This window comes from Rothia nasisuis, assembly GCF_928381405.1.
GTDB classification, from domain to species: domain Bacteria; phylum Actinomycetota; class Actinomycetes; order Actinomycetales; family Micrococcaceae; genus Rothia; species Rothia nasisuis.
Window position 1 is genome coordinate 115,343 of record NZ_CAKMSB010000004.1, and the last position, 57,671, is coordinate 173,013.

The window sequence follows — 57,671 nt, forward strand, 5'->3', positions numbered from 1 at the left end:
AACTACGGCGCTATCGGCGGCGTCATTGGCCACGAGATCGGCCACGGCTTTGACGACCAGGGCTCCAAGTACGACGGCACCGGTGCGCTCAACAACTGGTGGACCGACGCCGACCGCGAAGAGTTCACCGCCCGCACTAAGGCCCTGGTGGAGCAGTACAACGGCTACACCCCCACCGGCCTGGACCCCGAGAAGTTCACCGTCAACGGGGAGCTGACCCTGGGTGAAAACATCGGTGACCTGGGCGGCCTCTCCATTGCGCTCAAGGCCTACCAGATTTACCTGGAACGCCAGGGCCTCACCCTTGAGACCGTCCCTGTCATCGATGGTCTGACCGCCACCCAGCGTGTCTTTGTCTCTTGGGCTCAGGGCTGGCGCATGAAGACCCGCCCGCAGACCGCCGAAATGTTCCTGGCTATTGACCCCCACTCCCCCGAGGAGTTCCGCGTCAACGGCGTGGTACGCAACATCGACGAGTTCTACACCGCCTTCGATGTACAGCCGGAGAACACCCTCTACCTGGCACCGGAGGAGCGCGTGCGCATCTGGTAGGAAAACTACACAAGACGCAGGGACAGCCGTCCCTGCGTCCATGATAGTGACCTGTCTAGATGCTAATTCCTGGGAAAGCCCCCTGCGCCATCTCCCCTTATGGATAAGGCTCAATATATGATTGGGGCTTCCAAAAACTCTAAAGAAAAACAAGACCAACCCACTATGCGTAGGTGGGTTGAGGCATACAAAAAACCCTCATGCGATCGGCTGGCTCCAGGTCCAAATCTTAGCTAGCTAAACTAGCTACGCGATCTTATGCATGAGGGACTACATGACCGATACTATATACATATGCCTCAAGAAGCAAGACCTCATCTCAGAACCTTGTCAGAGCAACATGTATCTGCTCAGCGGCTCAAGCCCTACCTGGAGCATAGTTACAATAACAGGGAACTTGCGATGCGTTTATACGAGCTGGACAGGCGATTATCTGCCGAGCTCTTCTACGAAATCGGAATTTTAGAGGTTGCCTTACGTAATTCCGTCGATCGCTACCTGACAGCGAAGTACGGAGACAGCTGGATAGCTAACCCAACGCTCCCAATGGATCAGCGTACAGCAGAAAACTTTCATGAAGCATGGGATTCTCTGCCTGCCAACCGGCGACAAGAAAGTATGGAAAACAATCCGAAGCTCAAGGGTCGCCTACTAGCTGCCTCGATGTTCCGAACATGGTCTAACTTCTTCGACAAGGGCGGAGCCAGCGGACACCCTGCCCCACGAGATAGAGCCGATCACGACATTATTTGGACAGAAGAGGCACTGAAAACAGTTTTTCCTGGGGCTGCCAAACTAGCTGGACGTTCAGGTGAAAAACTAAATCGCGACTGGGCATACCGACAGGTTAAAGAAGTTCATGTACTACGCAATAGGATTGCCCACCACGAATCACTCATCAACGGTTATCCCTTGCCCGGACAGGAAGAAACTGCTATCACGCCAGCTAAGAGATCAGCTGCCGACGGTCTAAAAGCCTGTAGAACTCTTGCAAAGATGATTGATAGGCACCTTGCCAAATTTATAGCCGAGAATTCAAGTGCCGACCAGTTCTTAAAGAATATCAATCAGGCGAAACCCTAGAGAGCGCGTGCGCATCTGGTAGGAAAACTACACAAGACGCAGGGACAGCCGTCCTTCCGCCTGATGGCCTTCTGAACGCCCCTGCCCTAGGCTCAAGGTCTAAGACCCTTCTTGAACCGTCAGACGGGCAGGGGCCAATCACAGTCCAGCTGAGTGCAACAGTATAAAAGTTAGCTACAAGGGCCTACTTCCACCCCTGCTGCGACCTACGGACCATCTGCTCACGATGCTGGCGGGTTGATTCAGCAAGAAGCTCACCGGTACCCCAATCCAGAATCACACCGTACCGGCGAATCACATCAAGCATGGTCAGGTCGCCTGAGCGGTAGCGCTCAGCTACAGACTCAGCGTCTTCACTCAACCACCCGGCACGGTGGGCCCGAATGAATTCACGCTTCTGAGCCGTGGCAGCCCCATCAACACTGAACTCATCAAGTTCGGCATCAATGACACTGATGACCACACCATAGTCAGCAGCTGCCCGATCAACCGAAACGTACCCGTCAATCACGTCCTCAAGCACATCTTCAGCCGGGCGATCCAGCGGGTCGCCAAACCCGCCGCCACCAGCCGAGGGCCGGTAGAAAGTATCACCAGAATGCACAGGTTCTGAGGAGAAAACCGAGCCCAAGAAACGCTCATCTTCAGACCCCTTATTCAGCCAGACCCCGTGAGGGATCGACGGTAACCCGCCCTCAATCCCCCAGGTGATAGACCGGGCACGGTCACAACAGTAGCTCATCACGGTTGATTCAGCATCGGTGAGCGTACCGCCCTTTTCAATACCGCAACCACCGCGGTAACGGCCGGGGCCACCAGAATCTACACCTATTTGATGCATGGTGGTCAGCACCGGAGACAGGCGCTCCTGCCCTTCACAGGGCTGCACGGCAAGGCCCGGCCCAAAGACGGGGGCGGTTGCACTCGCGCCGTCCTTGCTAGAACGCCCGCCCCAGCCACCGGCCATCCAGTCGTACCACATGAAGTAGGGCTTGGAGTCAAAGCGGGCATCCCGCCCGCCCACAAGGAGGTACTCCAGGTTAAAGGCGCAGGCCATGGCGCGTTCTGGCATCACCTGCGACCAGAGTTCAAAGATGCCGTTCATGAGTTTTTCGTAGGGCCCCGAGCAGAAGCCGGTCACCGCGTAGGGCCAGCCAGCGTTGACCACAGTGCCTTCTTCACCGATTTCGGCGGTGACGGCCGCGTAGAAACCAGAGTTGAGCGGAACGTCGGGGAAGAAGGTTTTAGTGCCAGCGTAGATAGCTGAGAAGGTGGTGCCGTAACCGGAGTTGAGAAAGGTCTCCACCGCGTCGGCGCTACCTTCAAGGTCATAGTGGATTCCCTGGCCGTCAAGGGTGAGCTTGATGTTGATGGGGACGAGCCCTTCCGGCTTACCGGGGTCTAGGTCAAGGTAGTCCACGGTCTGCCAGGTCCCCTTGGGCAGGTCAACCAGACGGCGGCGGACTGTGCGCTCAACGTAGTCCTGGGTTTCTTGCATGGCGGTAACAACGGTGTCAGTGCCGTATTTTGCGACCAGGCGGTGGAGCTCGCGTTCACAGACTGCGGTAGCTTCAGACTGGGCGTGTAGGTCACCGAGGGCCTGTTCAGGTGCTCGGGTGTTAGCGACCAGTAGCTGGGCAACGTCGTGTAGAAAGACGCCCTGAGAGAAGACGCGCACCGGTGTGATGCGTAGTCCTTCACCAAAGTGCTCTGAAGCGGAAACGTCAAAGGAGCCGGGTACTTTACCGCCGATATCTGCCCAGTGGCCCTTGTTTTGGGCAAAGGCTATGAGGCGGTCTTCTGAAAAAATTGGGCGGATGAAGGAGACATCGTTAAAGTGCGTGCCACCGCGGTAGGGGTCGTTGACGGCGAATACGTCACCTTCGTGGATGTCACTACCGAACTGTTCAATGACTGCCTTAGCCTGAAAATGTAGCGTTCCTACGTGCACGGCGATATCACCAGAGCCCTGCATGACGGTGTTACCGTCGGCATCGCAGAGGGCCGAGGAGAAGTCGCGGGAGTAGATAACGAACGAGTAGCAGGTGCGTAGAATCTGCTCGCTCATCAAATCAACGCTGGTGGCAAATGCGTTCTTGAGAACTTCAAAGGTGACCGGGTCAAGGTTGATGTCCCGCTTGGTTGCGGTGGTCATGGCTATGCCCCCTTCTTAATGTGGATTCGGATGTTGAACCATTCGTCTATTTCTGCGGTGGCGTAGGGAGGGACGACGGTGGTTGAATCGAGCTGGTTAATGATGGCAGGGCCTGCGAACTCGGTGCCAGCGGCGAGATCGTCGCGGTCGTATACAGGGGTCTGGTGCCACTGACCTGAGAAGTAGACAGGGCGCTGTTCAGGTGCCGGTGGAGGTGCCTGCTGGGTGAGCTCGGCGGGGCGGAAACTGGGCTTAGGCACCTTGCCAATGGCTTTGAGGTGAAGCTGGTAGACCTCCACTGGTACGTCCTCTTGACGGAAGGCAAATTCACGTTCGTATTGTTCATGAAAGGTGCCCACTGCATCTTGGAGGGCACCGGGGCCAGAGCCAATATTGACCTGCAAAGAGCGCCACTGCCCCTGGTAGCGCATAGAGATTTTGCGCTGTAGCACGGCGTCCTCATCTGCTACGCCCTCGTGGTGTAGCCGCTCGGTAGCCTCTGCCTCTAGCTGGGTGAAGGCCTCTTCAATAGCGCTTTCGTCTGCGCCCGAGACTAGCCCGGTAAACATGTGGGCGAAATCGTGCTGGATATCGACAAGGAGGCAGCCCATAGCACTGGTCACTCCGGGGTTGGGCGGAACGATGACGGTGGGGATACCGAGTTCCCTGGCTACGTCGGCCCCGTGGAGGGCTCCTGCACCGCCGAAAGCTAGGAGGGCAAAATCTCGTGGATCGTAACCGCGGCGGATGGAGACCAGGCGGACGGCATCTGCCATATTGGCGTTCGCTACTGAAACAATCGCCTCTGCTGCTTCTTCTGTTCCCATGGCAAGGGGTTCACCCACAACCCGGTTGATGGCTTCTTCGGCTAGGTCTGTGCGAAGTTGCTTAACGCCGCCGGCTAGCGAGGTTCCCAGGCGTCCGAGCACAAGGTTGGCATCGGTGTTCGTGGGATCCTGCCCGCCGGTGTTGTAGCAGGCCGGGCCGGGGTCTGCGCCAGCGGACTGGGGGCCGTTGCGCAGGGAGCCCGCGATGTCGATGTGGGCCAGTGAACCGCCCCCAGCGCCGATGGTGAGAACTTCGATGGAGGGGAAGGTGATGGGGTGCCCGTACTCTACTTCCCACTGTTCCGAGACGCGCAGTTCGCCGTCGGCAACAAGAGCGATGTCTGTAGATGTGCCGCCCATATCAAGACTCACGGCATGGCTATAACCGCACTGCTGGGCGATATGCTTGGCTGAGATAGCGCCCGCAGCGATACCTGATGCGGCCAGGCGAACAGGGAACTTTTCAACCATGCGAGGGGTCATGGAGCCGCCGCCGGAGTGTAGCAGAAGCAGGTCTCCCCGGTAGCCGCCGTCCTTGAGCTCGCTATCGAGACGGTTCACGTAGCCAGATACGAGGGGGGCCAGAACCGCGTTCGCCACGGTGGTGTTGAAACGCGGGTACTCGAAGATTTCGGGGAGGATTTCGGCTGAGGTTGAGATTGTTGCGTCTTCCAGTTCCTCTTCAAGGATTGCGCGCATGCGTAGTTCGTGGGCGGGATTGGCGTAGGAATTGAGGAAGCACACGGCCACAGTTTTGACCCCCCGCTTTTTAAGGAGCTGAGCTAGGGCACGAGCTTCGCTTTCATCGAGGGGCGTGACCGTGTTGCCGTCAAAGTCGATGCGTTCGGTCACTTCAAAGCGGTCACGGCGGCGAATGTAGGGGCCGGTGACGTCGTTGTAGGCGTCCCAGAGGTCGTCCTTTGTGCCGTCGCGGATTTCAAGGACGTCGCGGAAGCCACGGGTAGTCACCATGGCGCCGGTGGCGAAGTTGCGGGTGATGAGGGCGTTGGTCGCTACGGTGGTGCCGTGGGAGAACTGGACCACTTCGTTGAGGTTGATTTCGCCGCGTTCTACCCCGTTCATCACAGCGATCATGGGGTCGTGAGGGGTGGATGGCACCTTGGTGACGCGCATGGTCTGGGTATCGTCGTCGAAGATGCAGACATCGGTGAAGGTGCCGCCAACATCGACGGCTACTCGTGTTCGGGTCATGGGGTTTCCTCCAGAGATTGGGCCTGTTAGGTAGGTCTCAGTGTATGCACGCCCAACCGGCATCTCCTATGGGAAATTTACAAAGTTAGAGGGATTTGTTTGGAGTTTTTACTGCATTTAGTGACCTGGGCAACTTTATGCTGGGAGGTAGGGCACACTACCGCCGCACCTGTGAAAGGACGCCCATGACCACCCCTCACGACACCAACAACTCCTCGCATTCCCTCCAGCAACGTCTGCACATCACCAACCAGCTCCTTGAAGCGCTGGCTAGCCACAAGCCCCTCACCAGCCTGGCTCAGCGCATGAGCAGCCTGTGTGGCGGGGCTGCTTTCATGTACCGTTCCGATGCCCGGCTCATTGCCTCCGCTGGCACGGCTCCTTCACGGCTTATCTGGCAGGAAGTGCAAAGGGACGGAACCCGAGACCGTACGGTCAGGGCAGAAATCGGCAGGTGGCACATGATAGCCCGCAGGGTCTCTCTGCACGGCGGCATGCACCTCATCGCCCTAGCCTCACACAGCTCATCAAAACTGGAAGCTGTTGCTGTTCCCATGCTTGATACGGCCGAAAAACTCTTAAGTGCTGTCTACGGGATAAGCTTTGAGGCCCTCCAGGAAAACCGGCGGGATCGAGAGCGCATACTTCTTCAGCTTCTGACCGGTATTCAGCCTGGCCAGGAACACAGCTACTGGGCAGTGATGGAAAAGTTCTGGTTTACACCCTATGAACGAATTCGCGTCCTCGACATCGCTAACTTTTCCGGTGAAAATATCACCGATAGTCAGCTTTCCCTACTCAGTCAACGAGCCCAGGGCAGTAAGCTGCCCCTGCTGATACGCGCTCAAATGGCCGGGAGCGATACCCCTGAATCAGCGGCAGCAATCGTTCCCGACTCTGACCTGGCTGAGAGCTGGATCGCGGACATGAATGATCACTTTCTGGTGGGGTTGAGCGAGCCCTTCACCGGGCTGGCGGGGGTACACCGCAGGTACCGTGAAGCAGAGACAGCCCTTCATATTGCCAAGGGGTTGGCGCACCGGGCCGGGGCCTGTGCCGAAGTTCCCCCGGTTTTTCTTGATCGGGTTGACCTCACCAGCTGGGTGCTATCGCAGGTCAACGAATCTAAACTGGCTGAGAGGTCGCAGGTTACTCTTGAGGCTCTCCATCGTGCAGGGGTGTACGAGACGGTGCTCATGTTTCTAGCCTGCAACCAAAATGTGCCTGAAACAGCCAACCGGTTATTTATTCACCCCAATACAGTGCGCTACCGTCTCGCCCGGGCCGAGGAGGCCCTCGGGGGCCGCTTGACGAGCCCCTTCACTCTCTCAAACCTTACCCTCTGCATGCACCCCCAACTGGTTGCACTCATCACTGAGCTGACCGAATCCACCCGAGCGGGGCAGGGGGACTGAATGCGGCGTCCTTACCCCCCCATTAAGGAATTACCGAATCTTTCACCGGCCGCTTGATACAGCACGGACGGTGAAAGATTCGGTAAGACAGGCCACCGGCCAGGAACGGCTCTACTTGAGCACCTTCATCGCCAAGGGGTAGTTGAAGACCTCACCACTGTTGGCTTTGACGGCGGCGATGATGTGGATGACGATTAGGGCCACCCACACAGCCAGCAGAATAATCCAGGTAAATATCGCCGCGATGCCGAAGGTCGCGAAGGTTATTATCCAAGTCACCACGTTAACCAGCCACATGGTAAATGAGAAGTTGAAGGCACCGGCCGCTGCAACCCGCACGAAGCCATAACCGGGCTTGTCCTTGTAGATTAACCAGAAAATGAAGGGGCCGATAAAGTTTGCAAAAGATGCCGTCAGCACCAGCCCTAACAGGCCCGAAAGGTGGGCGAAGAGGGCCATGCTCCTCGCATCAGAAGGAATCGGGTTGCCGTAGGCATCATAGGCCTGTTGTGCGTACGGCCCAGCCCCGGTACCCGGCTGTTGCCAGCTCGCTTGGTGAGAGGGGTGCCCAGTGTTCTGCCACTGCTGGCTGTTCCCCTGGTGATTGGCGTTCCCCTCGGAGGAGGTGCCTGCACCCCAGGAGCCCGGGCGGGCACCTGCACCCTGCGAATCTCCGGCGTCCGGCTGGCCTTGGGTAGGCTGACCTTGGGCAGATTGCCCTTGGTCGGGCTGCTGGGTAGCGCCGGGCTGGTTCTGATCGGACCGACCATAGTGGCCGTAGGGGTTCTGGTTCTGTTCGCTCATGGTGGGTGCGCGTCCTCTCACAGCAGGTTAGGTTTCCATATACCACTCTAACCAGATGTACCTGCAAAGGTGAACGCACCGGCCCTTATAACCACACATTTATTTCTCACAACATACGCCGTGTTTGAGCGCCCCGCCGCAGACCTTCCCGGGCTAGAGCCTCTAACGCGCCGAAGGGTACCATAGGGGTATGCGCGAACTACAGGCTCACATCATTAAAGAACTCGGTGTTAAACCCACCATTGACCCGGCAGAAGAGGTGCGCAAGCGCGTGCAGTTCTTAGTCGACTACCTCAAAGCCACTGGCACTCGCGGTTTCGTGCTGGGCATCTCAGGCGGGGTTGATTCCACCCTGGCCGGGCGCCTGTGCCAGCTGGCTGTTGAAGAGCTTGAGTTAGAGGGTATCCAGGCTGAGTTTCTTGCCGTGCGTCTGCCCTACAAGGTTCAGGCTGACGAGGACGACGCCCAGGCAGCTTTGCGTTTCATCATGCCGCAGCAGACCGTCACCTATAACATCGCCGCCGCTGTGGGCGGCTTCGAGTCTGCTTTTGCCGAGGCCACCGGCCGCAATATCTCCGACTTCAATAAGGGCAACGTCAAGGCCCGCGCCCGCATGATTGCCCAGTACGCCCTGGCCGGTGAAAAGAACCTGCTGGTGGTGGGTACCGACCACGGGGCTGAGGCCGTGACCGGCTTTTTCACCAAGTTCGGCGACGGCGCGGCGGACGTCATGCCCCTCTTTGGTCTCAACAAGCGGCAGAACCGCGCCCTGCTCAAGGTACTGGGTGCTGAAAAGAGGCTCTGGGAGAAGGAACCCACCGCTGACCTGCTGGATGGCAAGCCGGGCCGCACTGACGAGGACGAGCTCGGTATTACCTACGACCAGATTGACGACTACCTGGAGGGCCGCCAGATAGATGAGACTGCGACCGGAAACATCGAGGGCAAGTTCCTGCGCACCCGCCACAAGCGCACCACCCCCGTCACGGTTTTCGATTCCTGGTACAAGTAGTAGGTAGAGACGAGGGGTGGTTCCCTTGCGGTAACTTACCCCCCTTGAAAGTACCTATATACCTGCCCTTATCCTTTTTTCATGAATAACAACATGAAAATCATAGCTATGACAGAGTCTTTTCCGATTGATGTGGATGAGGCACTTATTGAAACTACCGCGCCCCTTCCAACCGTGACTTCGAAAGACTTGCTGGTCAAAGTACATGCTGTCTCGGTCAACCCCGTTGACGCAAAAGTCAGGGCGGGGGCAGGCCATCAAGATACCCCAAAAATTCTTGGGTGGGATGCTGCCGGCCGGGTCGAAGCTGTTGGCGAAGACGTGCAGGGCTTCTCAGTGGGCGACGACGTGTTCTACGCTGGTGACTTGACCCGACAGGGTAGCAACGCTGAATATCAGACGGTTGATTATCGTATTGTTGCCAAGAAACCCTCGTCAATGAATTATGCAGATGCAGCAGCGCTCCCCCTTACATCTATCACCGCTTGGGAAACCCTGTTTGACCATATGAACCTCGGAGCTGACTCAACCGGTAATCTTCTGGTGGTTGGTGGCGCTGGAGGTGTTGGGTCAATGATTATCCAGCTGGCCAAGGCTAAGACTTCACTGACCGTGATTGCCTCAGCCTCACGCCCAGAATCAACAGAGTGGTGCAGGAGCCTGGGGGCAGACCATGTAGTTGACCATACTCAGGGCTTAAGTTCGCAGGTTCAAGAGCTGGGCGGGGCGGATTTTGTGTTCTCAGCATTTACAGCCGGTGCTGAGGAGGAACTGGCCAATGCGATGAACCCACAAAGTCATCTCGTCCTGATTGATGACCCCGAAGCCTTTAACATAGGAGCCTTTAAGGCTAAATCTATTACTGTAACCCCAGAATTTATGTTTACTCGGTCAATGTTTGAGACTCCTGATATGAGCTACCAGTCGGAGCTCCTGACAGAAGTGGCGCAGATGGTTGACGGTGAGGTATTGAAAGGAACAGCAACCGAATATCTGCGCGGGCTCAGCACAGAAACCTTTCGCGTAGCTCATCAAAAAATTGAATCTTCAAGGACAATTGGCAAGATCGTAGTTTCCTTCTAAGAACCTATAGATTCTTTTCTCAGTAACCCGGGTTAGCACTCATTGCGGGGCCGGGTTACTGACTATTTTTGAGCAAGCCCCAGTTGTTGCTGGACCGCTTACCAGCACTATCCTTTAGCTTCTAGAGAGTCATCATAAGCCTGTTGTGCTGCGATGACTTCGCTCTTATGGCTTTCAGACCAGCTACGAAGGACTTCTAGTGGCTCTATCAAGGTTTTGCCTAAGTCCGTTATCTCGTACTGAACAGTTACAGGGACGGTAGGGAAAACGGTTCGACGCACGATACCATCACGCTCCAGGGAACGAAGAGTTTGTGTGAGCATCTTTTGGGTAACGCCGTCAACGCTACGGCGAAGCTCAGAAAAGCGTTTTGGGCCACTCTGGAGGCACCCAATGACGAGTGCGGTCCACTTGTCAGCTATACGGCTGAGGATATAGCGACAGGGGCAGTTTCGGTCATAAACGTCGGCTTTGCTCTCACAGTTCCTCACACACCCGAAATATACCCTCCGCCCACCATAAAATGAACCTATTTTTACTATTCGAGATTATGATTAATTTCAAATTTTTAAGCATAGAGGCTTATTCAAAAATAATCAGGCGACCCAGGCTCGCAGCGAAGAGCTGCTGGCTCAGATGGAGTCGGCAGCTTCCGAGCGCACGAGGAAAGAAAGGCTGATGAGAAAGTAGGCGAAGCCGCTGGGCTCCATCGAGTGCGAGCCTGGGGGCACCTCAAGAAAGGCCTGATGAATAAGCCTCTATACTTTCATATCTCCTAGAGATGCTCGGTATTACCTACGACCAGATTGACGACTACCTGGAGGGCCGCCAGATAGATGAGACTGCGGCCGAAAACATCGAGGGCAAGTTCCTGCGCACCCGCCATAAGCGCACCACCCCCGTCACGGTTTTCGATTCCTGGTACACGTAGTTCACCCGCTACTGGCCCACGCCGTACACGCTCGGTAGAGGTAAGCTGGTGGCATGTCTGAAACCCACCAGGAGTTCTATCTCGATAAGTCTGACCCGGCAGCCTGGGCTGCCTTTGGTGCCCTGAGCAAGCAGGCCGGTGACTCTGCCCGCACTGCGGGACTCGATGACCAGCTCATTGAACTGGTCTGCCTGCGCGTCTCGCAGATTAACGGCTGCGCCTACTGCCTGAAAGTGCATACTAAGCGCGCTATCAAGGCCGGGGTATCCGATACTCGCCGTGCCCTGGTGAGCGCCTGGGAGGAAAGCAGCGAATACAGCCTGACCGAAAAGGCTGCCCTCTTTCTGGCCGAAACCGTCACCCAGCTCCCCTGCGCAGAAGACCGCAGCTTCGCCCAAACCTACGCCCGCGGCGTGCTCACCGACGATCAGTACTCAGCTGTGCAGTGGCTGGCTATCACCATGAACGCCGCCAACCGCATCTCCATCATGTCGCAACACCCGGCCTAGCCCGGCAGCGTCCGCGCCCTATTCTGCCCGCAGTAGGGTCGCAGTAGAGTCGCAGTGGGGCAGCAGGCTGGGAATAGAAACCCGACTCGTGCGTTAAACCCAACACAGATACTTTACGTTGAAAGGAAAATGCTGTGGTAGCACCGCTCGAAACCCCGGTGATTAAGGAACGTAACGACGGCGGCTACGGCGCCTACGAAATCTTCGTGGACGGCTCTAGCGCCCCCGCAGGTTTCACCCAGTTCTTCGACTACGCAGAGGGCGGTACGCAGCAGCGCATCTTCCCACACACGGTCATCAAGGATGAGTTCGGCGGGCAGGGGTTAGCCTCCATGCTGGTCAAGGACGCTCTGGAGCAGGCGCTTGCGGCGGGTTACCAGCCGGTCGTCGTCTGCCCTTACATCAAGAAGTGGCTCGAGAAACACCCGGACTACGCCGAGAAGACCACTAAGCCCACGCCGGCCCACCTGCGCTTTTTGGCGCAGGCCCTCAGGTAAGGCAGGGGCCCGATAAGCTCCCTAAATCCGGTAGAACCCCTCGATTGCGCGGGTCAGGTGGGCCATGTCAGCAACCGTGGTCAGCTCACGAGCTGAGTGCATGGAGAGCAGGCCAACACCCACATCAACGGTGCGCATGCCAAGCCGGGTGGCGGTGATAGGGCCGATAGTGGAGCCGCAGGGCACCTTGTTGTTGGAGACAAACTCCTGGTAGGGCACCTCTGCAAGGGCGCAGGCCTGGGCGAAGATTCCTGCCCCAAGAGCGTCTGTGGCGTAGCGCTGGTTGGCGTTAATTTTCAGCAGGGGGCCACCGCCGGGTTCGGGGCGCACAGCGGGGTCGTGGTGGCCGGCGTAGTTGGGGTGGGCCAGGTGCCCGGCATCTGACGAAAGGCAGATAGACTCAGCCACCGACCGGCGGTAGTCCGCCGGGGAGTCGCCACGTGCGTCCGCGAGACGAACCAGGACGTCCTCCAAGAAGGGGCCCGCCGCGCCAGAACGGGTCTCAGACCCGATTTCCTCGTGATCGAAGGCTGCCAGCATAGCGGTCTGAGCAGAGCCAGCACCCGATTCGGCGTAGCGAATCAGGGCGGTCAGACCCGCGTGCACGGAGCTCAGATTGTCAAGGCGGGCAGAGGCAAAGAGCTCCTCCTTCTCGCCAAAGACGCGGGGTGGCTGAGCGTCGGCAAAGAGCAGGTCGTAGCCCACGATGGTTTCGGGGTCAACGGCGCCACCCTCGGCGCCTTCGGCCAGGTAGGCCAACACATCACCGGCAGAATCGCCGAAGCCCCAGACGGGGTAGAGGTTACCCTGCTTATCAAGTTTAAGCCCCTCGTTAGCAGCGCGGTCCAGGTGGATAGCCAGCTGCGGGATGCGGGCGACTGGCCCGGTAGCTACCAGGCGGGTTTGAAGCTGCCCGTCAATGAGCACGGTCAGACGACCAGCCAGGCGCAGTTCACGATCCAGCCAGGAGTTCAGCAGGGGCCCACCGTAGACCTCCACGCCCACCTGGTTCCAGGTGAGGGTACGCACTGACGGCTTGGGCTTGACCTTGAATCCGGGTGAATCGGTGTGAGCGCCCAGCACCCGGTAGCTTTCATGGGCATCGGTGCCCACCCATGCAATGATGGCACCATCTCGCACCACATAATGCTTGCCGGTTGTAGGCGAGGCGCCCCAGGCGTCCTGCTCCTTGAGCTCGGTGAAACCGGTTGCACGCAGGCGGCGGGCGGCCTCAGCGGCCGCGTGGTAGGAGGTTGGGGACGCCGTCACAAAGGCGGCTAGGTCATCGATGTTGGTTCGGGGGTCGAGGTCAGCTACGGCCTGTGCTGGTGAAGGAGTCATAGGGCACATTTTACCGTTGCTTCACCCACACCTGGGCCATACGGGTGCGGGCCAGGCGGCGGCGGTTGGCTACAAGGACGACCACCAGCACGTAGAGCCCCTGCGTCACAATCGACGAGACCAGCATGGCTGGGGTAGAGCCCTGAGCTGCGAAGGGGTCAGCGGCACCAAAAATACCAAGGCCCATAGCCAGCAGGTTGTTAACCACGTGCAGAGCGATAGCGGCCTCCAGCCCACCGGTGCGCCAGGTGACAAAGCCAGCGGCGATACCCATAAAGAGAATGGAAAGCTGAGCCCATAGATCGTACATGTGACCCAGCATGAAAAGCGGTGCAGGCAGAACAATCGCCCAGACCGGGTTCCGTAGCCAGCGGCCGAGGGTCTGCATGAGGTAGCCACGAAAAACCAGTTCCTCGGCGTAGGCCTGAAAGGGCACAAGCAGCACCACCAAGACCAGCAGAGTCGCTAGGGTCCAGCCTGAAGCGGTAGCACCCGAGGTAAAGAACGGCTCCCCGGCCAGGGCTCCCATGATGAGCGGCACGGCAACGAACATCAGGGTAGCGATTAGAGTGCAGATTCCCAGCCAGCCCCAGCGCATACGTCCGGCTACCGAGTGCACCAAGCCCCAGGGCTTGGGCCCCACAATCAGGCGGGCCAACCACAGGCAGGGGAACATCAGCGCCACCGAGCCGAAGAAGAGCACAAAGATGAGAGGGTCCTCAAGGGCTGCGGCCTGGAGTTGCGCAGCTACCTCGTTTGCGGTGGCTGTGGCATCGATTGTGAGCTGCCCCGAGGCTGCCTGCTCATTGAGGGAACGCATCAGAGAGGGCACCAGCAGGGCCACACTCAGCACTACCGAAATGACCAGGTAGATAGGCACACCGATGAGCGCTTCAAGCAGGGGCGTGAACCAGCGGTTCTTGGGGTCGGCCAGGGCCAGGCGGTGATAGCCGAGCTCCTGGGTCTGCGCTACGTATCCGGGCCGCCAGCCCGGCGGGGGCACCTGCACGGGCACCTGTGGGGCCGGGTAGGGCGCTGGTACTTGACCGGTCTGTTCCGGCGGGTAGGTGTAGGGTGCGGGGTGGTGCTGGCTCTGCTGCATCTGCCAGGGGGTGGGCTGGTTAGGGGTACTCATACCTCTACCCTACACACGGCCCACCCTCCCCCACCAAGATAGCAGGGCTAAAGAGGCTCTCTCCGGGTTACTTGTCGGTGGTTTCGGGTGCAGATGCCTCGTCACCGTCTGCCTGCTGGGCGGGGGCAGAAGCGTCCTGTTCTGTGGTCTTGCGGACGGCTACCAGCTTGGTGCTGCGCTTGGCTTTGGCGCGGCCGGGTAGGCGTTTGGCGGGACGTTCCTGCGCGGCCTTCTTGGGCAGGGCGGCAATGCGCAGGGCCAGCTCTAGCACGAGTAGCCCGAGCGCAGCGTAAAAAACGTAGTAGGAGGGGTAGAAGTAATAGAGGCTGGCGTTCCACCCGGCCACGGTAGCGCCCAGAGCGACCACGGCCAGCGCCAGAATGACGATGTGAGCCAGTGAGAAAGCCCCGGGGTTCTGCTTGTTGCGCCAGGTGATATAGATGGCCATGAGCGCAAAGAGCACAGGAAAGAAGATTTGACCAGAGAGAGCCATGGCATCGTTGGCGTAGCGGTAGATACCGAGGGCCTGGACGATGGCAGTGGCGGCAAGAATCAGAGAAGCAGGCAGTGTTTTCACGGGAGACCAGTCTACCGTGCTACCTGGTCGTGTGCGCTAGGCCGTCACAAAGTAGGTGATAGCGCAGATTGTGAAGATGGTGCCGGTGGTCAGGGCGGCTGCCAGTTCGAGGAGCATACCGATGCCCATTGATTTGAGGGCGGCCAGGGTACTGCCGATGGACGCGGCGAAATCTCCCTGGTTACGCACGGTTTCACTGATGAGCAGGGCGACCGCGAAGCCCACAAAGAGCCCAACCACGGGAATCACGAACATGCCAATGACGGCACCAACGACACCCCAGAGGATCGATCTGTTGGGGATGGCCCGCCGTTTGAGGGTGCGCCCAGTCAGGACGGCCTGGGCAGCCATACCTGCGATCATGATGGGCAGGCCCAGGCCGAGTAGCCACCAGCCCTCGGGGCCGCGCAAGGTCAGGCCCCAGAGGAGTACTCCGCCCAGTAGGGCGAAGGAGCCTGGCAGGATTGGGTAAACAATGCCAATGCAACCAAGGGCAATGAGCAGGGCGGCAATGATGGTGATGGTAATGGCAAGGGTCATGGACTCTAGTGTAGTGGGCAGCGCCGCCTAGACCCTTGGACTGTTCGCCCGTGTTTATTACGGGGTAGATGTTTGATGCGTTGGGTGTTTTAGCTGAGGGCACAGCTGACTATAATTGGTATATCAAATACAATATTTGGAGTGATGATGTCAGATAAGGACGCCGCGCCCCGCTCCGTCTACCGAGAGCAGCTCACCCTGGGGGCCCGCCCCGCGGACGCGCCCGGGCAAGCCGTGAGCAGCAAGCAGGCCCGCGACATCGCTACCGGCCGGGCAAGCTGGCACCGTAAGGCCTCCAAGCCGGTCTCCTTCTGGATGTTTGCGCTCTTCATCGTGCTCATGACCCACCGCTGGATCCCCCAGTCCCTCTGGCTGATGGTGCACATGGTGACCCTGGGCCTGATTACTAACTCAATTCTGATTTGGTCGCAGCACTTTACCGAGGCCCTGCTCAAGCACAGGCTGCCCGACTCAGCGCGGCCCGTCCAGCTGGTACGCATCTACAGCCTCAACGTCTCCATGATTTTGCTGATGGTTGGCGTGGTCTTCAATCTCTTTCCGCTGACCCTGATTGGGTCAACGGGCGTGGGCGCTGTGGTGGCCTGGCACGGCCTGGCCCTGTTACAGCAGATGCGGGCCGCCCTGCCCGCCCGGTTTGGCGTCACCATCCGCTACTACGTTGCCGCTGCCTGGCTGCTACCGGTGGGGGCGACCTTCGGTGCCCTGCTGGCCTATGACGCTCTCCCTGCCCTCTGGTATGGCCGCCTGCTCCTAGCCCATGAGGCCGTAAACGTCCTGGGCTTTGTAGGCATCACGGTGGTCGGCACCCTGCTGACCCTCTGGCCCACCATGCTCCGCACGGTGATGGTTCCGGACGCCGTCACCCGCTCGGTGCAGGCCCTGGCGGGTATGGGCGCGGGGCTGGGCATCACCACCGCAGGGGCCCTGACCGGGCTGACCTGGCTGGCTACCACCGGCCTGCTTCTCTACGCCGTAGCCCTAGTACTGGTGGGGGTTCTCATGGTGCGAACCACCCAGGCCAAGAAGCCTGCGGACTACCCGACTCTCTCGGTGGCATCCGGCATGATTTGGTTACTGACGGGGGTGCTCTGGGCCGCCTATCTGGTAGCAACCAGTGATTTCAATAGCCTGACCTTACGCCCGGTCACCCCCGTACTTGTGGTCGGTTTTCTGGTGCAGGTTCTGCTGGGGGCCATGAGCTACCTATTGCCTGCCCGCATGGGCGGGGGCCCCAAGGCCGTACGCGAGGCCAACCGCGAGTTCAACCGCTTTGCGGCCGGGCGCATCGTCATGGTGAACCTGTCTCTGTTAATCTTTGTGCTACCGGTGGCCGTGACCGGGTCGCTGATTCGCACCCTGGCCTCCCTAGTCGGAGTTTTCACCCTCTTTGCCTTTATCCCACTCATGTTGCGCGGTGTAAAAAAGTCGGTGGCGGTGCGCAAGGCCATGATTCAGGCCCGGGCCCGCGGTGAGACCCCCTCACCCGACCCCGAGGCCGTAAACCCCACGCCTGTTCCCCACCTCAAAAACGCCCTGATAGGCGCCCTGGCCATTGCACTGATGCTGGGGCTGGGGCTGGCTGCCGACCCGGCGGCAAGGGCCCGGCTGACGGCACCCGGCACCACCACCTCCGCAAGCGGGCAGACCACTACCCTGACGGTGGAGGCTACCGCCGATATGCGCTTCACCCCCGATACCGTTGAGGTCCCGGTGGGTCATCGCCTCATCATCGAGGTCACCAACACCGACACCAAGAACGCCCACGACCTGACCTTCTCCAACGGCACCTCCACCGGGCGCATCAATCCGGGTGAGAGCGCCACCGTGGACGCCGGGGTCATCACCGAGAACCTGAGCGGCTGGTGCTCGGTAGTTGGCCACCAGGCCATGGGCATGACCTTCACCGTGACCGCAACCGGCGCGCAGACGTCCGGGAGCGGTGCCACCGGCTCAGCCCACGCGGGCCACACCGGTAATACCGGCGCGGTGAGCGCCAGCGGCCTGCTGGCTCCCTCCGATCTTGACCTGCAGGGAGAGGTCTCGGCAGACTACCAGACCCGCGATGCCGCCCTCACCCCCGTACCCGAGGGAGAGAACGTGGATGGCCTTACCGTCCACCGGCAGATTCTGGATGTGCAGGAGCTGCCCCGAGAGATTGCCCCCGGGGTGCGGCTCAACGCCTGGACCTTCAACGGTTCCTACATGGGCCCCACCCTGCATGGCAAGGTAGGCGATATCTTTGAAATTACACTCGTCAATAAGGGGAGCATGGGGCACTCGGTGGACTTTCACGCCGGAGCAGTCTCACCCGACGGGGTCATGCGCACTATCGCCCCGGGTGAGTCCCTCACCTATCGTTTTGAAGCCGTGCGGTCGGGCATCTGGCTCTATCACTGCTCCACCATGCCCATGAGCACCCACCTGGGGGCCGGCATGTTCGGTGCGGTCATCATTGACCCGCCCGGACTACCCGAGGTAGACCGGGAATACCTGCTGGTGCAGTCAGAAATTGCGCTCACCACTGCCCCGGGCGCTACTTCCGAAGGGCCTGGCTCGGTGGCTACCGGCCCTGTGGCAAGTGAGTCAGGCGGCAGCGTCCTCGCCGATGTAGTGGCGGCTAACCAGGCCACCGCGCCCACTCTCACCCTCTTTAACGGCCACGCCACCCAGTACCTGCGCGACCCGCTCACTGCCCGCGTGGGCGAGCGCGTGCGCATCTGGGTGCTCAACGCAGGGCCTGGCGGTCAGCTGAGCTTCCATGTGGTCGGTAGCCAGTTCGATACGGTCTACAAGGAGGGCGGCTATCTGTTGCGCGACGGTGCCGATGCCTTCGGGCAGGCGGGTGGCGGTGCCCAGGCCCTTGATCTTTCCACCGCTCAGGGAGGGTTTGTGGAGATGACCTTTGAGGAGGCTGGCACCTACACCTTCGTCAACCATGACTTTGGTGCCGCCGAGCGCGGTGCCCGCGGGCAGATTCGGGTGAGCCCGTAGCTACCCATCTGGGCGCCCGTGTGCGGGTTGAGTGCATCACGCTGACGTGCGTGTGAGGCGGTGACCTGCTGAAATCCTCGCTTTTCAAGTACCCTGGTAATAATGAACAGCGAACGCACCAAGCCGAACCTCGCTCTGCGCATTGGCGCGGGGCTGATTGCGCACTGGCAGATTGTGGCATCGGCGGGGTTGCTGACGGCCGGTGTGGTGGGGCTTTCTGCCACCTATGAGGATTACTGTGGGCAGACCGACCTGGCCTATGCGCCCCCGGAGTTGCACGACGATATCCAGGCTGCCGCTGATGCATCAGGTTTTCGCGCCGGGGTACTGGCTGCCCAGCTCGAAACCGAATCGGGGTGGGTTACCGGTGCCGAATCCCACGCGGGCGCGCACGGCCTGGCCCAGTTCACTCAGGAAACCTGGGATATTTGGGGCGAGGGTGATATCGACAGTCCCGAAGATTCTATCGCTGCCCAGGGCCGTTACTTGGCCTACCTGGCGGAGCGGCTAGCGCCCTACGCCACCGACGAAACGCCCCTGCAGGATATTGTGCTGGCGGGCTATAACGCCGGGCCTGGTGCCGTTGAGGAGTATGGCGGCGTTCCTCCCTACTTTGAGACCCAGAACTATGTGGTCAAGATTGATGAGCTCTCGGCCACCAAGTACGCGGTTACCTGTTCCCCCTCCCCCGACTTCAAGCAGGCGGTGCTGGTGCGCTAGGCCCGCTACGCGAGAGACCCCTCTCTTGAAGGGCGAAAGTATCCAGGTGCACCAGAGAAAAACTAACGCTTCTGGTAGAGCGTCTTCTTCTGGAACTTGGGGTCAGAGGTCACCAGCATGCCCAGGGATCGGAAGATACGCTCATCGACCGAGCCCAGAATGGTGGTGGTGTGCACGTCAGCCCCGCGCAGGTTCTTGATCTGGTCAAGGGCGGTTCGGGCGGCCTCATCATGAGCTGCAGAGGTGGAGAGCGCAATCAGCACCTCGTCGGTGTGTAGGCGGGGGTTCTGGCTACCCAGGTGCAGGGTCTTCAGCCGCTGAATGGGCTCAAGGGCCTCGTCAGAAAGCAGATGCTTATCATCGTCGAGCCCGGCCAGGTGTTTGAGGGCATTCAGCAGGGCAACGGCAGAGCAGCCCAGCAGGCCGGTGGTCTTGCCGGTGACGATGGTGCCGTCTGGCATCTCAATGGCCGCGCCGGGTGCTCCGGTGGTTTCCTCGCGCAGGCGGGCGGGGGTGACCACGGGGCGGTCGGTCTCTTTAATGCCGGCCTTGGTCATGACCACGGCGGCACGGTCTGACTGGGTGGAGTCCAGGCCGCCGCGGGCCTCGTCCACCAGTGCCTTGAAGTAGCGGCGGATAATCTCCTGCTCAGAGGCGTAACGGCAGGCGGCATCATCGGTGATGCAGTTACCGGCCATGTTCACGCCCATGTCGGTGGGTGACTGGTAGGGGGTGGTGCCGGTCATCTTCTGCAGTAGCACCTTGAGCAGGGGGAAGGCCTCAACGTCGCGGTTGTAGTTGACCGTGGACTCGCCGTAGGCGGTCAGGTGGAAGTGGTCGATGACGTTGGCGTCGTCCAGGTCAACGGTGGCGGCCTCGTAGGCCAGATTGACGGGGTGCTCTAGAGGCAGGTTCCAGATGGGGAAGGTCTCGAACTTGGCGTAGCCTGCCTTCACCCCCCGCTTGTTCTCGTGGTAGACCTGTGAGAGGGCGGTCGCTAGCTTGCCGGAGCCGGGGCCGGGGGCGGTCACAACCACCAGGTCACGAGTGGTTTCAGCGAACTCGTTGCGGCCTAGGCCCTCTTCGCTCACAATCAGGTCGGTGTTGGTGGGGTAGCCGGGAATGACGCGGTGACGGGAGACCTTCAGGCCCAGGCGTTCCAGGCGCTGCTTGAAGGCAACGGCCCTGGCGTTATCGTCCTCCATCTGGGTGAGCACCACGTGCTCCACCAGAAAACCGCGTTCGCGGAAGACATCGACCAGGCGGAGCACGTCGTCCTCGTAGGTAATACCGAGGTCAGCGCGAATTTTGTTGCGCTGTAGGTCTTTAGCGTTGATGCACACCAGGATTTCAACGTCATCGCGAATCTGCTCCAGCATGGCAATCTTGTTGTCAGGTGTGAAGCCGGGGAGCACGCGGGAGGCGTGCATATCGTCAAAGAGCTTGCCGCCCATTTCGAGGTAGAGCTTGCCGCCGATTTCTTCGCGGCGCTCCTGAATATGCCGAGACTGCATCTCGATGTATTTCTCACGGTCAAAACCAATTTTGTTCACCATGGAGTTTAAGCCTATCAAGTCAACGGGCGCGGGCGCCCCCGCGCAGGGCCGTGGCGGCAGTGGAATCGGGCACCTCTGCCGGTTGGGTACCAGATTAGGCTGTTTTGGGCGGGTGGCCTGCCCACAACCGAATCAAGCTGGCACCTCGTGGGCAGAGGAGAGATGTATCAAGCGCTCAGGGTAATCGGTGAAGATGCCGGTGGCACCCCAGTTTTTCAGCTCGTTAGCGCGGGCTGGGCTGTTGACCGTCCACACGTTGACCTCGTACCCAGCCTCGCGCAGGGCGCGCACGGTGGCGCGGGTCAGACCGCGCTCTTGCAGGTGAACCGCTTGAGCCCCGATAAGTTCTAGGACGGAGCGCCAGTCAGATTGAAAGGCCTCGGCTACAAAAAGCGCACCCACAGCATACTGCGGGGCCCGGCGTTTAAACTCGGCCAGCAGCAGGTGGTTGAAAGATGACACGATCACCTGCCGCCCCGAGCTCAGTCGGGCCAGCTCGTCCTGAACTTTTGTGATGAGTAGGCGCGAGCGCTCCGCACCCTGCTCATTGGATTTCAGTTCTATGTTGAGGTTGAGCCCACGCTCATTAGCTAGGTCGATGAGCGCCGCCAGGGTGGGCACGGGTTCACCTGCCGTGCCGGGCGAGAACCAGAAACCGGCGTCCGCTTGTTTCAGCTGGTCAGCAGTGTAATCGTAGAGGGGGCCGGTGAGGTTGGTGGTGCGGTCCAGGTCGGTGTCGTGCAGCAGGACGGGCGTGCCGCAGGCCGCTATGTCAACGTCGGCTTCAACCCAGGCCACACCGGCATCTGCGGCGGCGGTAAAGGCGGCGAGAGTATTTTCTGGGCAGGTGCCGGACGCCCCGCGGTGAGCAAAGATACGCATGACACCATTATGGGGCGGGTAGCTGAACAGCGGGTTAAGCAGGTAGGAGGAGCACGCGACTCAGTGGAGTTCATAGGTTTATTTGTAGCGGGGCAGGCCTCATCTCAGCGCCAGATAGGCACCTTGTAGACCCCCGTAATTTTCCTAGTGGTTTCTCACCGGCTCCTGATTATAGGGCAGTACAGTCGTACCAGCAGCGAGGTGTATTCAAAAGTGCCTTCACCCCGGCTTCCCAGGCTCGCGCTGGATGGAGCCAGCGGCTTCGCTGCGAGCCTGTGTCACCTGACTACTTTTGAATAAGCTACAAGATATCGCACCAGCTGCGTAAAACACCGACCACACACCACCAACAACATCCGCTCATACCAACCAAAAAGGGGCCGCCTGAACCCAGCTTGTTCCTGCGCCGAATGTCCTTTCTGAGTCGAACGTCCCTCTTTTTGCCGAAAGTGCCAACTAGAGTGGGGCATTCGGCAAGAAGTGGGGTATTCGAGCCGGAGCACAGGGCACCTGGAGATGTGGGCCTACTCTACCGCCCTTTTGAAAGCCACTATGAATAAGCCTCTAGACATCATCACCGGGCAGGAACCGGCAACCTTAAGAGCCTTGGTGCGCGAGGAGCCGCTCCCCTCACCACAACATAGGATTTTAATGATTGCTGGGTATTATGGCACCAAGGCACCTGCGTCACAGGGGCACACAACACCATCTGAGGGGAAACATGAGGTTCGGCAAGAAGGAAATTCTTTTCTGTGAGATTCACCCCGTCTGCTACTGGATTTCAACAGAAAAAGAGGCACTCAAACGCACCCTGAAAGACAGGCGTAGTGAGCACGTCTTTGCCTCGCAGCTGGTACCAGAGAACCTGCCCAACCTGGTCAGTGAAAACTCCTCCGACCTCATCAAAAAGGGCCCGGGCATTGACCCGGCCTTGCAATACAACAAGGCCAACAACATTGAAATTGCCGCCCGCACCATGGACGGTTTAATTCTGGAGCCCGGGGAGGTCTACTCCTTTTGGAGGCTGGTGGGAAGAATCTCTGAACGAAAAGGCTATCGTGATGGCAGGGTCATCATGAGTGAAAAGCTGGACGCCGGTCTGGGCGGCGGCCTGTGCAACCTAGCCAACAGCGTCAACCTTCTCATACTGCACAGCCCTCTGACCATTACCGAGCTCCACACTCATTCGGACGCCCTAGCGCCAGACAAGGGTGAACGGCGCCCTTTCGCCACCGGAACCTCCGTGGCCTACAAGAACCTGGACTACCGCTTCGCCAACACCACCGACCAGAAAATCCAGCTACGCGTTTGGATTGCCAACGAAACCCTCTTCGCTGAGCTGAGGAGCGAGGCCGGGTTTGAAAACTACTACCGGCTGGTTGAAGAAGACCACCACTTCGCGCAGGAAGAAGGCAAGTTCTACCGAATCTCCACCATCTACCGGGAGACGCGGGCTAAAGCAGACGACTCTCTAGTGGAACGCACTCTCATACTCAATAACCGCTCAGAGGTCATGTACGACTACGAGCTGATTCCCTCACACCAGATTCGGGCCTAGCCTCGTGACCCGTGTAGGTGGTTGCCCACGGCAGCAATCTGTTCACTGAAACTGCCCCCGAATTTTCCATCGAAGAAAGCGCTGCCGATGGTAAAAGCCCAGGGCTTGTTTGCCTTGATAAAATCAAGTTTCTGGTAGGAATCAACGCTCCCCGCCAGGCAGACCGGTAGGGGTGACTGGGCCAGAACTTCAGCCATCACCTTTTCAGCGTCACCTATATGACGGTAGCCCAGCAAATCAACCCCGTACACGCCCTTGCGCGCGTAGCTTTCAAGCTGTTCAAGCATGAGCTCTGCTGTTCCTTCGAGCACGGAAGGGCGCTGACTCACCACCCCAATAAAGGGCATGTATTTGATGTCGTTCTCAGCGCAAAGCTCTAGAACAGAATCGTGATAGGTGGTGCCCATCAGGATGTCGCACTCACAGGCAACCGCCATCCGGGCTCCTGCCAGGCAGGCGTCCTCTTCGTACTCCACCACCTCAAGAACGGTGGTCTTGCCTGCCCCTCTTATACGGGCATAGAGAGCCTGCATCTGTTCAAGAGGTAAGGGCTTTTCTTTAAACCCCCAGTAGCGGGCAGGAGCACCTACACACGCTTCAAAGATTTCAGCCGCGTTCTCAACGGTACAGTCATTGTAGGTCAGCATCACGATAAGCTCAGATGGCTTCACGCTTCGCTCCTGTCTGCAGAAGAATCAAGAGCTATTTTAGGTAGGCGGCCACGTTCTCTGCCGCCTTCCCCTCAATAGTCAGCTTTATCCTACGGTAGAAAGATTAAGAGAGAATGAAAGGCCGATCATTGACCCTCCTCTGTGAAAGTTAAGCCTCAGAAAGAGACACACCATGAAATTTTTACTCAGCCCGGGCTACACCAATTCAGGGCCGGACCACTGGCAGACACATCTTCACTCCTCATACGAGTCATTCGAACGAGTCCAACACAGCAAGTGGGACTACGTTGAGAGAGAGCCTTGGATCCAAGAACTAGAGCAAGCGATGAGCACACTCGACGAGGAGCTCATCCTCATTGGGCACAGCTGCGGAGCGAACGTCATTGCACAGTGGTCCCACACCGCTTCACCCCACCTGCCCAAAGTGAAAGCGGCTATTTTGGTAGCCCCGGCGAATGTTGACGATAGTAGCCTGCCCCCTGAAATCACAGCCCAAAGCCCCCTACCCTACAAGCGGCTCCCCTTCCCAGCCCTAGTTATTGGGAGCGATAACGACCCCTACATCTCTCAGGAAGATCTTGAGAATCTTGCTCAGGCGTGGGGGGCTGAACTGGTCGTCGTCCCTGGCGCAGGGCATCTAGCCTCAGCGGACGGCTACGGCGCATGGCCCGAGATCGTCACCCACATCGAAAAAATTGCGGGGCTTACTCTGCGCCCTCTCAAAGACGAGCACTCATATCGGCAGGGGTAGAAAAGCCGAATGTGCCACTTTTTGCCGAGTGTGCCACTCTAAGCAGCACTCTCGGCAAAAAGTGGCACATTCGCTCACGAGGCGAGAGGGTTGGCAGCGAGCGCGAGCCTGGGAAGCCGGGGTGGGGTATAAATACGACGGCGAGTTACAGGGTTGCCGATATACACGCCGCCCCCATGCCTCACCCGAGTATCAATATCACGGATGGTGCTACAGATTTCCCGGGCAATATTAGCGGTGATAATCCCCTGACGCTCCCGCATCGCTTCAAACCCAGCGAAGAGAGCTTTTTGGTAGCGCAGGGCCTCCCGGGTTAGCCCCGCTGGCGTCCGTTGATATCCTTGCTGCCCTAAAGAGTTCGTCGGTGGTAGTTACAATGTTCTCGATCTCAGAGCTTGCCTGGGCCTCAAGCAGCGCTAGAGAATGCAGGAAGATGCTCGGGTTGGGCAGGGGCACCAGGGCCTCGTTCAACCCGGCAATAGCTACCCGCGCTTCGATAACCGCCTTGAGTACACGGGTGGTTTCCACGTAGTCGACCGGCGGTAGCGGTGGGAGTTCATTGTAGGGTTCATCAGCAGACCAGGTCATGTACAAAAGCTACCGATTTTTTGACAAATCCAGGTCACATTTCCAATCTTTTGGCAGGTTCCTGGGCCACTCTCTCCCAACCCAAGAACCCTGCACACAGCGAATGCGACTAGCCCTTCAGCACGACTCAACGGTGTTCGCTACGCTCGCCGCTCCCGCTTCGGTCATCTCTTACGAGCTCGCGCGCTCGCTCCCGATGGCCTCAGCCAGCCTCCTCACACCCTCGGTCAGGGCGTCCGGATCGATGGCTGAGAAGGCGATACGCAGCTGGTTGGCACCGGGGTTGCGCGAAACGCCATCGGAGCCCACCACCGGCTCATAGAAAGCCGAGCCAGGAATAAAGACCACACCGGCCTCGATTGCGGGGGCGAGGGCGTCCGTCGCGTCCTCATACTTGCCGCCGGCGGGCAGGGTCAGCCAGGTGAAGAAGCCGCCCTCGGGTACCGTCCAGGTGGTGCCCTCAGGCATGTACTTCTGACAGGCGTCCAGCACGGCCTTGCAACGGGCCTCATAGAGGGCAGCGGTGGCGCGGGTGTGGGACTCCCACAGGCCCTCGCTCATGAAGCCCAGCACCAGGCGCTGCGAGAGCACCGACGGGCAGATGGTTACGGCCTCGCCCGCAATCTGCAGGAACTTACGCACGCGGAAGGGGGCAACCATCCAGCCCACGCGCACGCCGGGCGAGAAAACCTTGGAGAAAGAGCCAAGGTAGAGCACGTTCTCGGGGTCCAGAGAATAGAGGGAGCGGCGGCGTTCCCCGCTGAAGGAGAGCTGGCCGTAGGGGTTATCCTCAACGATCAGCACGTCAGCTTCACGGCAGACACGCACCAGCTCGGCGCGGCGCTCGTCCGACAGGGAAATGCCGGTGGGGTTCTGGAAGTTGGGGATGGTGTAGAGGAACTTAACCTGCTTACCCTCGGCCCGAATCGCCTCAATAGCCCGAGCGACGGCGGCGGGGTCCAGGCCGTCCGCGTCCAGGGGTACCTGGCGGACGTCCGCCTGGTAGCCCTCGAAGACACCCAGGGCGCCGGTGTAGGTGGGGCCCTCCGCCAGGATTACATCGCCGGGGTTGACGAAGAGCTTGGTGGCCAGGTCCAGGCCCATCTGGGAGCCCGCGGTCATCTGAATGTCATCGACGGCCGGGCGGGCACCTTCCGATTCCATGAAGTCACAAACCAGCTCGGCCAGGGCCTCAAGGCCAGCACCTGAGCCATACTGCAGGACTTCCAGGCCCTCTTCTTCGATAATGCGGGCGCTCATAGCCCCGAGAGTATCGAGGGGCAGCAGGTCAAGATCAGGGTTGCCGCCTGCCAGGGAGATAATGCCGGGGCGCATGGCCACCTCAAAGACGTCGCGCACAGCGGACGGGCGGAACCCGGCAGCGCGGTCAGCGAAGTGGCGCATGATGCGGGCTTCGGCAGGATTAGCTTCGGCCAGTAGGGCTGCAATCTTGCTCATGGTTACTCCTTGCCGCCGTAGGTAATATCAGCGACGCCGGACGCCGGGGAGGTCGGCTCAGCACCCACACCGGCGGCGTGTAGGGAGATGAGTTCGTAGACGGTGTGGGCGGCAGCGATGCCGGTCAGTTCGGCGTGGTCGTAGGCCGGGGACACTTCCACCACCTCGGAGCCCACCAGGTTGAGCCCGCGCAGGCCGCGCAGGATTTCCAGCAGTTCGCGGGAGGTAATGCCGCCCGCTTCGGGGGTGCCGGTGCCGGGTGCGTGGGCGGGGTCCAGCACGTCGATGTCGATGGAGATATAGAGGGGCTTATCACCAATGCGCTGCCGCAGGAGTTCAACGACCTTCTGCACGCCCAGGTAGTAGACGTCCGCGCTGGTGACGATGCCAAAGCCGAAGCGGGCGTCGTCCTCAAGGTCTTCGGTGCCGTAGAGGGGGCCGCGGGTGCCCACGTGGCAGAGGGCGTCGGTGTCGAGCAGGTCTTCTTCGAAGGCGCGGCGGAAGGGGGTACCGTGGGTGTATTCGGCGCCGAAGTAGGTGTCCCAGGTATCCAGGTGGGCGTCGAAGTGCAGCAGGGCGATTTTGCCGTGCTTCTTGGCCAGGTTGCGCAGGTTGGCAAGGGCGACGGTGTGGTCACCGCCGATGGTGACCAGGCGGGCGCCGTCCTTGGTCAGTTCATGGGCGCCAGCCTCGAACATGGCAAGGGCTTCTTCGATGTTGAAAGGGTTGCCGATGACGTCACCGGCGTCGGCCACCTGGGCTTCTTTGAAGGGGGAGATGTTGGCAGCCGGGTTGAAGGGGCGCAGCAGGCGGGAGGACTCGCGCACGTGGTTGGAGCCGAAGCGGGCGCCGGGGCGGTAGGAGACGCCGGAGTCCCAGGGCATACCTGCCACGACGATGTCGGCTTTCTCGACCTGGTCCAGGCGGGGCAGGCGGGCGAAGGTGGCAAGGCCGGCCCAGCGGGGTACTTGAGCGGCGTTGACGGGGCCGACGCGTTCGACGCCGTCAGCACCGGTGGCGATGACGCGGTTGGGGTCAGCTGAGAAGAAGGCTTCTGCCACAGGAATCTCCTTTGGTTTGCGGGTGCAGGTCTGTCTGTGCGGAACTATCCGGGTGGTGGGGGCAGGGCGAGCGCCGTGTGAGTGCCCACACTTATTCGCTACCACTATAGCGGCAGGACGCGGGGGCGCGGGGTGTTTTTTTGGGCCCCTACCGGTGGGGTTCCGATACTTATTCAGTGGAGGGCAAAGCCATACCGGGCGGCACTCCTCCCGATGGCGAACACCCGCACTCCCCCGGCACAACACAGTGCCCAGCGGGGAGAGGCGGGTGCATAAGTTTGCGGCAGGGTGGGCATAAAAAATATGAGGGCACTATGGCGCAAAGTCCCACACTTTTATGTGCAGCCGGTTTGCCCCTAGTCTTCTTGGATTCGCCACCAGCTGGTGTGGCTTTGGTGTGGTTCTAGTTCAATGAGGTCTGTGCCGCTGTTGAAGGCGTTTGCGGGGGCTGTCATGGGTTCAGCAGCAAGGGCTCGCCGCTGAGTTCCGTCTGTATAGAACTGCAACCATTCGATACCGTCTCCGATTGTTAGTCGGGTGGCTTCACCGTTGGGAGCGGTGAGGACGATGTGTGCTTCTCCAGCAGTTTTTTGGATTCCTCCGAAGGCGTGGTCGAGATTTATGCCCTTGAGGGGGAGTGTGTCTGCGAGATTGAGGTCTTCGGTGAGGGGGAGTTCCTGGGTGGGAATCATGGATTCGTTGACCTTGAGGTAGGTAGAGACAGGAGCAGTGAGGTTCCATGAGTCGACTGCGCCGGGGGTTTCCTGTTCTGTGCCTGTCATGAGGTAGGGGTGTGCGCCGAGGGCGTAGGGGGCTGTTGTTTCTCCAGTGTTGAGTGCGGTGAAGGTTGTGGTGAGCCCTTGGGCGGTGAGGGTGTAGGTTGCGGTGAGTTTGAGGGGGAAGGGGTAGCCGGGTTGGGGTACTAGGTGGAGATTGGCAGTGACTGATGATGAGTCGGGGGTGTTAATTGCTTGGTTGAGTTCCCAGCAGGTCCAGTCAGCGAGTCCGTGGATTGCATTTCTAAGGGTGGGTTCATTGATGGGCAGCTGGTACTCGGCGCCCTTCCAGGTGTATCGGCCTTCTGCTATGCGGTTGGGCCAGGGGGCGAGGAGGGCGCCTCGGGCGGCTTCTCGTATTTTGTGTGGTGGGGCGGGGAGTACGAGCTGTCGCCCTTTGGGGGAGGTGAGCGATGAGAGGTTGGCACCGACTTCGGTAATTGTTGCTTGGTAGCCGGAGTGTTTGAGGGTGACTGCGGCTCCCTGTGGCTGGTTCTGGGTGGAGGTGGACATGGAAATCTTACTCCTTCTCCGCGGATCGGGAGGGGGTGGCTACCAAGAACTCTGGGGGGGTGAAGCCTTCACGGTCGAATGCTTCTGCAACTGCTTCAGCGAGGTTCTCCAGGTTTTCAGTAGGAACCAGTGCAATAGCAGAGCCACCGAAGCCACCTCCTGTCATGCGGGCTCCTAGTGCTCCTGCTTCGCGGGCGGCGTTAACTGCGGTGTCTAGTTCGGGGCATGAGACTCGGTACTGGTCACGGAGGGAATCGTGGGAGGCGTTGAGGAGTTCACCGAGCTTTTCCCATACGTCATCGGCTGGTGAGTTTACATTGTCGAAGAGGGCGATACATTCTTCAACGCGAGCAATTTCGGTCCAGACGTGGCGTAGGGCATCACGGATTACTGCCCGGTCTGTTCCGTCGGGCAGGTTGTAGGAGTCTACGTTGTTATCCCACTGTTCGATGAGTTCTTGGGTTTCTTTGAGGGTGGGGGTTCCTTGGAAAGCGTCTCGGAGGTGGTTCACGCCCAGGGCTTCGCGGGCAACCTCGGTTGCTGCCCGTCGGGCGGCGTATTGCCCGTCGGAGAGGTTGTGGTAGGCTCGGGTGTCTATCACGAGTACGGAGAGGTTGGCTGAGGCGACGTCGACGGTAAGAGGGCGGGTGGAGAAGTCGCGGCAGTCGATGGCGAGGACGGAGCCTTCTTCTGCACGGAGGGAAATTGACTGGTCCATGCCACCTGTTGAGGCCCCTGCGATGTCGTTTTCTGCTTGGATACAGGCTGAGGCCAGTGCGGCACGTCCCTGGTCGGTGCTGGCGAGGAGTTCTCTAGTGGGCTGTTGGGCGGTTAGCAGGTCGTCAACGCCGAGAGCTACAGCGCACTCTAGGGCAGCTGATGATGAGAGTCCTGCACCCAGGGGGACGGAAGAGTCGATGGCGATGTTGGCGCCGAACCCTTCCGGCGAGAAACCAGCAAAATCGCCCTGCTTTTGCTGTTGCATAGCCCAGGGAACACCTGCAACGTAGGAGAGCCAGCCGGAGAGGGGCTGGGTGCCCACCTCAGCAAACTGAACGGTTTCAGTATTGTCATCAGGGGCAGTTGAACCGGCATCACCCTGAGCGGTGACTGCCGTAATTTTTCCATCTTGGCGGGGGGCCATTGCTACGAAGGTGCGTTGGGGGAGGGCAAAGGGAAGGACGGTGCCACCGCAGTAGTCGATGTGTTCGCCCAGAAGGTTGACGCGCCCAGGGGCTGAGTACACTCCGTAAGGGGCTTCCCCAAAGGACGTATAGAAGCGGTCTTCGACGTTCTTGCGGAGTGTCTGTGCAGGTACGGTGTTCTTCCAGATAGCAGGCATGGTGTGTTTCCTTTATGCGTCAGAAGCAAGTTCTTTGAATCGGGTGGCGATACGCTCGGGTGTGGTGTCAGATACCCACGCGGCCATAGCGGATTCTGAGCCAGCCAGGTATTTCATCTTTCCGGGGGCACGCAGGAGGGAGAAAACGTGGAGGTACATGCGTGAGACGTTTTTTCCGCCGATGATGGGGGCCTGGTGCCAGGCTGAGATGTAGGGGATTTTGTCTACCCCTTCGAAGAATTTGTCGAGTCGATGCAACAGGTCTAGGTACAGCTCGGTGAGTTCGTCTTTTTCTGCTTCGGTAAGTTCTGTGAAGTCACGAACCGGGCGTTTGGGCATGACCATAAGTTCTACAGGCCACTTGGCGGCATACGGTACATACGCCACAAAGGAGTCGGTTTTCCTAATGATTCGTTCTTCTGCTGCAAGTTCCGCAGCGAGAACATCTCCCAGGAGGTCTCCACCGGTTTCTGATGCCCATGCGTCTGCTCGCCGTGCAACAGAAGCTGTATAGGACGGCATGTAGGGGTAGGCGTAGATCTGACCGTGGGGGTGGGGCAGGGTTACACCAATTTCTTCTCCACGGTTTTCGAAGGGAAAGACCTGTACGACTCCGTCGAGGGCTGAGAGCTCCTTGGTGCGGTGGGTCCAAGCTTCTACAACGGTGCGTGCCCGTTCATAGCTGAGGGAGCCAAAAGAACCGTACTGGTCTGAGGTGAAGCTGATAACCTCGCAACGGCCGCCTGGTGTGGTCTCCTTGAAAAGGGGCTCGTCTCGGAGGGTCTCTAGCGGCCCTTGCAGTGAAGGGAAACGGTTTTCAAAGACAACAACGTCGTAGGATTCTTCCGGGATTTCACCGGGTACGGTTCCTACGCCAGCAGGTGCCAGGGGGTCCTCATCAGCAGGCGGCAGGAAGGTTCGGTTGTTGCGGTGAGCAGCGATAGCAATTGATTCGCCGGTCAGAGGGTCGGTACGCACGCAGGCAGCTTCGTGGGGAGGCAGAGTGCGAGGTTCCAGGGGGCGGGTATCGCGGATGGTTCGGGTTTTCCGGCCTGAGAGGTAGGGTTCAGAGTCATCGAAGAAGATGATTTCTCGCCCGTCTGCGAGGGTTCCTTTAGTAACTTTTACGTTGGTCATGCGGTAATCACCTTAGCTACGTTGTCGGATAGGAAGTTGTGTCGTTCCTGGGTGAGTTCGTCGGTGACGACGGTGTCGATGTCTGCCCAGGAGGCAAACCGGGATAGCCCAGCCACATTCCATTTACTGGAGTCGAAAACAGCCACGGTGTCGTGGGCGTTTGCGATAAAAGTTCTGTTAGTACTGGTCTCGTTCATGTTGGGGGTGTACATGCCTTTCAGAGTCACACCGTGAGCACCCAGAAACAGAACATCGATGTTGAGGTTTGCCAGGGTTGCGTCCGCAAGCGGTCCAACGAAGGCGTCAGAGGGTGTGCGCTCACCGCCGATAAGGAGCACTTTGGGCTTGTTCCTTGTGTCAGCTAACCCGTGGAAGAAGTCAGAGACGGGGAGGGAGTTAGTGACGATGGTGAGGTTCTCAAGCTCTGTGCGGGTAGCTATTTCTTGGGCAAGGCGTGCGCTGGTTGAGCCTCCGCCGATTGCAATTGACTGGCCGCTGCGGACTAGCTGGGCTGCGGCCTTTGCAATTTTTGCTTTCGACTCTGCGTTGAGCATGGTCTTCTCAGCAAAGATTGGCTCATGGGTAGATTCAGAGATGGTTGCACCTCCGTGAACCCTGCTCAGTAACCCCTGTTCTTCTAGTTCTGCCAGGTCACGGCGAATCGTCATCGCAGATACATTCAGCAGGCCAGCCAGATCTTGGACCTGAACAGTGCCTTTTTCCTGTACTTTTGCAACGATTGCGTTGTGGCGTTGTTGAGCCAGCACTTAAACCTCATTCCGGTTGTAACAACTTCTTCTAAAATGAACAATATCAAACAAAAACGAGCATTTCCAGAGCTGAAACGTGCTCAAAATGGGTTTTTTGAACAAAAAAGAACGATTTTTTGTTCAGATATCTACACAAAGCAACAATATTGAACTAATATGAACACCGTAGGGCTTGAGCCTCAGCCCTCTCGATAGCAACAGGACCCGAGGTTCAGCCAATTCCATCAGGAAGGACAAGAGAGCATGTACCCCACCAAGCACCACGAGAGCCTCAACGTTCTCCACGAGAACGTCCTCGCTCCCCGGGCCTACTACGTCCCCGCCTCCCATGACATGGGCCCGCTGGTGAACAACCGCGAGTCCTCCGACCGCTTCCTCAACCTCAATGGAACCTGGCAGTTCACCTACTTCAACGACGATTCCGAACTACCACAGGACTTCCACACTGCCACATACGCCCACACCGACGCGTCCCCCATCATCGTCCCGGGCGCCTGGCAAACCCAGGGCTTCGACACCCACCAGTACACCAACTTCAAATACCCCTTCCCTCTTGACCCACCCTTCGTACCCCACGAAAACCCCTGCGGTCTTTACACTCTAGACTTCCAGTACGCCCAGGATCAGCAGGCCCCGCTCGCCCACCTCACCTTTGAAGGCGTTGATTCATGCTTCTACCTCTGGGTCAACGGAAGCTACATCGGCTACAGCCAGGTATCCCACGCAAGCAGCGAATTCGACATCACCGAATACCTCACCAACGGCTCAAACCGCCTCACCGTACTCGTTTACAAGTGGTGCGATGGCTCCTACCTCGAAGACCAGGACAAATTCCGCATGAGCGGCATCTTCCGAGACGTCTACATTCTCAGCCGCCCCCGCCACGCCCTCTACGACTACTTCATCACCACCGACCTCAACGAAAAAACCAGCGACGCGACCCTCAACATCGCGGCACGCTTCCTCAGCCAAGAAACACACACCACACTCACCCTCACCAAGGCTGAAGGCGAAGAGGTAGCGAGCTCCACGCTCACACCCAATGCTGCCAACCCCAACTTCACTCACTCAGCAACCCTTCATATCCCTAACGCCCACACCTGGAACCCAGAAAACCCCTACCTCTACACCCTCCACCTAAAAACCCAGGACGAGGTCATCACCGAACGTGTGGGCGTCCGCACCATTCGCATTGAACACAATGTCATTCTGCTCAACGGCAAGCCCATCACCTTCCGCGGCATAAACCGCCACGACTCCGACCCCGTCACCGGCCCAACCGTGGACTACAACCACATCAAACGCGACCTCGGACTCATCAAACAGCACAACTTCAACGCTATCCGTAGCAGCCACTACCCCAACTCCCCCTACTTCTACCAAATGTGCGATGAGTACGGGTTCCTCGTCATGAGCGAAGCCGACAACGAAAGCCACGGTACCCAGGTCCAGTACCTCGAAGATGGCTCCTTCGACAACCAGGTAAATCACTGGAACGAACGCATCTCAGACAACCCAGAATGGACTGAAGCAACACTCGACCGTGTCCAGCTCTGCGTGCTCCGCGAAAAGAACCGCCCCAGCATTGTCTCCTGGTCAGCAGGTAACGAATGCGGCTACGGCGTTACCCTCGAAGAGTCCCTCGCCTGGGTCAAGTCCTACGACACCACCCGAATCACCCAGTACGAAAGCGCCTACTACGACGACAAAAAGCGCCGCTACGGCTACTCCAACATCGACCTCTACAGCCGCATGTACCCGCCCTTCGAGGACATCGAACAGTACCTCAACAGCAACCCCAATAAGCCCTTCCTCCTCGTCGAGTACGCCCACGCTATGGGCAACGGCCCCGGCAACCTCGAAGACTACTTCCAGGTCATCGACCAGAACCAGGCAATGTGCGGCGGCTTCGTTTGGGAATGGTGCGACCACGCCATCTACGCTGGTACCACCAAAAATGGCACACCCAAATACCTCTACGGCGGCGACCACGGCGAAGAAGTACACGACGGAAACTTCTGCATGGACGGCCTTGTCTACCCCGACCGCACTCCCCACGTTGGTCTCCTCGAATACCGCAACGTCTACCGCCCCCTCAGAGTCGTCTCCTTCGACACCGTATCCGGCTCCCTCACCCTCAAGAACTACCTTGACTTCACCGACGCACAAGAAGCCATAGAACTGAAATACACCTTCAGCCAGGACGGCGTAGAAGTAGCATCAGGCACCTACCACTTTGAGCAGGCATTCCTCCCCCACCAAGAAACCACCATTAACCTTGAGGCACCTTCGCTCACCAGCGGACGCTGCTACCTCCACATCGAATACATTCTCAAGAAGGACCTCCCCCTACTTCCCACAGGCCTCTTCCTCGGCCGCGACGAAGTACCCGTCCACACCATCAACCCCACCCATGCCAAGGCACTAGATATTCTGGTCACCACCAACAACGCACAGAACCTCGCTGTAACCGAAACAGGTAAGCACTACACCGTCCAAGGCGATGGATTCACCTACACCTTCAACCGACGAACCGGTGTATTCGACCAGCTCTCCACCAAAGACCACAACCTCCTCACCCAGCCCATGAACATCAATATCTGGCGGGCACCCACAGATAATGACATGTACATCAAACTCAAATGGGCAGAAGCGCACTACCACCAGGCCTACTCAAGGGTCTACACCAGCGGATACACGCACACCGAAAACGGTGTCACCATCTCCTGCACCCTGAACATGGTAGCCCCCACAGTGCAACCCATCTTCACCGGCACCGTCCTCTGGAACATCACAAACGACGGAAAAATCACCGCTCGATTCAACATCGAACGCGCCCCAGAATTCCCCGCCCTCCCCCGCTTCGGAGTTCGCCTCTTCCTCGACAAGTCTTTTGCCGATGTTGAGTACTTCGGCCTGGGTCCCCATGAAAGCTACAGCGACAAACACGAAGCAAGCTACCACGGCACCTTCCAATCTTCCGTCGAAGATCTCCACGAGGACTACATCATGCCGCAGGAAAACGGTAGCCGATTCGACTGCGACTACGTCCACCTATCAAGCCCCCACCATCACCTCTCTGTAGCCTCCGAACACCCCTTCTCGTTCAGTGCCTCCCACTACACGCAGGAAGAGCTGACGAACAAAAACCATAATTTCGAGCTGGTCGAAGCCGACTCAACAGTCCTCTGCCTCGACTACGCCCACAACGGAATCGGGTCCAACAGCTGCGGCCCCGAAGTCTTAGACGAGTACAAACTCAACGCACAAAACATCAACTTCGGTTTCACTCTCGCCCCCACCCTATAGCGCGAGAAACAGACAAAAGGTAACACAATGAAAGAAACAAAATACCTGAAATGGTACAACGTAGTAGGTTACGGTTCCGGCGATATTGCCGGCAACGTGGTCTACGCCTTCCTCGCATCATTCGTGATGATTTACCTTACCGACACGGTAGGACTCAACCCAGGAATTATCGGCACCCTCATTCTTGCCTCCAAGATTTTTGACGGCGTTTCCGACCTCTTCTTTGGGGCAATGATCGACAAAACCAACAGCCGCATGGGTAAAGCACGCCCCTGGATGCTCTGGGGCTACGTCGGCTGCGCCGCAATGATTATCGCCATCTTCGCGATTCCGCCATCACTCGGTGATTTCGCCCAGTACGCCTGGTTCTTCATCGCCTACACCCTCCTCAACGGCGTGTTCTACACCGCCAACAACATTGCCTACTCCGCACTCACCTCACTCATCACCAAGAACGGTAACGAGCGCGTACAGATGGGTTCAACCCGCTTCATGTTTGCGTTCGGCACCAGCCTCCTCATTCAAAGCATCACCGTTCAAGGCGTCGAAATGTTCGGCGGCGGCGCAGAAGGCTGGCGCACCATCGCCATCATCTACGCCCTCATCGGCCTCGCCGTCAATACCCTCTCCGTCTTCTCTGTCAAGGAGCTCCCCAAATCAGTCCTTGAAGAAGAAACCCAGGCTATCGCCATCATTCACGAGAAGAACAACCCTGTTCCCGAGAAGTACAGCTTCAAAGAATCCCTCGGCCTGCTCGGAAGCAACAAGTTCTACCTCCTGATTCTTGCAGTCTTCCTGCTCAACCAAATTTTCAACACTACACTGAGCATGGGCATCTACTTCATGACCTATATCCTGGGTGATGCCAAGCTCCTCGGCCCCTTCGCCTGGGCTATCAACGTCCCCCTCATCATTGGCCTGCTCCTCACCCCCATCGTGGTGAAAAAATTCCAAGGCATGTACAAAATCAACGTCATCGGCTACATCATCGCGTTCGTTGCCCGCGTTCTTGTAATCGTGGCAGCCTACATGGGCAATATCCCCCTGATGCTGGTCTTCTCCGGTATTGCCTCCATCGGAATGAGCCCCCTCCAGGGCACCATCAACGCACTCATCGCTGAAGCCTCGGAATACACCTTCCTCTCCAAAAAGAAGAGGGTAGATGGCACCATGTTCTCCGCAACCTCACTGGGCGTCAAGATCGGTGGCGGTGTAGGCACTGCGCTCGCTGGCTGGCTACTCGCTTTCAGCGGCTACGTCGCTAACGCACCGGAGCAATCAGAATCTGCACTACAGATGCTCTACATCATGTACCTATGGATCCCGGCAGCGATCAACCTCATCATTCTTCTCCTGCTCACCCAGCTTAAGGTGGAGAAAGCCAACAAGGAACTAAGGGAAAACGCACCTATCAACTACACGGTGCTCGACAAGTAAAAGTATTCTGCTGAACCCCAAAAGCGTTGCACGCCATTCCCCTGGCGTGCAACGCTTTTATGCGGTTATTAGGTATTCCTCGTATCGAGGTCAGCGGGGAATCTACAAACGCCTTCCTAGGCTCACCAACAATTTCTATATGTGACAACCATCGCGTATGCTACATCACGACCTTAAAGCCGTATCACCACGAAAGGCGACCCATGAACCTCGCCATTATCCTGCTTTACCTCGGTGCCCTCGTTTTCTTCGGGTACCTCGGCAAGCGCCGCGCCAACAGTACCGAAGACTTCCGTGTTGCCGGGCGACGCCTGGGCCCGCTCCTTTATACCGGCACCATGAGCGCGGTAGTGCTGGGCGGTGCTTCCACAGTGGGCGGCGTAGGTCTGGGGTACAAGTTCGGCCTTTCCGGTATGTGGCTGGTCGTTGCCATCGCGGCGGGCGTCCTACTGCTCTCCCTGGTTTTTGCGCCCATCATCTCGCGGCTCAAAATATATACCGTCTCACAAATGCTGTCGCTCCGCTACGGGGTGCGGGCAACCCAGGTTTCTTCTATTGTCATGCTGGCATACACCGTAATGATTGCGGTGACATCAACCGCCGCCTACGCTTCAATCTTCCGTGTCATGTTCGATATGGAGCGCACCTGGGCTATTCTGCTGGGCTCCCTGGTGGTCATTGGCTACTCGCTGCTGGGCGGGATGTGGTCCATTACCCTGACCGACATGATGCAGTTCGCGATTATGACCGTGGGTATGTTCTTGCTGATGCTGCCCTTCTCACTGAGCCAGGCAGGCGGCTGGCAGGGCCTCACTGAACGCTTGGACGCCGAGTTCTTCCAGCTAGGTTCTATGGGTATGAACTCCATCATCACCATGTTCGTGATTTACACCCTGGGCATTTTGGTTGGCCAGGACATCTGGCAGCGTGTCTTCTCAGCCCGCTCCCCCGAGGTCGCCCGCTGGGGTGGTGCGAGCGCCGGTATCTACATCGCCCTCTACGGCTTAGCCGGTGCGGTGATCGGTATGGCGGCTGCGGTGCTAGCTCCTCAGCTTGAGAGCCAGGACGACGCCTTCGCGGCTATTGGGCAGAACTACCTACCTGCGGGTGTGGGAGGGGTCGTCTTGGCCGCCGGCGTGGCCGCCATGATGTCAACGGCTTCGGGCGCCCTGATTGCTTCTGCCACCGTAGCCCGTGTAGACGTGATTCCCTTTATCACCGGGCTCCCACCCCTTAAGGAAGGCGAGGAAACCGATGCCACCCTCAAGGCGGACCGTCTTTACCTGCTGGTACTGGGCGTGCTGGTCACTGCTATCGCCATTTTCTTGACCGACACCGTGACCTCTTTGACCATTGCCTACGATATCCTGGTGGGCGGCCTGATGGTTGCGATTCTGGGCGGCCTGGTGTGGAAGCGGGGCACGGGTATGGGTGCGGCTCTTTCTATGGCGGCAGGCTCCCTGGTGACCCTAGGGTGCATGCCGATCTTTGGCGTGCTGGCGAACGAGCCGATTTACTACGGTCTGGCAGCGTCGCTGGTGGTGTACGTGGTGGCGTCCCTGGCCACTAAGCCCACCTCGCCTGAAGTGATGAAGGCCTGGCAGGAGCGAATCAACAGCTAGTATGCAACCGACGTTCTCCGGCGTTCCGGCTGACCATCGGCCGGTACTAGCCCGTCATGCCGCCGAAGCCTACAACGATTACTCGTCAATTGCAGTGGACGCCGCCAGGCAGGTACGCGCGGTCATAGCGGTTTTTCCCGGTGAGCAGCCTGAACTCTGCGGAGAGACAACCGCCCCAGCTCCTAATCAAGGGGAACTGCTCCGAGGCCTAGCCTTCCCAGATTGTGCCCAGCCCCCAGAGGGTCAGGGAATCAAGGACGGCGGTGCCCGACTCAGCGGTAAGCACGAGCTGGCGTTGCCCCTCACCGAAGAAGGCGAAAGAGGTCACCGACTCCACGCCGTCGTTGACGAAGATTTCGATAGACCCGCGGTCAACCAGGACCCGGAGTTTCAGCGTGTCACCGGCAGGGGCAGGGGCTGACCGGTAGCCTCCGTCCCCGGCAGTCAGGCGACGGTCGATGAAGACACGCTCAGCCAGATCGTCATAGCCAATGAAGGCGTGGCCCCCGTCAGGACTAAGCCCCACCCTGAAACCGATCCGCTCAGCCTTGCTCTGCGCAAGGTTGAGCACAACTTCAAACTCGTAGGTCTCAAGGCCAGAGAGTAAGGTCTTCTGCTCATTGGCAGCTACGGTGAGGGCGCCAAGGTCTTGGGCCGAGCCCCGCAACTTCTCCACCTCGGCAACAGGACGGTTCCTGAGAGACAAATCTGAGCCCAGCGTGAACTCACGCGGCACGGTCAGCTGGCCAGCCCAGCCGTCCTCAGCCTGGGAAGCCAGGGGAAGAGTAAAGGAGCCCATCCAGCCATAGCCGACCCGGCGTCCGTCCGGGGCCTCAAAGGTCTGGGTTGCGTAGAAGTTATGCCCCCAGTCGACCAGCCGGTAGTCGGTAGCGACCTCAAAGTCACCACCGGGCTCCCAGGATCCCACCACGTAACCGGCATTGTGCCCGTTGCGCGAAGCGTACCCCTTCTTTTTCACTCCCATGGGGCAGTAGAGCAAGACCCAGTGGTCGCCCAGTTTGAAGAAGTCAGGGCACTCGAGCATGAAAACATCGGGGTTGGGGTCTTCAAAGAGAATGCGTTCAAATTCCCAGGTCAGCATGTCGTGTGAGGAGTACATCCATACCTGGCCGCGGTTTTCGGTTGAGGTAGCCCCGAAGACCATGTACCAGGTATCTCCCTCACGAAAGACCTTGGGGTCGCGGAAGTTAGGCAGTTCGATTGGCCCTTCAACCACGACGCCCTTCTTCTCGAAGGTCACCCCGCCCTGGGACGTGGCTAGGCACTGTACCTGGTCGCTACCAGCGTCCTCGTTCACGCCGTTCGACCAGCGGTGGCCTGTGTAGTAGGCGTAGAGTTGGCCGTCGGCGCCGGTGACGGCAGACCCTGAGAAGACTCCGTCCCGGTCAGCTTCGAGGGTGGGGGCCAGAGCGATGGGTTCCCGGCGCCAGGTCACCATGTCTTCTGATGAGACGTGCCCCCAGTGCATGGGCCCCCAGTGGGTTGAGTAGGGGTGGTGCTGGAAGTAAACCTGGTAGCGGCCACCGAAGTGGGAGAGGCCGTTGGGGTCGTTGATCCAGCCGGCCTTCGCTACGATATGGAAGGAGGGGTACCAGCGCTGCTTGACCTTGGTTTCTAGCTCGGCATTGGCTTTTTCTGCGGCGGCTAGCTGGGCGGCAAGTTTTTCGGAGTCGTGTTCGAGAGTCATGATTCAGTTCTTTCAGAGATCAGGTAAGGACGCGGTTTAGGCAGCTACCCGTGATTTTTTGGGTTCGCGGATGAAGGGGTCGCCGTCGACCTGCTCATCATCATTTTTGAGGATGAAGAGGCCGTAGACGAAGGCGAGAGCAACCACGCCTGCAATCAGGTAGAAGGTGGGCTGGTAGCCAATTGCATCGCGTACAGATCCAAGAACCGGGGAAAGAATGACGTTGCCAATTTGCGAGGCAATCTGGAAGCCGACCATGTAGAGGGTAGCGGAGAGAGCAGGGTTGAAGTGCAGGGTGAAGTAGCGGAAGACAGGCAGAATGCAGAGGGCTACCTCAGGTGCGTGGAGCATTTTGACCAGGGAAATGATCACCGGGTCGGTGAAGATGGCGCAACCCAAGATTCGGATGAGCATGACGCCGATCCCCATCATGAGGGTGGTCTTCACCCCGTAGCGGCGCATAATCAGGGGAACTAGGCCCATCATAAGAGCTTCAAGGAATACCTGTACGGAGTTGAGTACACCGTAGACCTGCTGGCCGCGCTCCTGGGTGTCAAAGAGGTTGGTGTAGAACTCGGGGAACATCTGCTGGTCGAAGACGGTGTAGAAGGTCCAGGAGAGAAAGACGAAGCCAATGATGGCCCACAGAGATTTGATTCTGAGCAGGCCCACCATCTCTCGGACGCCGGGAGTTGACTGGGAGGTGTTAAGGGCGGTGGCATCGGCGGAGGTGGGGGCGTTCTTCCAGAAGAGCTGGACGAGCAGACAGAGCAGGCCGAAGAGTGAACCTAGCCAGAAGTTTATATTGGGGTTGATGGTGAAGAGGAAGCCTGCGATGAGAGCAACGAGGGCGTAGCCGATAGAACCCCACATGCGGGCTTGCCCGTATTCGAAGTTGTAGACGCGGCTATAGCGTTCACTGATTGCTTCAAGTAGACCTGCTGCGGCGAGGAATCCGAAGGACAGGACGATAGCACCGACAACGACGCCAAGCATAAAGTTAGTTTCAAGTAGGGGGCGGTAAACCCAAATCATGAAAGGGCCGATGAGTGCCATAATCGCGCTGGCAAATATTGCCAGATTTCTCTTCAGGCCCAGACGGTCTTGGGTTGTGCCGTAGAAGAGCATGATGATGAGGGTTCCGATTGAGTTGACGGAGTAGAGGGTGCCCACCTGTGCACCGGAGAACCCTAGGCCTTGTTCTTCATTGGTAAGCCAGATTTGAAAGAAGGACCACCAGATTCCCCAGGAGGCGAAGAAGAGGAGGAAGGTGGTGGAGCTTTGGAGGTATGAAGGATTTTTTAGCGCCTGCATAGTGTGACCTGTCTGTGCGGTTGAGTCTTCTGCCCGTCTCATCAGAGATGCTAAAACGTTTTATCAAAACCAGGCTAACACAGCGATAAAACGTTTCACCAGCACTAAGAAAAGATTTTCTCTACACTGAGGAGGGAGACGATAAACCCAGGATGAAGGTAGACATGGCACGACGAATCACCCTCGCCGACGTAGCAGCACGTTCCGGTGCGTCCAAGGCAACTGTCTCCCTCGTCCTCAACAACAAAGAAGCACGCATCTCACTCGAAACCATTCAGCGGGTTAAACAAGCCGCTCAAGAGCTGGGCTACTCCCCCAACCAGGCAGCTCAAACCCTTCGCACGGGAAGAACCAACACCCTGGCTTTCATCTCAGACGAAGTGCTCACCACCCGCTTCGCTTCAGCTATGACACACGGGATTCTTGAAGTCGCCGAACGCCATGATCAGATGATTCTTATGGCAGAAACAGAACACGAACAGGCCCGCTGGGCTAAGGCGTTGGAGTCTATGAAGAGTCGGCAGGTAGACGGCTATATTCTTGGCCTCATGAGGGCACGTGACCTTGCAGCTGTCGATTTACCGACGAGCCACCCGGCCGTTGTGGTCAACGGCCGGGCCCGAGGCATACCGTCCATCCTTCCCCATGAGTACCGAGCAGGCCAGGCAGCCGTCCGCCACCTTCTCTCCGCTGGCCACCAACACATTGCACTCATCGGCCGCCCCCAAGACCTCACCCTCGATCCCGGCACCATGAATATTCCGCGTCGAATGGCAGGAATTGATCAGGCCCTAGATTCTGCTGGGCTTGCCCTGGTTGATGAGTATCGGGAGACCATCTGGGAAAGCGATACCGGGTACCTGGGTGCCTCCACTATTCTTGGCCGAACCCCCCACGTCACGGCTTTCATTGCAGCCAACGACCGCATTGCCTTTGGTATCTACCGCGCCCTTCAAGAGCGCAACCTACACGTAGCCGAAGATATCTCCGTCATCTCCTTCGACGACGAAGAGCTAGCTAGCTATATGCACCCTGGCCTCACCACCGTCCGCCTACCCTACGCCGAAATGGGCCAGGTTGCAACCCAGGTCTTACTTCAAGAATCACCCCAAGAACTCATTGATGGGATTGAGGCAAAGGGAAACGAACTGCTCATTCCTATGCCCCTGATGGAGCGCCATTCGGTAGCAAGGCCACCGCACAACCCATAGGTTTCGGTTTGCCCCTGCCTCATTAGCCCACACACCATGCACTTACCTTTACCGGTACCCCAACCGACTATCAAGGGCAGTTGCTAGCTCGAGCCAAAATCGGGGCAAGCGGACGCTGGTGCCGGCTGGTAAGAAGACCGGCTAGTTAGGTGCCCCAGAGGCTTGCTACCGGTAACGAACATAGCCGGTCCCCCAGCAACCTTCCCTGAGTATCAGTGGTCAGCACAATTCCTGCAACGAACCGGTCACCTAGTTTTTCGCGTAGCCACCCAAGATGGCGTGAATCTTGGGGTTGAACTGTTGCGGCTGCCTTAACCTCAAGAGCAATCACGCGCTCATCAGTCAGCTCAATGACGATATCAATCTCACGTCCATCAGGGCTCCGGTAGTGCTTAAGATCCCACTCTTCTTCGCTCCAGCTCCGCTGCCGCAAAAGCTCGCTGGCTACAAAAGACTCAAGAAACCCACCCAAAGCCTGCCCCTGCATAGGGTCTTTGAGAGTCTCTGGGCGGGTACGCGTTAGCCACACCCCGATACCCGAATCATTCATCAACATCTTAGGTTTCCCCACCTCACGCTTCAGTAGATTCGGAGTCCACGGAGTTAACCGTTGCACAAGATACAAAGACTCCAGCAGATGTGCGTAACTCTGCGCTGTAACCGCAGTGAGGTTGGCCTGAGAAGCCATGCGTCCAACCACCGCCTCAGACCCCTGAAGAGCCGCAACCTGCCGCAAAAAGGAAACTACCGCGCTCCCCTGGGTAACCCTAGCTAAATCCAGAATATCGCGTGAAGTAATGCGCTCAATATAGGAGCCAAACCATGCCTCTCGCGTCCGGCGAGAGAGCCCCTGGGCCTCAGGCATACTCCCTGTTACTATCACATCTACATAGTTACCTCTAGTCAAAGAGCTTTTTTCCATAGATGGATTGATGGCACCGCTTACCACGCGGGCGACAAAGTCTTCCTTGACCCCAGCTAGCTCCCCCTGACTGAAACCCATCATTTCTACACCCACTACGCGCCCCGCCAAGCTATCGGCGGAACCAGCACCGGCAGTGATTTTTGCGCTACCTGTGAGGATGAACCGCCCTGGAGCACGGTGGGCATCAATCGCAGCTTTGAGAGGCAACAGCAAGGACGGCACGCGTTGTACCTCATCAATGACCATCACCCCTTCTGGGTTCTGGGCTAGGAAACTGCGCGGGTCGCTCTCAGCAACAAGACGAGCCTCTGGATTATCCAGGGTGTATATCTGCGCCTTCCTCCCCAGGCTTCTCGCAACATCTGCCGCCAGGGTAGATTTACCGACCTGACGTGCCCCCGTAATCTCAACTGCAGGGAAAGCTTCAAGGAGTTCATAAACCCAACCCTGAATATTGCGTTTTACCTTTTCAACCATACACTCAGGGTATCTACACTTTAATTCGGTGGCAAGTCTGACTTTAGTTCGGTGGCATCTTACACTTTAATTCGGTGGCACATCTGACTTTAGTTCGGTGGCGAACACCTTGAAGTGCCCCAAGCACGTCGGGGCGGAAGCCTCATCACCCCCAAGCTCATAAACATGCTGTGGCCTGTATAACATTTCAGGTGTAAAAATCCCGCATATCTATGCATTCACCCCTTAAGCTGAATCGGAAGCCCGCACCACGCGCCCACGAAAGGCCACCATGACCCACCCCTCACTTCCAGACCGTTCCGGTGAAACCACTGAGCCTCGCCGCAACGCCGGTTACGCCATTCTGGCAACCCTGCGCAACTACGGCATTGACACCGTCTTCGGCATTCCCGGCACCCACAACCTTGAGTTCTACCGCCACCTTGAAGAGCTGGGCATCCACCCCGTCACCACCCGCCACGAGCAGGGTGCCTCCTACGGGGCGGACGGCTGGTCCCTGACCCGCGGCCTACCCGGCGTCGTCATCACCACCTCAGGCCCCGGCCTGCTCAACTCCCTCTCGGGTGCCGCCACCGCCTACGCCGAGTCGCGCCCCATGATCATCCTCTCCCCCGGCCGCCCCGTGGGTCACGAATTCCGCGATATCGGCGCCCTGCACGAGACCAAGAACCCCACCGGTGCAGTCAACTCCATCGTCGAGTTCTCCCGCCGCGTCAACTCGGCCGAAGAAGCCGTGGACATCATCCACAACGCCTTCCGCTCCTTCGCCCACAACCGTCCGCGCCCCATCCACATTGAGGTGCCCCTCGACGTACTCGAACGCGAAGTCGAACTCGACCCCGCCATCTTGCAGGCCCGCCCCCTGGGCAAGCCCCAGCCCGCCCCGGCTGACGACGTGCGCGAGGCAGCCCGCATGCTAGCAGAGTCCAAGAAGCCCATCATCGTCGCAGGTGGCGGCTCCATTGGGGCAGCAGCTGACCTGCTCCGCCTGGCAGAAACCCTCGAAGCTCCCGTCATCACCTCGATTAACGGCAAGGGCGCCATCCCCGAAAAGCACCGACTCTCTCTGGGTGCCGACCTGCGCCTGAGCGCCGCCCACGCCTTCTGCCGTGAGGCTGACGTCATGCTGATTATCGGCTCCAAGATTGGTGAGGCTGAGCTCTGGGACGGCGATATCCGCCCCGCTGGCCCCGTCATTCGCATCGATATTACACGCGACCAGATGCTCACCAATATCACCCCCGATATTGAGTTGCCCGGCAACTCCAAGGCCGTTATTCCGCAGCTTCTGGACGCTCTGGCTGAGCTTGGCCTGATTCCCGGCTCTCGCGAGCCTCGCAACCTGCAGGAAATCTTTGATGCCCTCGACAATGAGGGGCGGGCTATTGCTCCTGAACTCGCTGACCTCAACGAGCGAATCATGGAGATTCTGCCCGACGACACCATCATCGCCGGCGACTCCTCGCAGGTCACCTACATGGGCACCACCACCTTCTACCGAGCAGCCCGGCCCAATTCCCTGCTCTACATGGCAACCTACGCCACCCTGGGCTACGGCCTACCCGCCGCTATCGGTGCCAAGGTAGCTGCGCCCCAGCGTCCGGTGGTCTGCCTGCTCGGCGATGGCGCCCTCATGTTTGCCGTCCAGGAGCTGATGACCGCCGTGGAGCAGCAGCTTGACCTACCCATCATCTGTGTGGAGAACGGCGGCTACGGTGAGATCCGCCAGAACGAACGCGACCGCGGCATCGCCCCCGTAGCCGTGGACCTGGTGCAGCCTGACTGGGTCAAGCTGGCCGAGGGCTTCGGCGCGACCGGGTTCTCAGCCACCCTGGATACCCTGGCCGAGACCGTGAGGCAGGCCCTGGGCACCCCCGGCCCCTCGGTGGTTCACCTGAAGATTGGTGAGACCCTGCGCTAGACTTCGGGGGCACAAAGGAATAAGGACGCTCAAGCCCACCTTTCATTCAAATGCCTGCAAAATTTAGACGAGCTTATGGATGAAAGGTGGGCTTACACGGTATTTTAGAGGCCGACGTTATCACCGGTTACAGCATCGAAGAAGTGGATATTACCCTTCGGCGCTATGTTCAACTGGTCAAACTGACGGATGGAAGAACGACCAGGCACACGTAAGATAACCTGAGCAGGGCGGTCAGCTGAGGGGCGAGCCAGGTGTACTGGAACAGAACGTGGAATAGAGGCATATACGTATGCATCTGCGCCCAGTTCTTCCACCAGGTCAACATGCACGGGGATGCCCTCACCAGCACCAACTAGCTGCAGGTCTTCAGGGCGCACGCCAACAGAGACAGTGTCGCCAGTCAACTTGGCCCGAGCTGAATCCGGCAAAGGGATAACGGTATCACCCATCTTGGCACCTGCAAGGTCCACAGTGCAACGGAAGAGGTTCATGGAGGGAGAACCGATGAAACCTGCAACAAATTCGTTGGCTGGCTTATCGTAGAGAGCTGAAGGAGTATCTACCTGCTGCAAAACTCCGTCCTTGAGCACGGCGACACGATCGCCCATGGTCATCGCCTCAGTCTGATCATGGGTGACATAAACCGTGGTGACGCCAAGCTGTCGAGTTAGTTCAGAAATCTGGGTTCGGGTTTGCACTCGCAGTTTGGCGTCTAGGTTGGAAAGCGGTTCGTCCATGAGGAAGGCCCGTGGCGAGCGAACGATAGCGCGACCCATGGCAACGCGCTGCCTCTGGCCACCAGAAAGGGCCTTAGGCTTGCGGTCCAAATACTCGGTGAGGTCAAGCAATTTGGCTGCTTCTTCAACGCGCTGGTTGCGCTTATCCTTGGGGTACTTGGCAACCTTAAGGGAGAAAGCAATATTCTCGCGTACGGTCATGTGAGGGTAAAGCGCGTAGTTCTGAAAGACCATAGCGATATCACGGTCCTTAGGTGCAACGTTAGTAACGTCTTTCCCACCAATAGTAATAGTTCCGCTAGTGACGTCCTCTAGACCCGCAATCATGCGGAGGGTAGTGGATTTACCACAACCGGAGGGGCCAACAAGAACAAGGAACTCACCTTCCTTGATATCAAGGTTGACTTTAGACACTGAGGGGCGTTCTGCCCCAGGGTACTGCAGAGTGACGTTTTCAAGGGTTACGCCTGACATGAGTGGCGTCCTTTCTTCAAAAGTTTTTAGGGCAGCTTACTTGCTGGAGTTTTCAAACATGTTATTGATAGAACTATTCAGTTCTTCTAGCTCAGGGGCAGCAGGCTTACGGTTAGCGTAAATATCTTCGAAAGCTACAACAGAGAGAGCTGAGATATCAGCGCCGAAACTGGTAATGGGGAAGAAGAAAACTTCTTGTTTCTCCACGGGTTCTGTAAAAGCCCAGGTATCAATACCCATTTCACTGTAGGTCCGGGCCGCTATTTCAGTGGCCTCGGTACGAGAGGGGAAGACTACGCCTTCTCCACCAATATGATTCTGACATTCAGCAGTTGCCATAAAAGCTACCCACTCGGCCGCGTCTTCAGGGTTGTCCGCATTTTTACTGATAGAGTCGGCCAGGCCGTTCATCATGGTCATATTGAGACCGGTATCAGTGTTAGTGGGGAATTTAGCGGTCCCTACCTCAAAATCTGCCTTGGCATAGGTTGAAATCATCCAGGCACCGTTGAAAGTAATAGCCGCAGCACCAGAAGTCAGCTGAGGAGCGGCTCCATCGGCTTGACTGAAGACACCGTAGGCAGGCATGTAGCCCTTGTCGACCAGACCGAAATACCATTCTAAGGTTTCTGCCAAGGCAGGGTCATCAAATTTGTATTGATTCCCCCAGGTAGGGCTATTGGTAGCTTCCCATCCATTTGCAGCTGCAAAACCAGACCACTGCCCCTGTCCGAAGGTTGAACCACCAGACTCAGAGATACCTAAGCCGTAGACAGCGACATTGTTCTTATCGAAGCCAGGTTCATCGCCACGCACACCATTTTTATCAATAGTCAGATGGGCGACAATTTGCTCGAAGGTTCCACCATCCATGGTGTTAAAGTCCCAGCTAGCTAGGTCTTCTTCGGTGTAGCCTGCATCGCGGACCATATCTTTGTTATAGAAAGCTGCGATAGTGTCCCAGTCCTTAGGCATGCCGTAGAGGTTTCCGTCAGGGCCGGTCCAGATATCAGTTAGACCTCCTTGAAAGACTGAAGTATCAACGTTCTTGGTAGCTTCAAGCTCGTTGAGGGGCATAATGACTTCAAGATCAACGTATTGAGGGTACTTCGCAACATGGTCAGTAAAAACGTCCGGTCCCTGGTCTGCTATGAAACCCGCGGTCAGCTTCTGCCAGTAGTCATCCCAGCCGTACTGGGTGATAGCAACTTTTTTCCCGGTTTTCTCTTCGAAGAGATTAGCGCACTGTTGGTAGCCGGGTAGCTGGCCTGTGTCCCAGAGCCAGTAGTCGATAGTTCCGGCGTTGTTACCTTCGGCCTCTGAGGATGACCCCGTGAGGGCGCAACTGCTGAAAGTAAGTACAGCTACTGCCGAGAGAGCAGCCGTACGACGGATTTTTTTACCGATTGATGTAGACACGGTGGGCTCCTTACTTGAGACCGTTGAAGCCGATGGAGTTGACAATTCGCTTGGCAAAGAACATGAACAGAATAATCATGGGAAGAGCAGCGATAAGAGTTGCTGCCATCAGACCAGCCCAGTCTGTACCCAGCTGGGGCGACTGAGCACGGAATACACCTAGAGCTACGGTAAGTACTCGCGATTCATCGGTGTAGGAAACCATCAGGGGCCACAGATAGTCATTCCAAGCAGCAATGTAGGTGAGGATACCTAGCGTGGCCATGGGAGCTGTAGCCATAGGCAGGATGACTTTGAAGAAGATACCGATTCGGGAGATACCATCAAGCAGGGCAGCTTCTTCAATTTCACGGGGAATATTCATAAAAAACTGACGCAGGAAGAAAACCGCAAAGGGGGTCATAAACATGGTGGGTAGGGATATACCCAGCAAGGAATCTATGAGCCCCAGCTCCTTGATGAGGACGAAGTTAGGGAGCAGGGTAAAGATTGAGGGAACCATCAGTCCGAGCAGAAAAGCAGCGTAGATGAAATCTCTGCCACGGAATTTGAGACGGGCAAAGGCATAAGCAGCCATAGCTGAAAAGAACAGCTGTCCTGCCGTGACCAGTGTAGCTACAACAACGGAGTTGAAGATGTAGCGCCAAAAGTTCATATCGGTAACGGCGCCCCCTTCTGCAACCGCTTCTTCGGGGGTCTGTAGGCCAAATACTCGCTCAAAACCACCGGTAGAGAACTCAGCAGGTAGCAAAGAACCAGGATTCTCATAGAGGGCGGTGTTGGTAGAAAGAGCAGTGCGAAGCACCCAGTAGAAGGGCAAGAGGGTAATAATCATGATTAGAATCATGAAGGCCCAAGCCAGAATCTTGCCGAGGGGGGACTTTTTCTTGAAGTCCTTCTCTACAGCACGAGGAGTGGTATCGATGGTTGAGGTAGTCATGAGTGTATTCTCCTAGTCCAGATCCGTGTCGTTGGCGCGGGTTACCTTGAACTGGATGAAGGTAATGATGGCAAGCACTATGAGGAGCGCTACAGACATCGCGGAGGCGTAGCCGAACTGGAATCGGCCAAAAGCCATGTCGTAGATGTACATCTGCAAGACGTTGGTTGCGTTCGCAGGGCCGCCGCCTGTGGTGACCGAGACGGTGTCGAAGACCTGGAAAGAGCCAATAACAGTCATGATAAGAACCAAGGCTAAAATCGGCCGAAGTAGGGGCATAGTAATAGAGAAAAAGATACGAGTTTCGCTAGCTCCATCCATACGGGCCGCCTCATATACCGAGTTGGGGAGGGTCTGCAAACCGGCAAAGATGAGGAGGGCCGTGTAGCCCATATGACGCCACACGTTAATCATGGCAATAGTTGGAATTGCCCAGTTGGGGTCGGTCAGAAACCCGATACGGCCAATGCCAATCCATTCAAGAATCTGGTTAGCAATACCGAACTGACCATCTAGAATCCAGAGCCAGATGACTGCCGCGACCACATTAGACACCAGGTAGGGTGAGAGCACAACCGAACGGACAAAGGTTGACTGAGTCAGCCGATGCATCAGAACAGCAATTAGCAGAGCCACAATGGTTTGGATACCGATGTTAAGCACTACATACCAGATGGTGACCCGCAGGGCGTTCCAGAAGATGGGATCACCAAACATACGAGCGTAGTTGTCAAAACCGATAAAAGTGGCGGGTGTGAGCAGGTTGTATTCGGTAAAGCTCAACCAGATTCCTCTTACGGTAGGCCATAGAAAGAAGACTACGTAGCCTAGACCGGCGGGAAAGAGGAAAAGCCATGGGAGCCAGGGCTGCTGGGTTCTGGAGGAAGATTTTGTTCTTCCAGTGACCTGTGTACTCATATTGACCTCTGGGGTGCTAGCGGATTCACGGGGCGTGAATTCTCATGGATAGAAGGGGTTTAGACGGCTTCGAAGTGCAAAAGTCGGACTGACTCAGGCCACTGGGCGGGAAGATAAAAACCTGCACGTTCGATCATGGCGCCGGTCATTTCTACAGGTTGTTCACCAGGCCACCAGGGAGCTGCAAAGTAGTTGCCACGAGGAGCATCTGGCGTGACATCCTGAACCCGATAGCGACGCTTGGGGTCTAGACCACGGATACGGAAAGTGCCAACGGGATCGACATCTGATAGAGCTAAGGCTGTAATGGAGAAGAGAGCCTCACCTTGGTCAGCTGAGACGACACCTTGAACATAGACAGATGGGTCGGTTTGATCCATGCGTATGAGGTTACCGGTGTGAATGAGAGGGCGATGCTTCTTGTGGAAATTCACCCAAGAAGCAAGATCTTCGAGCTCTTCATCGGTAGCAGTAGCTAAGTCCCACTCGATGCCAAGATGCCCCCAAATAGCGGTGGCAGCGCGGAAGTGCAGGGTGTGGTAACGACCGGTAGTGTGGGAGCTCCCTGAAGCTATATGGGATCCCATCATCTCAGCGGGCACCAGCTGCTGGGTCCAGGTGTGCATCTGCTGGCGCTCAAGAGGGTCAATGCAGTCAGATGTCCAGACACGGTCGGTTCGCTGCAGGACTTCTAGATCAATGCGGGCGCCGCCAGAAGAGCAAGATTCGATTTCCAGTCCGGGGAAGGTCATCTTCAGTTCGTCCATGAGACGGTAGGCCGCTAGGGTTTGCTCATGGACTGCGGGTGACCCGGTGACGGAGTTGGACGCTTCGAGCAAATCACGGTTATGGTCCCACTTGATGTACTTGATGCCAGGATATTCGGTGAGAGTGGCAACCATCTGGTCGCGTACGTGGGTGTAGGCTTCGGGGATGGTCAGGTTCATGACCTGCTGGGTACGGGAGGCATGGGGAAGTCTGCCGGGTACTTGCAAAGTCCACTCAGGGTGAGCGCGTGCAACGTCAGAGTCTGGGTTGACCATTTCGGGTTCAAACCAGAGACCAAATTCCATGCCCAGACTAGTGACGTAATCAATGAGCGGAGAAAGCCCATCAGGCCAGGCGTCCGCTGAGACAACCCAGTCCCCCAGACCTGATGTATCGTCGCGGCGAGAGCCAAACCAGCCGTCGTCCAACACATAGCGTTCGATGCCAAGGGCAGCGGCGCGGTCGGCAAGGTCTTTGAGACGAGGCAAATCGTGGTCAAAGTAGACTGCCTCCCAGACATTGATGGTAACAGGGCGAGGACGAACTGGGTGCTGTGGCCGGGAGCGCATCCAAGAGCGGACTCGACCAGCCTGCTCGTCCTGCCCTTGGCCGTAGGCTCCGTAAACCCAGACTCCGGCATAGGATTCGTTTGGGGCTAAGTTTATTTCTCCAGGGAGGAGTAGCTCTGAACCCCCGAGGAACTGTTGGCCTGAGAAGGAGCGTTCTGCCCAGGTGCGATGCCCACCGGAAAAAGCGGTGTGGATGCCCCAAACCTCTCCCTTTTCAAAGCCAAAGCCGGGCTCGCCAGCAGTAAGCATGAAAGCAGCATCTGCGCCGGTACGTCCCTTGCGTCCTTCGCGAAGGTGGGTTCCAACATTGAAAGCGGTACGCTGGGGGGCGCGCTCCTTGGACCAGTGACCGCGAAAGTCCTGTAGTTCCCGTGCAGTAGAAGGCACGGGTAAAACAATTCCGAGTTCACGGACATTGTAAATCTCAGCTCCTGTGTTTGTCAGGGTGGCGCGAGCACGCAACAGGCCGCTGGAAAGAAGCTCAACCTCGAGAACGACTGTTAGGTTGGCAAAAGTATCAGTGGCAGTAATAGACAGGGCAGCTGCACCGGTTTCAATCAGAGATCCACACCGCCGGAGGGGCTGATCAGTTAGAACGGTGAGCTGCTGAGTGATAAATTTCGGCGACCAATCAACACCGTCTGCGCGGGAACCCTCCAGGCCAGTTCGTCCGTACCAGCCAGGCTCATGGGTAGCTAGAAGGTTGACGCGGACGGGTTCGTCCTGGTTATTAACAGAGAAAGGCTCAGATTTACCCAAGATAAGGAGGGAGGCATCCGATTCGGTAAGTTCACCCAGGTCCTGCCCCCAGTGGGCTATAGCAGGAAGCAGACCACTGTTGAGGTCAAGGAGAACTGACACTCCCTGCACGCGCAGGTGTACAGCACTGTTTATTTCAGCACCTAGTTCAAAGATTTGAGCGTCCTGCATGAGGTGACACCCTCCTAGATTCATAAGAAGAAGCTATAGATGTTTATTATTGTTCGTTTGAACATTAAAGGTAGTGTAACACAGACCATACTAAGGTGGTCAATCCTTGTAAATAATGAAAATAAACTTCTCACCCACAACACCATGACACCCAAATGTTAAATTATGTTCGTTTTATGCCATACTGTTGTTGAGGGTGACAGTCCAGCAGGTACCCCGTCTGCACAGCCCGGGAAGGAATACTATGCTCCCCGATGTCCGCAAAAAGCGCATTCTGCAAGAGGTGCAAGCTCACGGCTCAGCCCAGGTTGCCGACCTTGCTAAGTTGCTCGGCGTCTCATCCATGACCGTACGTCGTGATTTAGCCGAGCTCGACGAGCAGGGCCTCATCAACCGCATCCACGGAGGAGCGGAAGCCTCCACCACCACACTGGAACCAGCCTTTGCGGAAAAAATGGGCCTCAATGCCAGCGAAAAAAATGCCATTGCGACCACTGCCGCCACCCTGGCCCGCACTGGGCAGGCTATCTCAATTGCAGGGGGTACTACCTGTCTGCACATAGCCCAACATATCGCTGACGATACTAACCTGGCGGGTCTCACTATTATCACCAATTCCCTCCCAGTCGCCGACGAGTTCTTTGCCCGCACCTCCTCCCACCCCCATCCAGCCCGCGTTCTGCTCACCGGCGGCGAACGAACCCCGTCAGATGCTCTTGTCGGCCCTATCGCGGAAGCCTCTCTAACTAACCTTTACGCCGATATCCTCTTTATCGGGTCCCATAGCGCAACTGACTCAGGGCTGCTAACACCCAACCTGCATGAGGCCCAGACCAACAGGGCTCTCATCCTGAACGCCCACAAGGTTGTAAGCGTCTTCGACGGCTCAAAATGGAATACCGCCGGGTTAGCTCGCTATGCCGACTGGTCCGATATTGACACGGTCATTACTACCAGGGAACTCCCCGCAGATGCCCTCTTCTTCCTAAAACAGAATGTAAACGAGGTTCTTGTCGCATGAGTACGGTAAAAATCACCCGCAGCACCCTAGCCGACGGACGCGAAATCATCTTTTTTGATGACTCTGAGCCCTACCTCTCCGGGAAAGCAACACGAAACATACAAGATACCCGACTCTTAGAAGCTCGAACCCTCCCACCCCACGAGGCGGCCTGTATACGGGTTGATCCCCTGACCGGTGACTCAGTTACTATTGCTGCCCACCGAAACAACCGCACGTTTCTCCCGCCAGCAGACGAAGATCCCCTAGCACCATCGGGGGTCGGGTCAGTACCTGGCGAAATTCCCGAACCAACCTACGATGTCGTTGTCTTTGAGAATCGTTTTCCCTCCCTACAGGGGCCATTAGAAAACCTCCGTGATGAGCCACTTTTCAAAGAAACCACCCCGGGTGGGCGCTGTGAGGTCGTAAGCTTCACCTCTGACCAGTACGGTTCTTTTGGAACCCTAAGCTACGAGCGAGCTCGCACGGTAGTTGAGGCTTGGGCCCATCGAACCAGGGAGCTGTCAGCCCGCGAAGGCATCGCTCAGGTCTTTCCATTTGAAAACCGGGGAGAAGAGATTGGGGTGACGCTCCCCCACCCACACGGGCAAATTTATGCCTACCCCTATCTCCCCCCTTATACTGCTCAACTGGTACGCCGGGCAAACGCTTGGGCTACTGAGACAGGTGGTGATTTGCTAGGCGATGTGCTGGCCGCTGAGTTGGTTGAGGGTAACCGCGTTATTGCAGAGACCGAGCACTTTGTGGCTTATGTTCCCTACGCAGCTAAGTGGCCAGTTGAGTTTATGGTGGTTCCCCGTAGAGCTGCCCGCGATTTTACCGAACTAACTGAAGGCGAGAAAGACGAATTAACGGCTCTCTACCTAGATCTTTTAAGCCGTCTCGATTACTTCTTTGAAGGCATCAGCCAGTTACCCTATATTGCAGCCTGGCATCAGGCCCCCCTCATCGAGGGTGAGAATGTCTCACGTATGTACCTTCATGTCTTCTCGCTTATGCGCTCTCCCGGCAAAATGAAGTACCTCGCCGGCTCGGAATCAGCTATGGCTGCCTGGATCAGCGACACCACCCCCGAACGTATCGCTGCCCGCCTGCGCGAATTAGCGCAGCCTACTATAGAGGAGAAATAATGCCTGCGGTATGGAAAAAAACTATATCTCCCGCAGTGCTCATCCAGAGCGTTACCGAGCGGTTCCATTCAGCCTTCGGCACTAAACCTACCGGAGTATATTCAGCACCGGGGCGAGCTAACCTCCTCGGTGAACACATTGACTACTGCGGGGGCACCGTTCTCCCCTTTGCCCTACCTCAGCGCACCTATATTGCTATGTCTCCTCGCCAAGATGGTCAGATTCGTGCCGTAACTGCCCAGGGCGATGCCGGAGCAGCTACCGATTACGGAATCAGAACGATAGCTTTCGATGAGGTGGCTCCGGGGGTTCTCAGCGGCTGGTTATCCTACGTAGCCGGAGTTCCCTGGGCAATGGAGGCCGAAAACCTGGGTGACTTTACTGGCTTTGGAGCTGATATAGCTATCGACTCATCGGTGCCGTTGGGAGCGGGGCTGTCGTCATCGGCCGCTTTAGAGTGCGCCGTGGCTCTAGGTGTTGACGATGCACTCTCAGTTCAGGATCCTAACCGCGAGCGCCTAGCCGATACAGACGAAGGGCGGGCGGCCCTGGCTATTGCAGCAATCCGTGCTGAGAATGAAATTGCTGGAGCGTCAACAGGCGGCATGGATCAGTCCATTTCGTTGCGCGCTTCCGAAGGCTCTGTTCTAGCTATTGATTGTCGGAACTTCTCAACTCGTGCATTAACCATCGATGTGGATTCAGCCGGGTTAGCAATTCTAATCATGGATACTCGCGCCCACCACAACCTTTCAGATGGGCAGTATGCGGTCCGGCGAACCGCCACAGAAGTAGCGAGAGATGCTCTAGGTCTAGCGACCCTGCGTGACGCATTTAAAGGTACCCCCACCCTGGCAAAAGCTGAAGTTCTCTTAGCCGACTGGGATGCTGGCGTCAACGCCCTGTCTTTGCCAGAGGGAAGCGATCCAGCTGTCATGCGGGATGCTCTGGAACATGTCTGGACTGAAATTGCCCGAGTTGAAGAGTGTGTTTCTCTCTTTGAAGATTCACGGCAGGTTCCAGCTAGTGCGTGGGGACGGCTGGGGCACCTACTGAACGGGTCGCATGACTCTCTGCGCTATCGATATAAAGTCTCATGCGATGAGCTTGATGTGGCTGTTGAATCGGCTCGGACTGCTGGAGCATTAGGTGCCCGCATGACCGGCGGCGGTTTCGGGGGCTCAGCAATTGCTCTGGTGCGGCAGGACGATATTGCTGACATAGCGGATGCTGTTGCTACTGCTTTCGAGCAGGCTGGCTTTGATTACCCAGAGTTCCTAATAGCTTCCCCATCCGGTCCGGCGCACGCTGAGTAGCTAGCTCTAGCCCAGGCAAGGATTTAGTCCAGATCTTATAAACATAATTCGAGAATCCTGCGCCTCTCGCAGAAGGGCAGGCTTACTGTTTCTGTCAGCTCTTTGTTAGGTAAAGAGCAGGGTTAGGTTAAAGACAAAATCAGTTTCGTCAAAGCGGTAGGCAGGGAGGAGCTCAGGGCCACAACTGTTAGAACCTATTCCATTGAGTGCATAGTCAAGGCAGAGCACAGCCGAACCGCTTTCTTGCAGCTCAAAGTTATGCTGTGCTCGGGTCAGTTCCTCAGCGGTGTAGGGGGATGCGCTGAAGCTGAAGCCGTTCCCAATAGCCGTGACTGAACGGGTGCTACCGTCTTTAAGGGTTACAAAGTCACAGTCGAAGCGAGAGCCGTTTTCCTGAGGTTTGATGTAGTCCTCATGCATGGCGCCAACTGTAGTGGTGAAACGGGAATGGTAACTGGCATGATGCTTATCGACATAGTTTTCTCCCGGTCCCCTGCCGTAGTAATATACCTGATTCATGGTTTCGGGTAGCTGGAGTCGCACACCGAAACGCGGCAAGACGGGGAATTCTGGATCTTTGTGAGCAACAAACTCTAGGGCGAGGGCTCCCGTATCAGCGATGGTCAAACGAGCCTCGACGGTCAAAATACGCTGGACGGTCGGTGCTATGACACCCAGGGTTGCTGTAATTTCAGCCCCTGAATCGACGTTCACTGCGGCACTTCTATAACAACGTGTATATGCCTCGTCAAAGTGGGCCCGAGTCCATTCCTGACGGATATACATGTCATTGTCGGTAGGAGCTCGCCAAATGTTGAGAGTCAAAGGAGCATTGAGCATCTGCTCCCCGCGGACAACAAGGGAGTCAAAGGTACCGGCCAGGCGGTTGAAAACATACTCAAAGTCTGCACCGGTGACGGTAAAAGTCAGAGGGGTTTCCTGTACGCTCAAGGTTCTACCCCGGTGCTTGGCCGTAGCCAGCAGGTTCTCGGCTGTGACAGTGCGACTACCGGTGAGCAAGAACTCTTCGAACCCTAGTAGATGACCGGCG

At 57.6% G+C, this 57,671-nt stretch carries 46 protein-coding genes and 1 pseudogene (2 of these 47 running past the window's edge); 20 read left to right on the forward strand and 27 right to left on the reverse strand.

All coding sequences use genetic code 11. The features are described 5' to 3' along the window. Nucleotides 1-552, forward strand: the 3' portion of a protein-coding gene (locus L6966_RS04980) for a M13 family metallopeptidase (protein WP_237224191.1). The gene continues 1,425 nt to the left of window position 1, outside the view; only the last 552 of its 1,977 coding nucleotides appear in the window; its start codon lies off the left edge, out of view; its stop codon occupies nucleotides 550-552. Between the two features lie 294 nt (nucleotides 553-846). Continuing rightward, a complete protein-coding gene (locus L6966_RS04985; RefSeq protein ID WP_237232995.1) occupies nucleotides 847-1,635 on the forward strand; it encodes an Abi family protein in 789 nt (262 codons plus the stop codon). 184 nt (nucleotides 1,636-1,819) lie between these two features. On the opposite strand, the gene L6966_RS04990 is transcribed toward L6966_RS04985, so the two are convergent. Next, nucleotides 1,820-3,790: a hydantoinase B/oxoprolinase family protein gene (locus tag L6966_RS04990; protein WP_237232996.1), complete on the reverse strand. Its 1,971-nt coding sequence runs from the start codon at nucleotides 3,788-3,790 to the stop codon at nucleotides 1,820-1,822. A 2-nt stretch (nucleotides 3,791-3,792) separates the two neighbouring features. Continuing rightward, nucleotides 3,793-5,829 (reverse strand): hydantoinase/oxoprolinase family protein, encoded by a 2,037-nt coding sequence (locus tag L6966_RS04995; protein ID WP_237232997.1) that lies wholly within the window; start codon nucleotides 5,827-5,829, stop codon nucleotides 3,793-3,795. Between the two features lie 185 nt (nucleotides 5,830-6,014). Between L6966_RS04995 and L6966_RS05000 the strand changes: the two genes are divergently transcribed. After that, nucleotides 6,015-7,244: a PucR family transcriptional regulator gene (locus tag L6966_RS05000; RefSeq protein WP_237232998.1), complete on the forward strand. Its 1,230-nt coding sequence runs from the start codon at nucleotides 6,015-6,017 to the stop codon at nucleotides 7,242-7,244. Nucleotides 7,245-7,355: 111 nt separating this feature from the next. Here L6966_RS05000 and L6966_RS05005 read toward each other — a convergent pair whose 3' ends face one another. Continuing rightward, complete coding sequence (locus L6966_RS05005) at nucleotides 7,356-8,048, reverse strand: DUF4870 domain-containing protein (protein WP_237232999.1); 693 nt, start codon at nucleotides 8,046-8,048, stop codon at nucleotides 7,356-7,358. A gap of 190 nt (nucleotides 8,049-8,238) precedes the next feature. Here L6966_RS05005 and nadE point away from each other — a divergent pair, with 190 nt between their 5' ends. Together nadE and L6966_RS05015 are read left to right on the forward strand one after the other, a co-directional pair. Beyond that, nucleotides 8,239-9,060 carry an ammonia-dependent NAD(+) synthetase gene (gene nadE, locus L6966_RS05010; protein WP_237233000.1) on the forward strand — a complete coding sequence of 274 codons (822 nt, stop codon included), beginning with the start codon at nucleotides 8,239-8,241 and terminating at the stop codon, nucleotides 9,058-9,060. A 108-nt stretch (nucleotides 9,061-9,168) separates the two neighbouring features. Next, the gene (locus tag L6966_RS05015; protein WP_237233001.1) at nucleotides 9,169-10,143 is read left to right on the forward strand and encodes a zinc-binding alcohol dehydrogenase family protein; all 975 of its coding nucleotides are present in this window, start codon (nucleotides 9,169-9,171) and stop codon (nucleotides 10,141-10,143) included. Nucleotides 10,144-10,250: 107 nt separating this feature from the next. Here L6966_RS05015 and L6966_RS05020 read toward each other — a convergent pair whose 3' ends face one another. Continuing rightward, a complete protein-coding gene (locus L6966_RS05020; RefSeq protein WP_083092537.1) occupies nucleotides 10,251-10,634 on the reverse strand; it encodes a winged helix-turn-helix transcriptional regulator in 384 nt (127 codons plus the stop codon). Nucleotides 10,635-10,927: 293 nt separating this feature from the next. Here L6966_RS05020 and L6966_RS05025 point away from each other — a divergent pair. The 3 genes and pseudogenes from L6966_RS05025 to L6966_RS05035 form a co-directional block, all read left to right on the forward strand. Next, nucleotides 10,928-11,074: pseudogene (locus L6966_RS05025) on the forward strand (ammonia-dependent NAD(+) synthetase); the annotation flags it as partial. Between the two features lie 53 nt (nucleotides 11,075-11,127). After that, complete coding sequence (locus L6966_RS05030; RefSeq protein ID WP_237233002.1) at nucleotides 11,128-11,583, forward strand: carboxymuconolactone decarboxylase family protein; 456 nt, start codon at nucleotides 11,128-11,130, stop codon at nucleotides 11,581-11,583. 134 nt (nucleotides 11,584-11,717) lie between these two features. Beyond that, nucleotides 11,718-12,080 (forward strand): GNAT family N-acetyltransferase, encoded by a 363-nt coding sequence (locus L6966_RS05035; RefSeq protein WP_237233003.1) that lies wholly within the window; start codon nucleotides 11,718-11,720, stop codon nucleotides 12,078-12,080. Nucleotides 12,081-12,101: 21 nt separating this feature from the next. Here L6966_RS05035 and L6966_RS05040 read toward each other — a convergent pair whose 3' ends face one another. The 4 genes from L6966_RS05040 to L6966_RS05055 form a co-directional block, all read right to left on the reverse strand. Further along, nucleotides 12,102-13,421 (reverse strand): M18 family aminopeptidase, encoded by a 1,320-nt coding sequence (locus L6966_RS05040; RefSeq protein WP_237233004.1) that lies wholly within the window; start codon nucleotides 13,419-13,421, stop codon nucleotides 12,102-12,104. A 10-nt stretch (nucleotides 13,422-13,431) separates the two neighbouring features. Then, nucleotides 13,432-14,556, reverse strand: coding sequence for a CPBP family intramembrane glutamic endopeptidase (locus L6966_RS05045; RefSeq protein WP_237233005.1), 1,125 nt, complete (start codon nucleotides 14,554-14,556; stop codon nucleotides 13,432-13,434). Between the two features lie 67 nt (nucleotides 14,557-14,623). Next, a complete protein-coding gene (locus L6966_RS05050) occupies nucleotides 14,624-15,133 on the reverse strand; it encodes a hypothetical protein (RefSeq protein ID WP_237233006.1) in 510 nt (169 codons plus the stop codon). Nucleotides 15,134-15,169: 36 nt separating this feature from the next. Further along, nucleotides 15,170-15,673, reverse strand: coding sequence for a DUF456 domain-containing protein (locus L6966_RS05055; RefSeq protein ID WP_237224183.1), 504 nt, complete (start codon nucleotides 15,671-15,673; stop codon nucleotides 15,170-15,172). 144 nt (nucleotides 15,674-15,817) lie between these two features. On the opposite strand from L6966_RS05055, the gene L6966_RS05060 reads away from it, so the two are divergent. Together L6966_RS05060 and L6966_RS05065 are read left to right on the forward strand one after the other, a co-directional pair. Then, a complete protein-coding gene (locus L6966_RS05060; RefSeq protein ID WP_237233007.1) occupies nucleotides 15,818-18,685 on the forward strand; it encodes a multicopper oxidase domain-containing protein in 2,868 nt (955 codons plus the stop codon). A gap of 102 nt (nucleotides 18,686-18,787) precedes the next feature. After that, entirely contained in the window at nucleotides 18,788-19,405 is a 618-nt protein-coding gene (locus L6966_RS05065; RefSeq protein ID WP_083092524.1) for a lytic transglycosylase domain-containing protein, read from the forward strand. 62 nt (nucleotides 19,406-19,467) lie between these two features. On the opposite strand, the gene L6966_RS05070 is transcribed toward L6966_RS05065, so the two are convergent. Then, nucleotides 19,468-20,961 (reverse strand): DUF1846 domain-containing protein, encoded by a 1,494-nt coding sequence (locus L6966_RS05070; protein WP_083092522.1) that lies wholly within the window; start codon nucleotides 20,959-20,961, stop codon nucleotides 19,468-19,470. Between the two features lie 132 nt (nucleotides 20,962-21,093). Beyond that, complete coding sequence (locus tag L6966_RS05075; RefSeq protein WP_083092520.1) at nucleotides 21,094-21,843, reverse strand: glycerophosphodiester phosphodiesterase family protein; 750 nt, start codon at nucleotides 21,841-21,843, stop codon at nucleotides 21,094-21,096. Nucleotides 21,844-22,564: 721 nt separating this feature from the next. Between L6966_RS05075 and L6966_RS05080 the strand changes: the two genes are divergently transcribed. Beyond that, nucleotides 22,565-23,401: a VanW family protein gene (locus L6966_RS05080; RefSeq protein WP_237224180.1), complete on the forward strand. Its 837-nt coding sequence runs from the start codon at nucleotides 22,565-22,567 to the stop codon at nucleotides 23,399-23,401. Here L6966_RS05080 and L6966_RS05085 read toward each other — a convergent pair. Continuing rightward, nucleotides 23,398-24,072: a beta/alpha barrel domain-containing protein gene (locus L6966_RS05085; protein ID WP_237233008.1), complete on the reverse strand. Its 675-nt coding sequence runs from the start codon at nucleotides 24,070-24,072 to the stop codon at nucleotides 23,398-23,400. The genes L6966_RS05080 and L6966_RS05085 overlap by 4 nt on opposite strands. A gap of 172 nt (nucleotides 24,073-24,244) precedes the next feature. On the opposite strand from L6966_RS05085, the gene L6966_RS05090 reads away from it, so the two are divergent. Further along, on the forward strand, nucleotides 24,245-24,823 hold the full coding sequence (locus L6966_RS05090; RefSeq protein WP_083092514.1) for an RBBP9/YdeN family alpha/beta hydrolase: 579 nt from the start codon (nucleotides 24,245-24,247) through the stop codon (nucleotides 24,821-24,823). Nucleotides 24,824-25,090: 267 nt separating this feature from the next. Here the strand turns inward: L6966_RS05090 and L6966_RS05095 are convergent, their stop codons facing one another. From L6966_RS05095 to L6966_RS05125, 7 genes are all read right to left on the reverse strand, one after another. After that, nucleotides 25,091-25,411 (reverse strand): Fic/DOC family N-terminal domain-containing protein, encoded by a 321-nt coding sequence (locus L6966_RS05095; RefSeq protein ID WP_237233009.1) that lies wholly within the window; start codon nucleotides 25,409-25,411, stop codon nucleotides 25,091-25,093. A gap of 171 nt (nucleotides 25,412-25,582) precedes the next feature. Next, nucleotides 25,583-26,869, reverse strand: coding sequence for an aminotransferase-like domain-containing protein (locus tag L6966_RS05100; RefSeq protein ID WP_237233010.1), 1,287 nt, complete (start codon nucleotides 26,867-26,869; stop codon nucleotides 25,583-25,585). 2 nt (nucleotides 26,870-26,871) lie between these two features. Beyond that, the gene (gene speB, locus L6966_RS05105; protein WP_237224269.1) at nucleotides 26,872-27,891 is read right to left on the reverse strand and encodes an agmatinase; all 1,020 of its coding nucleotides are present in this window, start codon (nucleotides 27,889-27,891) and stop codon (nucleotides 26,872-26,874) included. Nucleotides 27,892-28,286: 395 nt separating this feature from the next. Continuing rightward, on the reverse strand, nucleotides 28,287-29,219 hold the full coding sequence (locus tag L6966_RS05110) for an aldose 1-epimerase family protein (RefSeq protein WP_237233011.1): 933 nt from the start codon (nucleotides 29,217-29,219) through the stop codon (nucleotides 28,287-28,289). 7 nt (nucleotides 29,220-29,226) lie between these two features. Beyond that, the gene (galK, locus tag L6966_RS05115) at nucleotides 29,227-30,561 is read right to left on the reverse strand and encodes a galactokinase (RefSeq protein ID WP_237233012.1); all 1,335 of its coding nucleotides are present in this window, start codon (nucleotides 30,559-30,561) and stop codon (nucleotides 29,227-29,229) included. Nucleotides 30,562-30,573: 12 nt separating this feature from the next. After that, nucleotides 30,574-31,698 carry a galactose-1-phosphate uridylyltransferase gene (gene galT, locus L6966_RS05120; protein WP_083092503.1) on the reverse strand — a complete coding sequence of 375 codons (1,125 nt, stop codon included), beginning with the start codon at nucleotides 31,696-31,698 and terminating at the stop codon, nucleotides 30,574-30,576. Next, complete coding sequence (locus L6966_RS05125; protein ID WP_083092501.1) at nucleotides 31,695-32,465, reverse strand: DeoR/GlpR family DNA-binding transcription regulator; 771 nt, start codon at nucleotides 32,463-32,465, stop codon at nucleotides 31,695-31,697. The genes galT (L6966_RS05120) and L6966_RS05125 overlap by 4 nt, the downstream gene beginning before the upstream one ends. A 246-nt stretch (nucleotides 32,466-32,711) precedes the next feature. Between L6966_RS05125 and L6966_RS05130 the strand changes: the two genes are divergently transcribed. From L6966_RS05130 to L6966_RS05140, 3 genes are all read left to right on the forward strand, one after another. Continuing rightward, nucleotides 32,712-35,777: a glycoside hydrolase family 2 TIM barrel-domain containing protein gene (locus L6966_RS05130; RefSeq protein ID WP_237233013.1), complete on the forward strand. Its 3,066-nt coding sequence runs from the start codon at nucleotides 32,712-32,714 to the stop codon at nucleotides 35,775-35,777. 27 nt (nucleotides 35,778-35,804) lie between these two features. Continuing rightward, nucleotides 35,805-37,214 carry an MFS transporter gene (locus tag L6966_RS05135; RefSeq protein WP_237233014.1) on the forward strand — a complete coding sequence of 470 codons (1,410 nt, stop codon included), beginning with the start codon at nucleotides 35,805-35,807 and terminating at the stop codon, nucleotides 37,212-37,214. A 203-nt stretch (nucleotides 37,215-37,417) separates the two neighbouring features. Next, nucleotides 37,418-38,836 carry a sodium:solute symporter family protein gene (locus tag L6966_RS05140; protein WP_237233015.1) on the forward strand — a complete coding sequence of 473 codons (1,419 nt, stop codon included), beginning with the start codon at nucleotides 37,418-37,420 and terminating at the stop codon, nucleotides 38,834-38,836. Between the two features lie 208 nt (nucleotides 38,837-39,044). Here L6966_RS05140 and L6966_RS05145 read toward each other — a convergent pair whose 3' ends face one another. Both L6966_RS05145 and L6966_RS05150 read right to left on the reverse strand, forming a co-directional pair. Next, entirely contained in the window at nucleotides 39,045-40,544 is a 1,500-nt protein-coding gene (locus L6966_RS05145; protein WP_083092493.1) for a glycoside hydrolase family 32 protein, read from the reverse strand. Nucleotides 40,545-40,580: 36 nt separating this feature from the next. After that, on the reverse strand, nucleotides 40,581-41,858 hold the full coding sequence (locus L6966_RS05150; protein WP_237224169.1) for an MFS transporter: 1,278 nt from the start codon (nucleotides 41,856-41,858) through the stop codon (nucleotides 40,581-40,583). 164 nt (nucleotides 41,859-42,022) lie between these two features. Between L6966_RS05150 and L6966_RS05155 the strand changes: the two genes are divergently transcribed. Continuing rightward, nucleotides 42,023-43,069 (forward strand): LacI family DNA-binding transcriptional regulator, encoded by a 1,047-nt coding sequence (locus tag L6966_RS05155; protein WP_180377882.1) that lies wholly within the window; start codon nucleotides 42,023-42,025, stop codon nucleotides 43,067-43,069. A 145-nt stretch (nucleotides 43,070-43,214) separates the two neighbouring features. Here the strand turns inward: L6966_RS05155 and L6966_RS05160 are convergent, their stop codons facing one another. Further along, the gene (locus L6966_RS05160) at nucleotides 43,215-44,471 is read right to left on the reverse strand and encodes an ATP-binding protein (protein ID WP_083092487.1); all 1,257 of its coding nucleotides are present in this window, start codon (nucleotides 44,469-44,471) and stop codon (nucleotides 43,215-43,217) included. Between the two features lie 271 nt (nucleotides 44,472-44,742). On the opposite strand from L6966_RS05160, the gene L6966_RS05165 reads away from it, so the two are divergent. Continuing rightward, on the forward strand, nucleotides 44,743-46,392 hold the full coding sequence (locus tag L6966_RS05165) for a thiamine pyrophosphate-binding protein (RefSeq protein ID WP_083092485.1): 1,650 nt from the start codon (nucleotides 44,743-44,745) through the stop codon (nucleotides 46,390-46,392). A 104-nt stretch (nucleotides 46,393-46,496) separates the two neighbouring features. On the opposite strand, the gene L6966_RS05170 is transcribed toward L6966_RS05165, so the two are convergent. From L6966_RS05170 to L6966_RS05190, 5 genes are all read right to left on the reverse strand, one after another. Further along, nucleotides 46,497-47,606, reverse strand: a complete 1,110-nt coding sequence (locus L6966_RS05170) for an ABC transporter ATP-binding protein (RefSeq protein ID WP_083092483.1) — start codon at nucleotides 47,604-47,606, stop codon at nucleotides 46,497-46,499. A 36-nt stretch (nucleotides 47,607-47,642) separates the two neighbouring features. Next, nucleotides 47,643-49,025 carry an ABC transporter substrate-binding protein gene (locus L6966_RS05175; protein ID WP_219336368.1) on the reverse strand — a complete coding sequence of 461 codons (1,383 nt, stop codon included), beginning with the start codon at nucleotides 49,023-49,025 and terminating at the stop codon, nucleotides 47,643-47,645. Between the two features lie 10 nt (nucleotides 49,026-49,035). Then, entirely contained in the window at nucleotides 49,036-49,965 is a 930-nt protein-coding gene (locus L6966_RS05180; RefSeq protein ID WP_083092478.1) for a carbohydrate ABC transporter permease, read from the reverse strand. A gap of 12 nt (nucleotides 49,966-49,977) precedes the next feature. Beyond that, nucleotides 49,978-50,748, reverse strand: coding sequence for a carbohydrate ABC transporter permease (locus L6966_RS05185; RefSeq protein ID WP_307877402.1), 771 nt, complete (start codon nucleotides 50,746-50,748; stop codon nucleotides 49,978-49,980). Nucleotides 50,749-50,942: 194 nt separating this feature from the next. Next, a complete protein-coding gene (locus tag L6966_RS05190) occupies nucleotides 50,943-53,150 on the reverse strand; it encodes an alpha-galactosidase (protein WP_237233016.1) in 2,208 nt (735 codons plus the stop codon). A gap of 244 nt (nucleotides 53,151-53,394) precedes the next feature. Between L6966_RS05190 and L6966_RS05195 the strand changes: the two genes are divergently transcribed. From L6966_RS05195 to L6966_RS05205, 3 genes are read left to right on the forward strand one after another with little or no spacing between them, the layout of a single operon-like run. Then, nucleotides 53,395-54,171 carry a DeoR/GlpR family DNA-binding transcription regulator gene (locus L6966_RS05195; protein ID WP_083092472.1) on the forward strand — a complete coding sequence of 259 codons (777 nt, stop codon included), beginning with the start codon at nucleotides 53,395-53,397 and terminating at the stop codon, nucleotides 54,169-54,171. Beyond that, a complete protein-coding gene (gene galT, locus L6966_RS05200) occupies nucleotides 54,168-55,304 on the forward strand; it encodes a galactose-1-phosphate uridylyltransferase (protein WP_083092470.1) in 1,137 nt (378 codons plus the stop codon). The genes L6966_RS05195 and galT (L6966_RS05200) overlap by 4 nt, the downstream gene beginning before the upstream one ends. Further along, a complete protein-coding gene (locus L6966_RS05205; protein ID WP_083092468.1) occupies nucleotides 55,304-56,620 on the forward strand; it encodes a galactokinase in 1,317 nt (438 codons plus the stop codon). The genes galT (L6966_RS05200) and L6966_RS05205 overlap by 1 nt, the downstream gene beginning before the upstream one ends. Nucleotides 56,621-56,725: 105 nt before the next feature. On the opposite strand, the gene L6966_RS05210 is transcribed toward L6966_RS05205, so the two are convergent. Further along, nucleotides 56,726-57,671, reverse strand: the 3' end of a protein-coding gene (locus L6966_RS05210) for a glycoside hydrolase family 2 TIM barrel-domain containing protein (RefSeq protein WP_237233017.1). It continues 2,138 nt past the right edge of the window; the window shows 946 of its 3,084 coding nt (coding positions 2,139-3,084); its start codon lies beyond the right edge, outside the window — the gene reads right to left on this strand; it ends in the stop codon at nucleotides 56,726-56,728.

Excerpts from the sequence above, each read along its gene's own strand:
- L6966_RS04985 (WP_237232995.1), top strand. The coding sequence starts at position 847 with ATGCCTCAAGAAGCAAGACCTCATCTCAGAACCTTGTCAGAGCAACAT.
- L6966_RS04990 (WP_237232996.1), bottom strand. The coding sequence starts at position 3,790 with ATGACCACCGCAACCAAGCGGGACATCAACCTTGACCCGGTCACCTTT.
- L6966_RS04995 (WP_237232997.1), bottom strand. The coding sequence starts at position 5,829 with ATGACCCGAACACGAGTAGCCGTCGATGTTGGCGGCACCTTCACCGAT.
- L6966_RS05000 (WP_237232998.1), top strand. The coding sequence starts at position 6,015 with ATGACCACCCCTCACGACACCAACAACTCCTCGCATTCCCTCCAGCAA.
- L6966_RS05005 (WP_237232999.1), bottom strand. The coding sequence starts at position 8,048 with ATGAGCGAACAGAACCAGAACCCCTACGGCCACTATGGTCGGTCCGAT.
- nadE (WP_237233000.1), top strand. The coding sequence starts at position 8,239 with ATGCGCGAACTACAGGCTCACATCATTAAAGAACTCGGTGTTAAACCC.
- L6966_RS05015 (WP_237233001.1), top strand. The coding sequence starts at position 9,169 with ATGACAGAGTCTTTTCCGATTGATGTGGATGAGGCACTTATTGAAACT.
- L6966_RS05030 (WP_237233002.1), top strand. The coding sequence starts at position 11,128 with ATGTCTGAAACCCACCAGGAGTTCTATCTCGATAAGTCTGACCCGGCA.
- L6966_RS05040 (WP_237233004.1), bottom strand. The coding sequence starts at position 13,421 with ATGACTCCTTCACCAGCACAGGCCGTAGCTGACCTCGACCCCCGAACC.
- L6966_RS05045 (WP_237233005.1), bottom strand. The coding sequence starts at position 14,556 with ATGAGTACCCCTAACCAGCCCACCCCCTGGCAGATGCAGCAGAGCCAG.
- L6966_RS05055 (WP_237224183.1), bottom strand. The coding sequence starts at position 15,673 with ATGACCCTTGCCATTACCATCACCATCATTGCCGCCCTGCTCATTGCC.
- L6966_RS05060 (WP_237233007.1), top strand. The coding sequence starts at position 15,818 with ATGATGTCAGATAAGGACGCCGCGCCCCGCTCCGTCTACCGAGAGCAG.
- L6966_RS05065 (WP_083092524.1), top strand. The coding sequence starts at position 18,788 with ATGAACAGCGAACGCACCAAGCCGAACCTCGCTCTGCGCATTGGCGCG.
- L6966_RS05070 (WP_083092522.1), bottom strand. The coding sequence starts at position 20,961 with ATGGTGAACAAAATTGGTTTTGACCGTGAGAAATACATCGAGATGCAG.
- L6966_RS05075 (WP_083092520.1), bottom strand. The coding sequence starts at position 21,843 with ATGCGTATCTTTGCTCACCGCGGGGCGTCCGGCACCTGCCCAGAAAAT.
- L6966_RS05080 (WP_237224180.1), top strand. The coding sequence starts at position 22,565 with ATGAGGTTCGGCAAGAAGGAAATTCTTTTCTGTGAGATTCACCCCGTC.
- L6966_RS05090 (WP_083092514.1), top strand. The coding sequence starts at position 24,245 with ATGAAATTTTTACTCAGCCCGGGCTACACCAATTCAGGGCCGGACCAC.
- L6966_RS05095 (WP_237233009.1), bottom strand. The coding sequence starts at position 25,411 with ATGACCTGGTCTGCTGATGAACCCTACAATGAACTCCCACCGCTACCG.
- L6966_RS05100 (WP_237233010.1), bottom strand. The coding sequence starts at position 26,869 with ATGAGCAAGATTGCAGCCCTACTGGCCGAAGCTAATCCTGCCGAAGCC.
- L6966_RS05110 (WP_237233011.1), bottom strand. The coding sequence starts at position 29,219 with ATGTCCACCTCCACCCAGAACCAGCCACAGGGAGCCGCAGTCACCCTC.
- galK (WP_237233012.1), bottom strand. The coding sequence starts at position 30,561 with ATGCCTGCTATCTGGAAGAACACCGTACCTGCACAGACACTCCGCAAG.
- galT (WP_083092503.1), bottom strand. The coding sequence starts at position 31,698 with ATGACCAACGTAAAAGTTACTAAAGGAACCCTCGCAGACGGGCGAGAA.
- L6966_RS05130 (WP_237233013.1), top strand. The coding sequence starts at position 32,712 with ATGTACCCCACCAAGCACCACGAGAGCCTCAACGTTCTCCACGAGAAC.
- L6966_RS05135 (WP_237233014.1), top strand. The coding sequence starts at position 35,805 with ATGAAAGAAACAAAATACCTGAAATGGTACAACGTAGTAGGTTACGGT.
- L6966_RS05140 (WP_237233015.1), top strand. The coding sequence starts at position 37,418 with ATGAACCTCGCCATTATCCTGCTTTACCTCGGTGCCCTCGTTTTCTTC.
- L6966_RS05145 (WP_083092493.1), bottom strand. The coding sequence starts at position 40,544 with ATGACTCTCGAACACGACTCCGAAAAACTTGCCGCCCAGCTAGCCGCC.
- L6966_RS05150 (WP_237224169.1), bottom strand. The coding sequence starts at position 41,858 with ATGCAGGCGCTAAAAAATCCTTCATACCTCCAAAGCTCCACCACCTTC.
- L6966_RS05155 (WP_180377882.1), top strand. The coding sequence starts at position 42,023 with ATGGCACGACGAATCACCCTCGCCGACGTAGCAGCACGTTCCGGTGCG.
- L6966_RS05160 (WP_083092487.1), bottom strand. The coding sequence starts at position 44,471 with ATGGTTGAAAAGGTAAAACGCAATATTCAGGGTTGGGTTTATGAACTC.
- L6966_RS05165 (WP_083092485.1), top strand. The coding sequence starts at position 44,743 with ATGACCCACCCCTCACTTCCAGACCGTTCCGGTGAAACCACTGAGCCT.
- L6966_RS05170 (WP_083092483.1), bottom strand. The coding sequence starts at position 47,606 with ATGTCAGGCGTAACCCTTGAAAACGTCACTCTGCAGTACCCTGGGGCA.
- L6966_RS05180 (WP_083092478.1), bottom strand. The coding sequence starts at position 49,965 with ATGACTACCTCAACCATCGATACCACTCCTCGTGCTGTAGAGAAGGAC.
- L6966_RS05190 (WP_237233016.1), bottom strand. The coding sequence starts at position 53,150 with ATGCAGGACGCTCAAATCTTTGAACTAGGTGCTGAAATAAACAGTGCT.
- L6966_RS05195 (WP_083092472.1), top strand. The coding sequence starts at position 53,395 with ATGCTCCCCGATGTCCGCAAAAAGCGCATTCTGCAAGAGGTGCAAGCT.
- galT (WP_083092470.1), top strand. The coding sequence starts at position 54,168 with ATGAGTACGGTAAAAATCACCCGCAGCACCCTAGCCGACGGACGCGAA.
- L6966_RS05205 (WP_083092468.1), top strand. The coding sequence starts at position 55,304 with ATGCCTGCGGTATGGAAAAAAACTATATCTCCCGCAGTGCTCATCCAG.